The sequence below is a fragment of the Mycetocola sp. Y719 genome, from assembly GCF_056713205.1.
This window is the reverse complement of sequence record NZ_JBWYGY010000002.1, coordinates 1-56,467: the sequence shown is the minus strand read 5'-3', so window position 1 is coordinate 56,467 and position 56,467 is coordinate 1. Positions and strand designations below refer to the sequence as shown.

The window sequence follows — 56,467 nt, the reverse complement described above, 5'->3', positions numbered from 1 at the left end:
TTCCACACCGTCGAGTCCGGTGTGGACTCCGACACGATGGTGCTCATCCTGCGCTGAAGACGCGCGAGGCCGGATGGGACTGGCCCCGCGTCAATGCAGGGCAAACGACCCCTACCGAAGTACCGTGGAACCATGGCTACGACTAGCAAATCGTCCAGCCGCGGTCGGAGCACGTCGGCGCGCGGAGGAGCACCGAGCGCCCGCAAGGCGCCGGCGAAGAACACAACGGCGAAGACCACCAAACTCCCGACAGCGAAGACTGTCGCGTACCCGACGGAACCGTCGGAGAACGTGTTCGTGAAGATGTGGATGGGCCTCGCCCACCTCGCAGGCGGGACGGCTCGGGCATTCGGCCCAGAACGGTTCGCCAAAGAGGAACGCCGCGACGGCATCCCGTTCCTCATCCTCCTGCTCGCGATCGTCGGCATGGTCGTGCAATGGTTCGGTGTGAACGACACCGTCGCCCAGAACCTCAACGCCTTCACCTTCGGTGGCATCTTCGGTCGCCTGGCGTTCGCCCTCCCCGTCGTGATGCTGTTGCTGGCGATCTGGCTGTTCAGGCATCCGAGCTCAGTGAACGACAACGGGCGCATCGGCATCGGCCTGATCATCGTCCTCGTCGCCGTCGCCGGGCTCTGCCACACCTTCGGCGGGCAACCGAACCCCAGCGACGGGATGCCGGCACTCGCCGTCGCCGGCGGACTGGTCGGCTGGATCGTCGGCGCCCCCCTCGTGGCGCTCATCACCCCGATCGGCGCAGGGATCGTCCTGTCCCTGCTGGTGCTTCTCAGTCTGTTCATCATCACCAAGACCCCGCCGAACAAGGTGGGCGCGAGACTCAGGCAGCTCTACGCGTGGACCTTCGGCACCGACGTCCAGACGGACGAGGAACGCGAGGCCGCGAAACTCGAACGCACGAAGCAGGTCGAGCTCGACGGAATCGACGACGACGGCGACGAATCCCTCCCCTGGTGGCGGCGCAACAAGAGCCAGCGCGAGGTCGACCCCGCATTCGATTCAGCACTGGAAGGCGACCCGCTCGCTGAGCTCCTCGGCGGACCGAGCCGCGGGAACGGCGAATTCGACTCAGCCCTCGAGGGCGAGGATGTCGACATGTTCGGCAACCCCATTCACGATGACGACGAGGCCATGACCGAGGTGATCGGCGACCTCTCGGCAGCGGAGGCGGCGCTCGGCACCTTCGCCGTCGGCGAGTCCACCTCCGGACTCCACGACGACGGCCCTGAGGGTGCCACCGAAGCCCTGCCCGGCATGGAGGGTCTCGGGCTGATGGACGACTCCGGCCCGCAGCGGATGGCCCGCCCGACGGCGCCGCCGGCTCCGTACCGTCTCCCTGCGGCATCCACCCTCGGCGCCGGAGACCCGGCCAAGACCCGCTCAGCAGCGAATGACGAGGTCGTCGTTGCCGTCACCAGCGTCCTCGACCAGTTCAAGGTCGACGCCAAGGTCACAGGCTTCTCGCGCGGCCCGACCGTCACGCAGTACGAGATCGAAGTCGGTCCCGGTGTCAAGGTCGAGCGGATCACCGCGCTGACCAACAACATCGCCTACGCCGTCGCGTCGAACGAGGTTCGTATCCTCGCGCCGATCCCCGGCAAGAGCGCCATCGGTGTCGAGATCCCGAACAGCGACCGCGAGATCGTCACCCTCGGTGACGTCCTCCGCTCGGCGAACGCCACGAAGAGCGTGCACCCGATGACCATCGGTGTGGGCAAGGACGTCGGCGGCGGCTTCGTCGTCGCCAACCTGGCCAAGATGCCCCACCTCCTCGTCGCGGGCTCCACGGGATCAGGAAAGTCGAGCTTCATCAACTCGATGATCACGAGCCTGCTCATGCGGGCGAAACCGAGCGACGTGCGCATGGTCCTCATCGACCCCAAGCGCGTCGAGCTGACCTCATACGCCGGGGTCCCGCACCTCATCACGCCCATCATCACGAACCCCAAGAAAGCGGCGGAAGCGCTGCAGTGGGTCGTGAAGGAGATGGACATGAGGTACGACGACCTCGCCAGCTTCGGCTTCAGGCACATCGACGACTTCAACAAGGCCGTCGTGAACGAGGAGATTGTGCTCCCCGTGGGCAGCGAACGGGTGCTCAAGCCATACCCGTACCTGCTCGTCGTCGTCGATGAGCTCGCCGACCTCATGATGGTCGCCCCTCGTGATGTCGAGGACTCGATCGTGCGCATCACACAGCTCGCCAGGGCATCCGGGATCCACCTCGTCCTCGCCACGCAGCGACCATCGGTCGATGTCGTCACCGGGCTCATCAAGGCGAACGTGCCTTCACGGCTGGCGTTCGCCGTGACGAGCGTCACCGACTCCCGCGTCATCCTCGACCAGCCGGGAGCCGACAAGCTCATCGGCCAGGGCGATGGCCTGTTCCTGCCGATGGGCACGAACAAAGCCATCCGCGTGCAGGGCGCGTGGGTGTCAGAGGCCGAGATCGAGAAGGTCGTCAAGCACGTCACCCAGCAGGCTCGCCCCGAGTACCGCAAGGACGTCGCCGCCGTCATCGAGAAGAAGGAAGTCGACGCGGACATCGGCGATGACCTCGACCTGCTGCTCGCGGCGACCGAGCTCGTCGTCGGCACCCAGTTCGGCTCGACGTCGATGCTGCAGCGCAAGCTCAGGGTCGGTTTCGCCAAGGCGGGACGCCTGATGGACCTGATGGAATCGCGCGAGATCGTCGGCCCGTCTGAGGGCTCGAAGGCGCGCGACGTGCTCGTCACCGCCGAACAGCTCCCAGGACTCCTCGCCAAGCTCAAGGGCGAAGACGGCCCGGCGTTCTCCGCGTCGTCGCACAGCGACGAACGGTACGACGGCGACCAGGTCGACCAGCAGTTCGACGGATACGATGTTGTGGAGGGCGAATCCGACGAGGACGCCTGGAAGCTCACCGGCAAGGAGGAGTAGCAAGACATGACTCTTCCCCGTGCCGGAGGATCGCGATCCGCGAACCTCAACCTGCCGAACGCGATCACCGTCGTCCGCATCCTCCTCGCTCCGGTCTTCATCTGGATGCTCCTGGCCGACGACGGCGCGGACGGCTGGCTCCGCTGGGCGGCCGCCGTCCTCTTCATCGTGGCCATCGCCACTGACGGGATCGACGGCGCGATCGCCAGGAAGCACGGGCTGGTCACCGACCTCGGCAAGCTCCTCGACCCGATCGCGGACAAGATCCTCACCGGCGGCGCACTCGTGGCCCTCTCCATCCTCGGAGAACTGCCCTGGTGGGTCACCATCGTCGTTCTCGTCCGTGAGATCGGCATCACCGTGCACAGGATGATCGTGGCGACCGACCACGTCGTAGCTGCCGCGTGGATGGGCAAGCTCAAGACCGTGGCGCAGTCGGTCGCGATCTCGATCGCCCTCCTCCCGCTCTACCTCGTCGTCGGTGACTGGATCTTCTGGGTCAACGGCATCCTGATGACCGCCGCGGTTCTCCTCACGGTCGCCAGCGGCATCGACTACGTCCTCACCGCGCTCAGGGCAGCCAGACGGCCATGAACGCGAACGGCGGGAGCGACGTGGATCGAACGGCAGCACTGATCCGCCACCTCACCGCGCGGGGCCTCACCATCGCCGTGGCCGAATCGCTGACCGGCGGGCTGCTGGCTGCCGAACTGATCCGGCCGGCAGGGGCATCCGCCGTCGTAACCGGGGGAGTGGTCGCCTATCACACCGACGTCAAGCGTTCGGTGCTCGGCGTCGACGCCGCGCTCCTGGCCGAACACGGGGCAGTCCACCCGCTCGTCGCGGAGCAGATGGCGGCAGGTGCGCGAACCGTCCTCAGCGTCGACGGGCGACCGGCGGACATCGGCGTGTCGACCACAGGCGTCGCAGGGCCCGACCCCCAGGACGGACGTGCCCCCGGCACCGTCTTCCTCGGTCTGTCGATGGCGGGAGGGACCCGCTCGCTCGGTCTCACCCTGACCGGAGACCGGGACACGATCCGCAGGGACACCGTCGCAGCGGCGGTCGATTTCCTCACTGCGATCACCGGCGTGGGAGCCGGCGGATCCTGAGAGTTGGCCCTGACAGATTTCGGGTGGAATATCGCGTGTTGCGCTCCGGTTACAACTCTCAGACTCACAAGAAAAGATCAGTCAGAAACACTAAGGTTTGAGTACGGATGGGTGTAGTACTGTATCCATCCACAGACTTACCGACGGTGAGGCTGACCGGCAGAGAAGGAGGGGTCAAATGATACTTGTTCGTCAAGAAATCGGCGACGTGCTTCGTGACTTCCGGCTGCAAAAAGGGCGGACTCTTCGCCAGGTTGCAAGCAAAGCGAGTGTGGCCCTCGGCTACCTCAGCGAAGTCGAACGCGGACAGAAGGAAGCGTCGAGTGAAATCCTCGCCTCCGTCGCCGACGCCCTCGAGACACCGATCTCGGTGATCATGCGCGAAGTCGGAGACCGCCTCGCGGTCATCGAAGGAATCGAACCGATTCCGGACACCGTCCCAGACGAATTCGTCGCGGAACTGGATGCCGATCTCGTCGCACGCTGACGATCGACCATCGACTGATACCCCGGAGCGCACACGCGCTCCGGGGTATTCCTCTGTCTGCGGCCCGTTACGCTTGATTCCGTGAAACTCAGCGAATTCAGGACGGCGATGACCACCGAGTTCGGTGGCGCATACGGGCGCGTGCTCGCCAGCGACCTGGTGTTGAGGGAGCTGGGAGGGCGAACCGCGAATGAGGCACTTGCTGCGGGCGAATCGCCGCGGGTTGTCTGGCTCGCACTGTGCCGGGAGACGGACGTTCCTGTCGAGCGTCGACACGGCGCAGGTGTTCCTCCGCCCCGGTCCTGACGGCCGCCGATCCGGCGCCGCGCTTCTTCGGCGAAATTGACTTCGACACGCCGCCGCATCTTTCTCGAACATCTGTTCGGGTTGGGATAGGCTCCATCACAAGGGCCTTTCGAGGTCGGATCGTCCACTGATTTCCTCCCTCCGGCGCAATGTCGGAGGTGCACAATACAGTCGACACCGTCACCGACAGACGCTCCCAGCCTTGTCGTAGCACCGGATCTTCCGGGGCGCGACAGCCTACAGGCGCACCGATATCGACAGAAGAAAGAGGCATGACATGCCATCAGCAGCAGACCGCGAGAAGTCCCTCGAGACCGCCCTCGCCCAGATCGACCGCCAGTTCGGCAAAGGCTCCGTCATGCGTCTCGGCAGCGATGAGCGTGCCCCTGTCGCCGTCATCCCCACCGGCTCCATCGCCCTCGACGTCGCGCTCGGTGTCGGAGGACTTCCCCGCGGCCGGATCGTCGAGATCTACGGTCCTGAATCCTCCGGTAAGACCACCCTGACACTTCACGCGATCGCCAACGCACAGAAGGCAGGCGGCATCGCCGCCTTCATCGACGCGGAGCACGCACTCGACCCCGAGTACGCCAGGAAGCTCGGCGTCGACATCGACGCGCTGCTGGTCTCCCAGCCAGACACCGGTGAGCAGGCACTCGAGATCGCCGACATGCTCGTGCGCTCGGGTTCCATCGACCTCATCGTGATCGACTCCGTGGCGGCACTCGTTCCCCGTGCCGAGATCGAGGGCGAGATGGGCGACTCCCACGTCGGCCTCCAGGCGCGGCTGATGTCGCAGGCTCTGCGGAAGCTGACCGGTGGACTGAGCCAGACCAACACCACCATGATCTTCATCAACCAGCTGCGCGAGAAGATCGGTGTGTTCTTCGGCAGCCCCGAGACCACCGCCGGTGGTAAGGCACTCAAGTTCTACGCGTCCGTGCGCCTTGACATCCGCCGCATTGAAACCCTGAAGGACGGCACGGATGCCGTCGGTAACCGCACCAGGGTCAAGGTCGTCAAGAACAAGATGGCCCCGCCGTTCAAGCAGGCGGAGTTCGACATCCTTTACGGCACCGGCATCTCCCGCGAGGGCAGCCTCATCGACTTCGGCGTCGAGCACCTCATCGTGAAGAAGTCAGGCTCGTGGTACACCTACGACGGTGAGCAGCTCGGCCAGGGCAAGGAGAACGCGCGCAACTTCCTTCTCACCAACCCCGACGTCGCCGAAGAGATCGAGCACAAGATCAAGGTCAAGCTCGGTATCGGTGGTGCGGTTGCCGCGCCCGTCGCAGACGCAGCGGTCGAAGCAGCACCGGGCAAGACGGCCGCCGCAGGCAAACTGTCCGCAGACCAGCTCGCCGCCCGGCGCGGCGCGTAGGGCGGGGCACGGTCGTGGTCAGGTTCATCGACCCGCACGAGAACACCTCTCCTGACGGCGGCTCAGGCGCACACGACGCCGACGGAGAGAAGATCGCGACCGTGACCTACCTTCCCGGTGTGGTGCCCGCAACAGACGTCGCTGACCCCGAGTTCCCTGACGCCGACCCGGAGGCCATCGAGTCGGCCCTGGTGCGTAAGCTTGCGCGGCGCGCGCTCAGTGAAGCCGAGATCCTCGCCTTCGGAGTGGCTGAGGGCCTTACCGCCCACCAGGCTAACTCGATCCTCGACCGGCTGCGCGAGCTCGGCTACGTCGACGACCGCGTGCTCGCGGAGCAGATGAAGCACGCACTCTACGAACGCAAAGGGCAGAGCAGGGCAGTCGTCGCGCGCGCGATGTCCGGGCGCTCGATCGAGCGCGACATCATCGACGAGGTGCTCGACGACATCGACCAGGGCGATGAGCTCAGCGCCGCGAAAGAGCTCGCTGCAAAGCGTGCGTCGCAGCTGACCGGGCTCGACAAACAGACGCTCGAACGCCGGCTCGTCGGGTTCCTGGCCCGCCGCGGCTACCCGGGCAACATCGTCCGTGAAGCGATCGCTCCGCTCCTCACCGGGCGCAACGCAGGAGGAACCTCCAACGTCCGGTTCCGCTGACCGCTCCGAGATCCGCGTCTGAACGTAGACTGGACCGATCATGAGCACGCTGCAGGAAACGCCCACAATCATCACCCCGTCGGTCGCGGCCGTCGACGCATCCGGGCACGCGCGCACCTATGAGGTCCGCACCTACGGTTGCCAGATGAACGTGCACGATTCCGAGCGTCTCGGCGGTTCGCTGGACGCGGCCGGCTACGTCAAAGCGGTCGGCGTCGAGCCCGATGTCGTCGTCATCAACACCTGCGCGGTTCGCGAGAACGCAGACAACAAGCTCTACGGCAACCTCGGCTACCTCGCGTCGGTCAAGAAGCGTCACGCCGGCATGCAGATCGCCGTCGGCGGGTGTCTCGCCCAGAAGGACAAGAACGTCATCCTCGAGAAGGCGCCGTGGGTCGACGTCGTGTTCGGCACCCACAACATGGGCGCCCTCCCGAGTCTGCTCGAACGCGCCAGGCACAACGACGAAGCCCAGATCGAGATCCTCGAGTCGCTCGAGACCTTCCCGTCCACCCTTCCGACCAAACGGGAATCGACGTACAGCGGCTGGGTCTCCATTTCCGTCGGCTGCAACAACACCTGCACCTTCTGCATCGTGCCGGCGCTCCGCGGCAAGGAGAAGGATCGCAGGCCAGGCGAGATCCTCGCCGAGATCCAGGCCCTCGTCGACGACGGCGCGATCGAGGTCACCCTCCTCGGCCAGAACGTCAACTCGTACGGCGTCGAGTTCGGCGACCGGCAGGCGTTCAGCAAGCTCCTCCGTGCGGCGGGCGCGATCCCCGGGCTCGAACGGATTCGCTTCACCAGCCCACACCCCGCCGCCTTCACCGACGACGTCATCGACGCCATGGCCGAGACACCCAGCGTGATGCCGCAGCTGCACATGCCCCTCCAGTCAGGCTCCGACCGCATCCTCAAGGCGATGCGCCGGTCGTACCGCAGCGAGAAGTTCCTCGGCATCCTCGACCGCGTTCGCGCCCGGATGCCGCACGCCGCGATCTCCACAGACATCATCGTCGGGTTCCCGGGGGAGACCGAGGACGACTTTCAGGAGACGCTTCGCGTCGTCGAGGCGGCGCGGTTCGCGACAGCGTTCACCTTCCAGTACTCGATCCGCGCGGGAACCCCGGCGGCCACGATGCCTGACCAGGTGCCGAAGGCCGTGGTCCAGGAACGCTACGAGCGCCTGACCGCCCTCCAGGACAGGATCAGCCTCGAGGAGAACCAGAAGGTCGTCGGCCGAGACGTGCAGCTCCTGGTCGCCGTGGGTGAGGGCAAGAAGGACTCCCTCACACATCGGATGTCCGGGCGTGCCGAGGACTCTCGCCTGGTCCATTTCGACGTTCCCACCGGGTCAGAGATTCCGCGGCCAGGCGACGTGGTCACGGCACGGGTCAGCCAGGCAGCCCCGTTCTACCTGATTGCCGACACCGCAGACGGGCTGCCGCTCCAGGTCCGCCGCACGGCCGCAGGCGACGCCTGGGACCGGGCGCAGGCCGAATCCTGCGGCGTCCCGACGTCTCCGTCCTCATTGTCGGCACCCGGCCGGGTGTCGCTCGGCCTGCCGTCCCTCCGGGTCGGCCCACCGGCATCCGTCGCAGGGGCGACCACCCCGATCTACGACCAGCTGGACGGTCAGCGCTGAACCCCGCAGCGGCCGGCGTGATCGCGATCATCGGTCCAACCGGCACCGGAAAGTCCGACCTGTCACTCGACCTGGCCGAGCGCCTCGCGCAGTCGGGACACGGTGCGGAGATCGTGAACGCCGACGCCATGCAGCTGTACAGGGGCATGGACATCGGAACGGCGAAACTCGCGCAGGACGAAAGACGCGGCATCCCGCACCACATGCTCGACGTGCTGGACGTGACGACAGAGTCCACGGTCGCGGCCTACCAGGAGGATGCCAGGGCCGCCATCGACGGGATTCTCGCGCGCGGAGCGACGCCGATCCTCGTCGGCGGGTCGGGGCTCTACGTGTCGAGCGTGCTCTACGACTTCCAGTTCCCCGCATCGGACAAGGCGGTCAGGGCGAGACTGGAAGGCGAACTCGAGGCCGAAGGCCCCGGCGCACTCTACCGGCGGCTTGCCGCGCTCGATCCGGATGTCGCGGCACGCATCGGCTCGCAGAATGCGCGAAGGATCGTGCGGGCACTCGAGGTCGCCGAGATCACCGGCTCACCGGTCGCAGGTATGCTCCCCGGCGAGCCGGTCTACTGGAAGCCCACCCGCATCCTTGGTCTCACCGCCCCGCGCGATCAGCTCGTCGGCAGGCTCGACGAGCGCGTTCTGCGGATGTGGCAGGGCGGTCTCCTCGACGAGGTACGTCGGCTCGTGCCGCTCGGCCTTGAGCGCGGCGTCACGGCGTCGCGGGCGATCGGCTACGCGCAGGCACTTCGGCAGCTCACCGGTGAAGCGACCGAGGAGGAGGCCATCGCTGAAACCCAGCAGCTGACGAGGCGGTATGCGCGCAGGCAGGTGAGCTGGTTCAGGCGGTACGCGGACATCGTCTGGCTGGACTACGACGCTTCCGATCTCGTCGACCGCGCGACGGCATCCGTTCAGGTCTGATTCCGCGCGAACCGTAGACTGGGGCAATGGCACTCACGCTCCCGTTCACCAAGGGCCACGGCACCGGCAACGACTTCGTCCTCTACGCGGACCCCGACGGGAACTCCCCGCTGACGGCCGAGCAGATCACCGCGATCTGCGACCGGCACTTCGGTGTCGGGGCAGACGGAGTGATTCGCGCCGTCCGCTCGGCGAATCTCGATGCAGGAGCGGCAGCCCTCCATGAGGACGAGAACGCGGAGTGGTTCATGGACTACCACAACGCCGACGGATCCATCGCAGAGATGTGCGGGAACGGCATCCGAGTGTTCGTCCGCTACCTCATCGACCAGGGCCTCGTGCAGCTCGAATCGGGCGACACGCTGGCCATCGGCACCCGGGCAGGCGTCCGCGACGTGCAGAGGTCGACGAACGGATTCCAGGTCGACCTCGGCCGGTGGGCCCTCGACGGCGGAGAACCGCTCGTGCGCGCCAAGGAACTGAAAGTGGCGCGCCCCGGCCTCGGGATCAACGTCGGCAATCCTCACGTCGTCGTCGCGCTTGCCGACGAGACCGAACTTGCGTCAGCCGACCTCAGCTACGTCCCCCGGATCGAACCGGAACCGATCGAGGGGGCGAACGTCGAATTCGTCGTGCCCCATGACCCGCTGATCACCGACGGCGTCGGGCGGATCACCATGCGCGTCCACGAACGGGGCAGCGGTGAGACCCTCTCCTGCGGAACCGGTGTCGCGGCGGCTGCACTAGCCACCAGGCACTGGGCCGGATCGACGGCACCCAACCAGTGGCGCGTCGACGTACCGGGAGGCACCCTCGGCGTACGGATGTTCGCCACCCAGGACGGCGAGCACGTCGGGCTGAGCGGACCGGCAGAGCTCGTCTACACGGGAACGCTCGAACTCGGCTGACCTCAGCCCTTGTGGCGAGCGGCCCGCAGGATGCGATAACCCTTGCTGATCGCTTCACGAGTGACGTCGAAGTCGTCGGCGAGGCGTTCCTGCAACCAGCGGTGAAGGCTGTCCGCCCCGAGGTTCTTCTGCACAACGAGCCACGCATCCGAGCCGGGCGCCAGTCGGGGAAGCCAGTACTCGAGCATCTCGTGCAGTGCCTGCTTACCGATCCTGATCGGTGGGTTGGACCACAGCGCGTCGAACGCGATGTCGAGGGGAACCTGGTCGGGCAGCACGGCGCGGACGTTCTCGAGCCCGAGCTTCTCCGCGTTGAGCCGGACGAGGTCGAGCGAGCGCTCGTTGACGTCGACCGCCCACACAGTGGCATCCGGCGACGCCAAAGCCAGGGTGAACGAGATCGGTCCCCAGCCGCAGCCGAGGTCGAGGATGTCGCCGGCGGCCGGAGGGGCCGGTGCCTCGGCAAGCAGGATCTGCGTGCCGGGGTCGATCCGGCCGGGGCTGAAAATGCCGTTGGCCGTCGTGAGCTCCCTGTCGGCACCCGCGAGGTGCACCGTGACGGTCCTGAGCTTGAGCTCGGTGCCGGGCACGCCGGAGAAATAGTGATCGCTGGCCATACCGGAACGTTACTCGACAGCACGCGTTAGGGTTAACTCTGATGACCACTCCGAGCGATACCCCCGACCTTCCCGACGGCGACGACGCCGTGACACGCGTTCTTCGGAACGCGGATACGCGCGCGTCCGGATACTCGCTGTTCGGTTCAGGGCAGGCGACTGCCCTCGGCACCGACTCCGACGGTGACACCGGCCATGACGGCGACCAGTTCGACCGCGAAGACCGCCAGGCACTGCGCCGCGTCGGTGGACTCTCGACGGAACTCGAAGACGTCACAGAGGTCGAGTACCGGCAGCTGCGCATCGAGAACGTCGTCCTCATCGGCATCTACTCGCAGGGCTCGCTGCAGGACGCCGAGAACTCTATTCGCGAACTGGCGGCCCTGGCCGAGACGGCCGGAGCAGTCGTGCTCGACGGCATGCTCCAGCGTCGTCCGAACCCCGACCCGAGCACGTACCTCGGCAAGGGCAAGGCCGAGGAACTGCGCGGCATCGTCGCCTCGCTCGGGGCTGACACGGTCATCGCAGACACCGAACTGGCGCCCAGCCAGAGACGCGCGCTCGAGGATGTCGTCAAGGTGAAGGTCATCGACCGCACCGCCGTGATCCTCGACATCTTCAGCCAGCACGCGAAGAGCCGAGAGGGTAAAGCCCAGGTCGAACTCGCCCAGCTCGAGTACCTGCTGCCGCGTCTCCGTGGCTGGGGTGACTCGATGTCCCGCCAGGCCGGTGGCCAGGTCGGTGGCACAGGCGCAGGAATGGGCTCGAGGGGCCCCGGTGAGACGAAGATCGAACTCGACCGTCGCCGCATCCACACGCGGATGTCGAAACTTCGCAAGCAGATCAAGGGCTTCGGCCCGGCTCGCGAGGCCAAACGGGCCAACCGGCACCGCTTCGAGGTGCCCTCCGTGGCCATCGCCGGCTATACCAACGCGGGCAAGTCCAGCCTGCTCAACCGCATCACCAAGGCGGGTGTGCTCGTCGAGAACTCGCTGTTCGCGACGCTCGACGCCACTGTCAGGCGGACACAGACAGAAGACGGCCGGCTCTACACGATCTCCGACACGGTCGGCTTCGTTCGGAATCTTCCTCACCAACTGGTCGAGGCGTTCCGTTCCACGCTCGAGGAGGTCGCCGAGGCGGATGTCATCGTCCACGTCGTCGACGGCTCCCACCCGGACCCCGCTGCCCAGCTGATGACCGTCCGTGACGTCATCGGGGACGTCGGGGCCCGTGACATCCCTGAACTCGTCGTCTTCAACAAGAGCGACCTGGTCGACGAAGACGGTCGCCTTCTGCTGCGCGGACTGGAACCCAACGCGATCTTCGCCTCCGCCAGGACCGGCGAGGGCATCGACGAGATCCTCCAGGCCCTCAGCGACTTGCTGCCGTCGCCGACCGTGCACCTCGACCTGCTCGTCCCGTACGACAGGGGCGACGTGATCTCGATGCTGCACCGCCGTGGTCGCGTCGAGCACCTCGACTACCTCGAGGAAGGCACCCACGTGCGCGCCCTCGCCTCTGAGGAACTCGCCGCCCAGGTGGCCGAGTTCGCTCGACCGGCCTGAAATCGCCGACTGTGACGAAATGTCACAGTTCGTCACGTATCCCTATCCCGGCCACAGGCTGCATACGCTCGTCGTGATCGTTGTCCCACCGCGCCCGCAGCGGGACATGGAGCGACAGCCGAGCCCGGCACCCGCCCGCGACACCCAGTGCACAGCCGTGTGGGGTCGCGGCTGCCCGGCACACGTACCGCAGGCAACCGCAGAGTCCCACCATCGCCGAAAGCGTTGCCATGACCTCTCCGGACCCTCAGCCTCGAACCGGCGTGCCGTTCTCGTTCGAGCTGTACCCCCCGCGGACAGCCGAAACCGGTGTGGCACTCGAGACGACGATCAGGCGACTCGCGGATGCCGGTCCCCGCTTCATCTCGGTCACCTACGGAGCCGGAGGATCGTCTCAGCGGTCATCCCTCGACGTCCTCCGTTTCATCCGTGACCACACCGACGTCGACCCGCTCGCCCACCTCACCTGCGTCGGATCGACCGCCGCGGGCTCCAACCGCGTGATCCGTGAGTTCCTCGACGAGGGCATCACGAGTTTCCTCGCCCTTCGTGGTGACGCCCCGCATGGCGGTGAGGACGAGGTTCCGCTCGGCGACCTCCGCAGCGCCGCCGAGCTCGTCCAGCTGATCCACGGTGTCCAGGCCGAACGCGAACCGTACAGCGAATTCGACCTGCCAGGGCTGCCCAGCGCGAAGCGGGTGCAGCAGCGCCACAGGGTCAGAATCGGCGTCGCAGCCTTTCCCAACGGGCACCCGCGATCCAGGGGGACCGGTCAGGACATCGACACCCTCCTCGCCAAGCAGGCGGCAGGAGCGACGTTCGCGATCACCCAGCTGTTCTTCCACGCCGACGATTACCTCACCTTCGTGGAACGCGCGACACTCGCCGGCGTCCGGATCCCGATCCTCCCCGGAATCATGCCGATCACCGGGCCGGGCAGGCTTCGTCGCGTTCTCGAACTCACCGGTGAGGAGATCCCCGCCGATCTCGCGGTTGCCATCGAGATCGAGCCGACCGAAGAAGGCAGGCGCCGGATCGGCATCGACCACGCCGTCAGTCTCGCGGCAGAGGTTCTCGACGGGGGAGCCCCAGGGCTCCACCTCTACGCGTTCAACCAGCACAGCACTGTCCTGTCTGTCCTCTCCCACCTCGGCATCCCTCTGTCCCCATCACCCTCACGCAAGGAATTCGCATGACCGAACACACCCCATTCCCCACAGGGACGATCCTCGGCTATCCGCGCATCGGCGGGCGCCGTGAACTCAAGAAGGGCGTCGAGGCGTTCTGGGCGGGTCGCATCGACGCCGCCGAACTCGAGGCCACGGCCGCAGGGTTGCGCCGTGTCACGCGGGAGCGCCTCGCGGCGCTCGGTCTCGGCCGCACCGACTCCGCGATCCCTGAGAGCTTCTCGTTCTACGACCAGGTCCTCGACACCGCCGTCACCGTCGGTGCCATCCCGTCCCGTTTCTCCGATCTCGCGGATGCCGCCGGTCGCGTCGATCTCGCCGGGTACTTCGCCCTCGCGAGGGGCGAAGGCGACAGGGCCCCGCTGGAGATGACCAAGTGGTTCGACTCCAACTACCACTATCTGGTCCCGGAGATCGGCCGGGAGACGGCGTTCACACTCGCATCGGACCGGCTGGTCCGTGAGGTCGAGGAAGCCGTCGCCGCCGGGTTCGTGACCCGCCCTGTCCTCGTCGGCCCGGTGACCTTCCTGCTGCTCAGCAAGCCGAGCACCGACGCCCCGGCTGATTTTCGACCGTTGTCCCGTCTCGCCGAACTTCTCCCGGTGTACGCGGAGCTGCTGAAGCTCCTCGCCGCTGCCGGTGCCGAGTGGGTCCAGCTCGACGAGCCGGGTCTCGTCTCCGAGAGTTTCCTCGACGAGAGGACGGACATCCTCTCAGCGACCGAGGCGGCATACGAGTACCTCGGCTCCGTCGCAGGCAGGCCCTCCCCTCTTCGTTGCCGCACCCTACGGAGCCCTCGGTGACGCGCTCGCGCCGCTCGCGGCCTCCCCGGTCGAAGCGCTCGGACTCGATCTCGTGCGTGCCGGCGTCCCAGGGCCCGTCCCCGGCCTCGAGCGGAAGATCCTGGTCGGTGGTGTGATCGACGGCCACAACATCTGGCGGGGCGACCTCGCCGGCGCCTTCGAATCGCTGACCGCCCTCAGCGCGCTGTCTCCGGCCGTCTCGGCATCCACGTCGACGTCGTTGATCCACGTGCCCCACGACGTCGACGATGAGCCGGGCCTGGATGAGCGGCTGGCAAGCTGGCTGGCCTTCGCCGACCAGAAGGTCGGCCAGGTCGTCACGCTCGCAACGGGGCTTCGTGACGGTACCGACGCCATCCGCTCAGAAGTCGACGCGGCGTCCGCCGCTCTCGCCGACCGGCTGGCCGCCCCTGGAGTCCGGGACGGAGCGGTCAGGGGGCGCGAGACAGCGCTCACCGCCACCGACTTCACCCGGGGTGACTATGCGGCCCGGGTTTCCGCCCAGGCGGCAGCACTCGACCTTCCCTTCCTTCCGACGACGACCATCGGTTCGTTTCCGCAGACGGGCGACATCCGGCAGGCTCGGGCGCAGCACGTGCGCGGGACGCTGAGTGACGACGCGTATGAGGAGCGGATGCGCGAAGAGATCCGCCGGGTCGTCGACCTCCAGGAAGACCTGGGGCTCGATGTCCTCGTCCACGGCGAGCCAGAGAGAAACGACATGGTCCAGTACTTCGCCGAGAACCTCGACGGATTTGCGGTCACGACGAACGGCTGGGTGCAGTCGTACGGCAGCCGCTGTACGAGGCCCTCGATCCTCTGGGGCGACGTTTCACGGCCGAGGCCGATCACCGTCGACTGGAGTGCATACACCCAGTCGCTCACGGCGAAGCCGGTCAAGGGGATGCTGACCGGCCCGGTGACGATCCTCGCCTGGTCGTTCGTCCGCGACGACCAGCCGCTGGGCGAGACCGCCAGGCAGGTCGCACTCGCGCTCCGAGACGAGATCGCCGACCTCGAAGCCGCGGGTATCGGCGTCGTGCAGGTCGACGAACCAGCCCTGCGCGAGCTGTTGCCGCTGAGGAAAGCGGACCAGGCCGCATACCTCGACTGGTCGGTCGGGTCGTTCCGGCTCGCCACGGCAGGCGCGGCGGACGCCACCCAGATCCACACGCACCTCTGTTACTCCGAGTTCGGCGCGGTGATCGACGCGATCCGGAAGCTCGACGCGGATGTCACCAGCATCGAAGCGGCTCGGAGCCGGATGGACGTCGTCCACGACATCCGGGATTCGGGTTTCGACCATGGAATCGGACCCGGTGTGTACGACATCCACTCACCCCGCGTCCCGTCCGTCGACGAGATCCGGGAGCTGATCGAGCTCGCCGTCGCGGAGATCCCCGAGCGCCAGGTCTGGATCAACCCGGACTGCGGTCTGAAAACCCGCGGATACGACGAGACCGTCGCCTCACTGGCCAACATCGTCGAGGCCACACGCGTTGTGCGCGCCCACGCAGGCACTGCGGTCACCGCGTAGCGCGGACGCACAGAAGGGCGCCCCGGCAGATGCCGGGGCGCCCTTCTGTCGATGCCGAAATCAGACGGCGCGCAACACGGCCACGATTTTGCCCAGGACGTCGGCTTCATCGCCGAGGATCGGTTCGAAGCTGGAGTTGCGGGGAAGCAGCCAGGTGTGGCCGTCCCGCTGCCGGAAGACCTTCACCGTGGCTTCACCGTCGAGCATGGCGGCGACGATGTCGCCGTTCTCCGCCGTCTGCTGCTGGCGGACGACCACCCAGTCGCCGTCACAGATGGCCGCGTCGATCATCGACTCGCCCTGGACCTTCAGCATGAACAGGTCACCCTTGCCGACCAGCTGGCGGGGGAGGGGGAAGACTTCCTCGACCTGCTGGTCCGCCGTGATCGGCACACCGGCAGCGATCCGACCGACGAGCGGCACCATCGCCGCGTCACCGACAGGTGTCGTGTTCTCGAAGTCGACCTCTGAGGACTGCGAAGGAAGGTCGATCAGGATCTCGAGGGCCCGGGGACGGTTGGGGTCCCGACGGAGGTAGCCGCTGAGCTCGAGCTGGTTGAGCTGGTGCGTCACGCTCGACAGCGACGCCAGTCCGACCGCGTCGCCGATTTCGCGCATACTCGGCGGGTATCCCCGTGACGTCACCGAACGCTGGATGACGTCGAGGATGGCCAGCTGCTTCTCGCTCAGGCTCTTGCGTCGCCTGGTCGTCGGCTTGTCCGCGAGCACTCGCTTCGGCTTGGCAGGTGTGCCGGCGGCACCGCCTGCTTCCCTGTTGCTGAGCGTCATGTCACTCCCGTCTGGCGGGCGGCCCCGGCCAATGTCAGTGGTCGCTGGTTGGGTACAACCAGTAGCGAAACTCTAACCGCAGCACAGCAACCGGACAAACATTTGTTCGAGTGTGTCGGCAAGAAAATAGCGAAAAGTCCGAATACGGACTTGAATGTTCGAACAATCGAATATATATTCGGAACACAGCTTCGTATCCGGCCCTCCCGGCCGAGGGCCGGATACGAATACTCCGAAGCACCGCAGACGCAGAACCAGCAGCAGGAGGCACACCATGAGCACAGCAGTCGTCACCCCGATCCGCCCGGCACTCTCACACCGCCCGGCCCCGGCACGACCAACAGCGGTGCCGACCATGGGCGCCACCTCCGCTGCCCGGTCAAACGGAAGGCTCCGCCTGACCCGTCGCGGTCGTGTCGTCTTCACCTCCCTCGCTGCGGCCCCTTTGATCGCTCTTGCCGCATACATCGGCATCAACGCGATGCCGGCGGTCGCCACGTCGAGTTCGAGTGCCGTCGTCTTCGAGTACGCGACGATCGAATCCGGCCAGTCCCTCTGGCAGCTCGCGTCGAGCATCGCCCCGGAGGCCGATCCCCGCGACGTGATCGCCGACCTCATGCGCCTCAACCAGCTCGACAGTTCGACCGTCTCGCCCGGCCAGCGCATCGCCATCCCCGAGCAGTACTCCACCAACTGACCTGGCCGCCGGGTCCGGCAGGGAGAGACGCTCCACGCCGGTAAACTCAGTGGGTGAGTTCTCTCGAGTCCCTGCCCATCCGCGATGATCTTCGCGGCAAGTTCCCCTACGGGGCACCGCAGAAGAGCGTGCCGGTGGCCCTCAACGTCAACGAGAACACGCATCCGATCCCTGAGGCCGTCGCTCGCGACATCGTGACCTCGCTGGCTTCGGCCGTCCTCCGCGCAAACCGCTACCCGGACCGCGAATTCAGCGCTCTGCGTGACAGCCTCGCCGGCTACCTCGGGCACGGGCTCACCCGAGACAACATCTGGGCCGCGAACGGGTCGAACGAAGTCCTCCAGCACGTGCTCCAGGCCTTCGGCGGACCGGGTCGCACTGTGCTCGGTTTCACCCCGACCTACTCGATGTACTCGCTCCTCGCCTCAGGGACCGGCACGACCTGGCTCGATGCCGGGCGTGACGCGGAGTACGAACTGACGCCGGCGACCGCCGAAGCCGCCGTCACCGTTGCTCAGCCCGACCTCGTCTTTCTGTGCTCACCGAACAACCCCACGGGCACTCCGCTCTCGCTGGAGACGATCGAAGCCGTCTACGACGCGACAGACGGCATCGTCGTGGTCGACGAGGCGTATTTCGAGTTCGCGCCCCACGACATCCCGAGTGCGTTGACGCTCCTGCCCGGCCGTGACCGGCTTCTGGTCTCGCGGACGATGAGCAAGGCGTTCGCGTTCGCCGGCGTCCGCGTGGGCTACCTCGCAGCGGACCCGGCGGTGACGGATGCCCTCAGGCTGGTCCGGCTGCCGTACCACCTCTCCGCGCTGACGCAGGCTGCGGCAACAGCGGCCCTTGCCCACAGCGCCGAAATGCTCGCGATGGTCGACGACATCCGTGAGCAGCGGGACCGGATCACCGCCGGGCTCACCGAACTCGGATTCCACCCGTACCGGAGCCACAGCAACTTCGTCCTGTTCGGCGGAGTGGACGACCCGCACGCCCTGTTCGAAGCGCTGCTCGAACGCGGGATCCTCATCCGTGACATCGGGCTGCCTGGCCAGCTGCGCGTGACAGCGGGAACCGAAGCCGAGACCACCGCGTTTCTCGACGCCATGGCCGCGATAGGCTCGAAAGCATGAGCACGCCACAGCGAACCGCCCGGATCCAGCGCGAGACGAGCGAATCGAGCATCGATCTGTCGATCAACCTCGACGGCACCGGCGTCAGTGACATCGACACGACCGTGCCGTTCTACGACCACCTGCTGACGGCGTTCGCGAAGCACTCCCTGACCGACCTCACCGTGCGGGCGAAGGGTGACATCGAGATCGATGTGCACCACACGGTGGAGGACATCGGGATCGCCCTCGGCCAGGCCATCAAGCAGGCCCTCGGTACCAAAGCGGGCATCTCGCGCTTCGGCGACGCGCTCGTCCCGCTCGACGAGGCGCTGGTTCAGGCGGTCGTCGACATCTCCGGGCGCCCGTTCCTCGTGCACACCGGTGAGCCGAGCGGATTCGAGTACCACCTCATCGGCGGCCACTTCACCGGTTCGATGGTCCGTCACGTGTTCGAGGCGATCAGCTTCAACGCGGCTCTGACCGTTCACGTCACCGTCCTCGGAGGACGCGACCCACACCACATCGCCGAGGCCGAGTTCAAAGCCTTCGCCCGTGCCTTCCGCCAGGCCAAAGCACTCGACCCCCTGGTCTCAGGCATTCCGTCGACGAAGGGCGCGCTGTGACGGCAGCGTCCCTCCCTCGCGTCGTCGTCCTCGACTACGGCAGCGGAAACGTCCACTCGGCGGTAAAGGCCCTCGAAGCTGCGGGGGCCTCGGTCGAACTCACCGGTGACCACCGGCGCGCGCTCGACGCCGACGGTCTCGTCGTGCCGGGTGTCGGAGCTTTCAGCGCAGTGATGCAACAGCTCGAGAAGTCCCGCAGCGCCGAGGTCATCGACCGCCGGCTCGCGGGGGGCCGCAAGGTGCTCGGGATCTGCGTCGGTATGCAGGTTCTGTTCGAGCACGGCGTCGAACGCGGAACGGACACCGAGGGTCTCGGTGAGTGGCCGGGAGCCGTCACCGAACTCGATTCACCTGTGCTGCCCCACATGGGCTGGAATACCGTCGATGCGCCCGAAGATTCGGTGCTGTTCGCGGGGCTGCGTGACGAACGCTTCTATTTCGTGCACTCATACGCCGCACAACACTGGACGCTCGACGTCATGCCCCCGTTCCCTCAGCCGCGCGTGACCTGGTCCGAACACGGCGCCCGATTCATCGCGGCCGTGGAGAACGGGCCACTGTCCGCCACCCAGTTCCACCCCGAGAAGTCAGGGGAAGCCGGCATCCGGCTGCTGTCGAACTGGATCGGCACACTGACCACCGACTGAATACCCTGCGGCATGCAGATGCCACACCCGATCGATCAAGGACAATCATGAGTGAGTTCAACACGACCCCGAAGCTCGTACTGCTTCCAGCGGTCGATGTTGCCGACGGGAAGGCCGTCCGGCTGACCCAGGGCGAGGCCGGAACCGAAACCAACTACGGCGACCCCGTGGACGCAGCCGCTGACTGGGCTCACCAGGGCGCGGAGTGGATCCACCTCGTGGACCTCGACGCCGCGTTCGGCCGTGGCAACAACTCCGGGCTCATCCGGAAGGTGATCAAGCAGGTCCGCGGCGTGAACGTCGAACTCTCCGGCGGTATCCGCGACGACGCTTCCCTCGAAGCCGCTCTTGCGACCGGCGCGAAGCGGATCAACCTCGGAACAGCCGCTCTCGAGAACCCGGAGTGGGCCGCGAACGTCATCGGCCAGTACGGTGAAGCCGTCGCCGTCGGACTCGACGTTCGCGGAACCACGCTCGCGGCACGGGGGTGGACCAGAGACGGCGGCGACCTGTGGACCGTCATCGACCGTCTCGAGCAGGCCGGCTGCGCACGATACGTGCTGACAGACGTCACCAAGGACGGCACCCTGCAGGGCCCCAACATCGAACTGCTCCGCCAGGTCCTCGAGCGCACGAACCGCCCCGTGGTCGCGTCCGGCGGTGTGTCCAGCCTCGACGACCTCGTCGCGCTGCGCTCGCTCGTGCCGCTCGGCCTCGAAGGGGCGATCGTCGGCAAGGCCCTCTACGCCGGCGCGTTCACACTGGCCGAGGCGCTGGATGTCGCATCAGATTAACCCGGCGGATTCGGCCGGGCAGCCCTGGGAGGGGCGATCGTTCGAGGAGAATACGCACGCCTCGGATGACGGGTCTGCGCCGCAGCACCTGATCGACGCCCTCGCGCGTTTCCGCGGGGGAGAGGCCGGTGAGACGGATGTCGTCGACGCGTTCCGCACGGCACGTCTGCTGATCCCGCTTGTCGCCCATGCCGGCGAGGTCGGTATCGGTCCGTCGGGGCAGAGGGTCGACAAGACACAGGAACTCTCGATCGTGACGGTGGCCGGCCCGGACGGACGCAACGTGCTCCCGGTGTTCTCGTCGGTCGGAGCGATGTCAGCGTGGAACTCGCAGGCGAGACCGGTACCCGCCGACGGCATCCGCGTCGCCCTCGCGGCGGCGAGCGAGCAGACCGACCTGGTCGTGCTCGACCCGACGAGCGACACCGAGTTCGCGATCCGGCGACCTGCCCTCTGGGCGATCGCCCAGTCCCAGCCATGGCTTCCCGGGTATGCGAACCCGGACGTACTCGACGCCTTCCTGACGAGCGTGAGGACCGAGCTGGCCGTGCTCAACGTTCGCCTCGCCCCCGGAGACCCGTCCGCACGACTCGGCGGGCCTGAGGTGGTCGTTCGGCTCGAACTGGTCGATGGCCTCACGCGCGCCGAGCTCGACGCCACGTTGAACCGGCTGGCCCAGAGGTGGGCGGCCAGCGACATCATCGCCACCCGTGTCGATTCGCTCCGAGTGACGCTCGAAGCGTCGCGCTGATGCATCCCGCTCAACTCGCCGCCGGATCCGGCAGCGCAGCCCCCTGACGCCGCAGGACGCGGATGCTACCGTGACATCATGACCCCGCAGGAGCTCGAGAACCTCGCTCACCTCAGGCGTGCGCGGGATCTGATCGACCGTGAGTACGCGAAGCCGCTCGACGTTCCGACTCTGGCGCAGAAGGCGCTCATGTCGCCGGCGCACTTTTCCCGCCAGTTCCGCGCCGCATACGGTGAGACCCCCTATTCCTACCTGATGACACGGAGGATCGAGCGGGCGATGGCCTTGCTGCGGGCGGGCGCGAGCGTCACCGATGCCTGCATGGCCGTCGGTTGTACCTCCCTCGGATCATTCAGTTCACGCTTCACCGAGATCGTCGGCGTGACACCGACGGCATACCGGGGCGGAACGCACGATGCGGTCAACGCCATGCCCGCCTGCGTGGCGAAGGCGCACACCCGGCCGGTGCGGAACGGATCGAGCAGGATCGAAGAAGCGAGCGACCAGACCGCGGCGTAATGTCTCGGTCATGACAATCGCACTTCAGTACACAAACATCACCGTCAACGACGTCGACGAGTCGCTCGCTTTCTACCGGGACGCACTCGGCCTCGCCGTGCAGAACGACGTGTCCTCAGGTGACTACCGCTGGGTCACCCTCGGCAGCGATGCCCAGCCGGGCCTCGGCATCGTCCTCTCCGAACCCCACGCCGGTCGCTCGCAGGCCGATGGCGACGCCATGCAGGAGCTCCTCACGAAGGGTGTGCTGCCGATGCTCGTCTTCCGTTCGGACGACGTCGACGCCACCTTCGAGACTCTGCGTGCCTCCGGCGCCGAAGTCCTGCAGGAGCCGATCGACCAGGGCTGGGGTCCCCGCGACTGCGCGTTCCGTGACCCGTCGGGAAACACGGTCAGGATCTCGCAGGCGCCGGCGGCCTGATCGGGACCAGGCACCGAGACGCGTTGGAAACGCGCGCCCCCCGGAGTGCCGCTTGATCTTCGTCCCCGTCGGTGGTCCCATGGAGAAGACCGAATGGAGCCAGGGCATGCCGCAGCCAACAGGACGAGTGACCAGAGGGCCGGGCGAGTTCTTCGAGCTCACCCTCACCCGCACATTCGACGCGCCACGGGAAGAGGTGTGGGCGAGTCTCACCGAGTCCGACCTGACCGCAGGCTGGCTCGGCCTCTGGCGGGGTGAGCCAGGGGCCGGGCGAACGATCGAACTCCAGATGACTTTCGAAGAAGGGGATGCCTGGAGTCCGGCTCGCATCGACGTGTGCGATCCGCCCGAACGGATCTTCGTGACCACGCTGAACGAGTCAGGGAACTGGCCGCTCGAAGCGCTCCTCGCCGAGAGTGACGGTCGGACCACGCTCACGTTCATCCACCATCTGTCCGATGCGGCGCTTGCGGAGTTCAGCGGGCCGGGGTGGGAGTACTACCTCGACAACCTGGTCGCGTACCGTGCCGGCCAGCCGCTGCCGGACTTCGCCGACTACTACCCGGCACAGGCCGAGTACTACCTTGCTGAGGCAGGTCGGGTCGCACCGCAGGCCTGACGCCTGCGGCAGGGATCAGGCGTTCGCCGTCAGCCAGTCGGTGAGTGTTGTCGGCGCGCGGGGCCCGTCGACGGTGGGCACGAGGGTGTCCTCGGACATGTGCGCGCCGAAGTACGGCGCCTCGGGGTCTGCCACGACCGTTCGCGGGTCACCGCGGAACTCGAGCGCGCGGGCCACGATCTCGTCGAAGCGGCCCCGCTCCGGCCCTGCGACGTCGACGATCCCGTTGAGGGGCGCGGATGCGGCCGTCCGTGCGACGACGGTTGCGACGTCTTCCGCCGCAACCGGCTGGAAAGCCACTGGGGGAAGTGAGACGGTGTTCCCCGATGTGGCCGTGGCCGCGATTCCCGCGATGAACTCGAAGAACTGTGTGGCGTGCACGATCGAGTACCCAAGGCCGGACTCCGTGATCAGCTTTTCCTGAGCAGCCTTGGCTGTGAAGTAGCCTCCCTCTGACGGACGCTCGACCCCGACGATCGAGAGCGCGACGTGGTGCCCCACTCCGGCGACCTTCTCGGCGGCGAGGAGGTTCGATGTGGATGTGGTGAAGAAGTCCAGCACTGCCTGGTCTTCGAACGATGGCGAGTTCGAGACGTCGACGACGACATCGGCGCCGACCAGCACCTCAGCCACGCCTTCCCCTGTGATCGTGTTGACCCCAGTGTTCGGAGAAGCGGCGACGGCGTCGTGGCCGTGCGCCGTGAGCTTCTGGACGACTTTCGAGCCGATGAGCCCGGTTCCGCCGATGACGACGATCTTCATGATTGCTCTTTTCGTGTGGGTGCCCGAGGCGGGCGCCACCGGGTCATCAGCTTTGACCGGTCCGCCCTCCCGTTTGTGACGGCGGCTCCGGATCGACCGTCATGGCGTGTTCCAGCGGCGCAGCTTTTCCGGGTTCAGGACGATCCAGATGTCATGAACCGTGTCACCCCTCGCATCGAGGCTGAGCACACCGATGACGCTGTCGTCGCGTCGGAAGACGAGGCCGGCGTGGCCGTTCACGGACTGAGGGGTCGCAACCATGTCTGGCGCTGTGGCCAGAAGCCTGACGAGGAGTCGCGCCGACCGTCTGCTGCCGTTGACCGGTTCGACTGGCACACGCACCTTGCCGCCGCCGTCGGTGAGGACCGTGACGTCCGGGTGCAGCAAACCGGCGACCGCGTCCTCGTCGCCGGTTTCGCAGGCGCGCAACAGCGCGAGCACGGTCTCGTCGTGCCGGACGGCGGGGAGTTCGCCTCTGCGACTGGAACGAATTCGCTGGCGGGCGTGACGGGCGAGGGACCGGGATGCGTCCGGGCTCCGCCCGACGACGTCGGCGATCACGTCGTAGGACACACCGAACACGTCGTGGAGGATGAAGGCGACGCGCTCGGCAGGCGCGAGCGACTCGAGGGTGACCATCAGCAGCATATTGAGCGAGTCGTCGAGCGTGATCCGGTCCTCGACGTCGATCCGAGCGCTGGGGGCCGAGGCATGCGGGACCGGCTCGGGGAGCCATTCGCCCGGGTACTGGCTTCGACGGGTGTCCGCCGAATCGAGCAGGTCGAGGGCCAGTCGGGACACCTCCCGGGTGAGCCAGACGCGCGGTTCGGGAATCGCTGCTCGTTCAGAGGCCGTCAGTCGATGCCAGTGCGCGTAGCACCTGTCGACAGCGAGCTCTGATTCGGCCGACGAGCCCAGCAAGCGGAAGGCGACGTCGAGCAGGTGCCTGCGCTCGCCGACGATTGCGCTGAGCGACGTATCGTCCGGGTGGTCGTCTTGCGGCGTCATCGCTCACCGCCACTCAGGCGATGTCTGGCGGCGATCCTGAAGTACGGGTCTGGATGGCGATCGTCGATGAAATGCACTGTTGCTCCGTCAGTAATGTCATGAGTACTGACAACGCGGAGGGCGAGTTTGTGACGCGGAATCGCAGATCCGGTGCCGATCGCCGTCGATCGAGTCAGGCGACCGTCGCGGAGACGCGAGTCAGCTTGTCAGGATTCATCATCCACATCAGCTGAAGGATGCCGTCGGGCGACGCCGTGAGGGTCACAGCGGTCGAGACCCGCCCGTCCTCCGAGAGCGTTACTGCCGGTTGTCCGTTGAGCTCCACCCAGTCGATCGTCTTTCCCTTCCAGAAATGGCCGGAGAACGCGGCGACGAACTTGGCGACGCGCGAGCGTCCGATCACAGGAATCCTCGCGGCGAGTTTGACGCCGTTTCCGTCGGAGTAACTGACCACGTCTGCGGCGAAGAGTTCCTCGAGGGCAGTGACGTCCCCGCTCTGCGCTGCGACCAGGAACGCTTCGAGGAGACGTTTCTGTTCGGACGACGCGACCTGCGCGCTTCGCTCGGCGAGCAGGTGCTTGCGCGCCCTGCTGACGAGCTGGCGTGCCGCAGCCTCGTTGAGCTGGACGATGTCCGCGATCTGGCTGTACGGGTAGTCAAAGGCTTCGCGGAGTACGTACGCAGCGCGTTCAGTCGGGGTGAGTTTTTCGAGCAGGAGCAGTACCGCGAAGCCCAGCGCCTCACCACGCTCGGCCCCGAGTTCCGGGTCGTCGTTCGTGTTGACCGGTTCGGGAAGCCACGGGCCGATGTACGTCTCGTGCCTCGACCGTGCCGACTGGAGGAAGTTGATCGACAAACGGGTCGTCGCCGTTGCCAGGAATGCAGCAGGCTCGAGCACGGTGTCCCTGTCGTACCGCTGCCAGCGGATCCACACCTCCTGAACGATGTCTTCCGCATCCGACGAACTGCCGAGCATCCGGTATGCGATGCCGAACAGCCTGCGCCTGACTCCTGCGAACACACTGACCGCGTGTTCCAGGTCTGAGGGGTGGTCATCCTGTGGCGGCACGGTGTCGGTCACTGTGGTTCCTCCTGCGCGAACGGTGTGCGAGGCACGAGGGGCGCTGTGCCCCACAAGGTTAGACCGCGTAGCCCGTCGAACTGTGACAGGTCGGGCGAACGGAATGGGGGATCGCGTCACGAAACCTCCCTCCGTCCGGTCAGAGCTGACGACATCCCGCTCGCCGAGCGGGACTCCCCATCGAGAGGAAACACGATGCGAATCGTCGTCATCGGAGGCACAGGCCTCATCGGAACCAAGGTCGTCGCGAAGCTTGCCATCCAGGGACACGACTCCGTGGCCGCATCCCGCGCCACCGGGGTCAATTCGTTCACAGGTGAGGGACTCACTGCCGTCCTTGAGAACGCCGACGTCGTCGTCGACGTGTCGAACTCGTCGTACACAGATGAGAGCGGAGCGCTCGAGTTCTTCTCCGGCTCCACCCTCAATCTCCTCACCTACGGTGCCGCGGCAGGCGTCCGCCACCATGTCGCGCTCTCCGTTGTCGGCACCGACCGGCTCGCGCAGACCGAACGCGGCTACTTCTTCGCCAAGGACGCCCAGGAGACCCTCCTCAAGCGATCGTCGATGCCGTACTCCATCGTGCACGCGACCCAGTTCTTCGAGTTCGTACGCAGCATCGGGGACGCCGCAACCCGCGACAACCGGATCCATCTGGCACACGCTCTCGTCCAGCCGATGGCCGCGGACGACGTCGCTCTCTTCGTCGCAGGAACCGCCATCGGTGAGCCGACCGGCGGCACGACCGAGTTCGGCGGACCGGAGCAGTTCACGATGGCCGATCTCATCGCCCTGGAACTTCGCTCGAGGCGGGATTCGCGCCAGGTCGTCGCCGACCCACTGGCCCGCTACTTCGGCAACACGCTGAGCGAACGCGAACTCCTGCCGGGTGATGACGCGATTCTCTCGACCACCCGGTTCGAGGAATGGCTGCAGCTCGCGGACGTGCCGGTGTGACAACTTTTACCACCGTGGGCACTGGTCGGTTTCAGCCTCGTTCGTGGAGTATCGGCGCTCGCCGCCTGTGCGACATACTGACCACATGACCACAGCACCGGCACCAGCCCGGCGGACATTGATCGTCCTCCTCTCCGTCATCGCGGTACTCGTGATCGTCTCCCTCGTCGTCGTCTTCACGCGCGGCGCCCCAGAGCTCCTCGACGAGTCGACCCCGGAGGGCGTCGTCCAGCGCTACTCCACAGCAGTGCTCGAGGGAGACGAGAGCAGGGCGATCGGCTATCTCTCCAACGACGCGAAGGAACAGTGCGGGACCGTAGAGAGCACTGTAAGCGACGACGTCCGGGTCACGCTCGTGTCGACGGATCTGCGAGACGATTCGGCAACCATCGCCGTGCGGATCACCCGGCATGACGGGGGACCCTTCGGCTCGGAATACAGCTACGAAGACAACTTCCGCCTCATCTCGTCCGGCAACGGCTGGCGGGTCGAGTCAGCACCGTGGGAGCTCATGGTGTGCCCGACGGACGGAACCGTCGAATGAGCGCCATGCAGGCGCCGTACGCCCCGGCCCCGGCGTCGTCCGCCGGTCAGACGATTCGTCGTCTCATCGTCTACACGCTGCTGTTCGCACTCGTCGTCATCACTGCCACTGGCCTGGCGGGGCTGCTCAGTCTCCTGCTCGCAGCGGAGCCGATCCTCGCCGGCGAGAACACGTCGAGCATCGCGCAGGGGCTGGCCTTCACACTGATCGGTGGACCGCTCGCTGCGCTCCTGTGGTGGTTGGTCTGGAGACGGCTCGCCGAACCGGCTGAGAGAGGATCGCTCTCCTGGGGCCTCTACATCGCCGCCGTGTCGATCGTGTCGCTCGTCAGCTTCGTGGCGTCGCTTCTCACATCCTTCTCCTCGCTCGTCGACGGCGACTGGGATAGCGTGAGCTTCGCCGGCGGGCTGGTCTGGGCGGTCGTCTGGGTGTTCCATCGCTGGATGTGGCGGCACGCCTCGAAGGGACCGCTCCGGCTGGCGAGCGTTCCGGCTGTCCTCGGTGCTGCGTTCGGCCTCGTGGTCGCGGTCGCCGGCGCCGTGTCCGCCCTCACGATCGTGTTCGACACAGCGATCGACGGTTTCGCGGACACCGCTCCGATCGGGGCACCGTGGTGGACGGCCGCCGTGCAGGCTCTCATCTGGGCGGTCGGCGGCATGGCGGTCTGGGCATGGCACTGGTATCGCGAGCGCGGCAGGACCGTGACCACGGTCTTTGCGAACGTCGTACTCATCGTGATCGGCGTCCTCGGCGCGACTCTGCTCACCCTCGGCGGAATCGGTACGGCGTTGTTCGTCGCGCTGCGGCTCCTGTTCGACAACACCGACCCGATGCGTGAGCTCGTCTCCCCGCTGGGCGTGGCCATCGCCGCTGCAGGGGTCGGGTCGCTGGTCTGGGTGTATCACCGCGGGATCGCCCTCGGCCGGTCGTCGTCGACTCGGCAGGCGAGCATCCTCGCGACGAGCGGAGTCGCGCTCGTCGCCGCCGCGTCGGGTCTCGGCGTGATCGTCAACTCGGCCCTCGGCATCCTGGCCACGCCGCTGGCGGGGGAGGACACGAGGACCCTCCTGCTCGGCGGCGTGAGCGCACTGATCGTGGGTGGCCCGGTCTGGTGGCTGACGTGGCGTCCACTCCAGCCAGCGGATGCCACGGCTCCACCCACAGGACGGCGCATCTACCTCATCGCTGTCTTCGGGCTGAGTGCCGTCGTCGCTCTCATCACCCTGCTCGTGATCGGCTTCCGGTTGTTCGAGTTCGTCCTTGACAGCGGCGAGAACGTCATCGACTCCGTCCGTGCTCCGATCGGACTCCTGACAGCAACGGCTCTCGTGGCGGGGTACCACTTCAGCGTCTGGCGGCATGACCGTGACGACGCCGCGACATCCGCCCCTCCGCCCCGCGCCCGCACGATCGGCGAGGTCGTCCTGGTGACCGGGGGAGACCCTGCACCCCTCGCGGAGGTCATCGAATCCGTCACGGGCGCATCGGTCACCGTGTGGAGAACGGCGTCGGCTGTCCCGCACGCGCCGCCGGCCGCGCTCGACACGTCCTTGCCGGGCGCCGCCTCGCAGGCGGTACCGGTACCTCCTCCTGTTGAGGACCTGCAGTCCGACGCGCAGGCGCCGGCCGAGTTGCAGCTCTCGTCAAACGCCCCGGATGTCGAGCGGCTCGCCCGTGCGCTCGATGGCGTCACGGGGAGGCGTGTGCTCGTACTCGCGGGTCCAGGCGCCCGCGTCGAGGTGATCCCCCTGGCCGACTGACCAATTTCTCCTACAAAAGTGGGAGGGGCCGGAGCCAGCGGGGCGACGACGTCGCGTGCCGAGGGTGTGGTCGGGCGCTCAGCCTTCCAGCCGCTCGTGAACTGGGCGCGGAGGGGGAGCGACGACTTGTTGTGCCGAGGGTGTGGTCGGGCGCCCATGGGCGCCGGTGCAATAAGTCGCCGCTCCACCGACCAAAAGGAGAGCTAGTTAACCGGCCCCGTCCATTTTTCTCCCGGCCCCTTGCCGATCGGATCCGGAATGACGGATGCCTCCCGGAACGCCAGCTGCAGTGACCGCAGTCCGTCGCGGAGGCTCCGTGCGTGCATGTCGCTGACCTCGGGTGCTCCGGCGGTGATGAGGCCGGCCAGGGCGTTGATGAGCTTCCGTGCCTCATCGAGATCCATCTGGCTCGCGGGGTCGTCGGCCAGTCCGCACTTGACGGCTGCTGCACTCATCAGGTGAACGGCGGTCGTGGTGATGACCTCGACGGCGCCGACATCCGCGATGTCGCGAGTGGCGTCGGGTGCTGCGTCCTCGATGTTGTCGTAAGGGGATTCGTTAGTGCTCAATGCCAACCTCTGCTAGACTGTAAGACGGCTCCGGGACTATGTCCTGGTACGAAAGAGGAAATTTCCCACCCGCGCTTGACCGCTTCACTAAGGTTACCGGGTTGTTGTACTCCGCCAGACGCATGGTTCCCATGCTGAGGTAGTCAGGGTACGAGCCGCTGTGATGGTCAATGGCCTCATGGTTGCGGTGTGTGATTTCTCCTCTCTCGCCCGGTGCAGGCATCCGTCTGGTCCGGTGGCTACGAGATTTGAATTAGAGGAGTTACGCATTAGCGATCCCCGTACAAACGACCGTATCCGCGTCCCCGAGGTCCGCCTCGTCGGTCCCGCCGGAGAACAGGTCGGCGTCGTCAAAATCGAGGTGGCATTGCGCCTGGCGCAGGATGCCGACCTCGACCTGGTCGAGGTCGCCCCGAACTCCAAGCCACCGGTCGCAAAGATCATGGATTACGGCAAGTTCAAGTACGAGGCTGCGCAGAAGGCCAAGGAGGCCAGGCGCAACCAGGCGAACACCATCCTCAAAGAGGTCCGGTTCCGCCTCAAGATCGACAAGCACGACTACGAGACAAAGCGCAAGCGTGCTGAGGGCTTCCTCAAGGCCGGCGACAAGGTCAAAGCAATGATCCTGTTCCGCGGCCGTGAGCAGTCCCGCCCCGACCAGGGTGTTCGCTTGCTCCAAAAATTTGCCGAAGATGTGGCGGAGCTGGGCACTGTTGAGTCCTCTCCGACCATCGACGGTCGAAACATGGTCATGGTGATTGGTCCTCTGAAGAACAAGTCAGAGGCCAAAGCCGAGGCCAACGCACATCGTGCTGCCACTAAGGCAGCGAAGCAGGAGGAAAACAATGCCTAAGCAGAAGACCCACTCCGGGGCCAAGAAGCGCTTCAAGCTCACCGGTTCCGGCAAGATCAAGAAGCAGCAGTCGGGCATGCGTCACAACCTCGAGGTGAAGTCCGGCCAGCGCAAGCGTCGCCTGAACACCGACCAGCTTGTTTCGAAGGCCGACACCAAGAACATCAAGAAGCTTCTCGGTCGCTAGACCAGACCCGTTAGGAATATAGACAAATGGCAAGAGTAAAAAGGGCGGTAAACGCTCACAAGAAGCGTCGGGTCATCCTCGAGCGCGCCGAGGGTTACCGCGGTCAGCGTTCACGCCTGTACCGGAAGGCCAAGGAGCAGGTCACCCACTCCATGGTCTACGCGTACCGTGACCGCCGCCAGAAGAAGGGTGACTTCCGTCGCCTGTGGATCCAGCGGATCAACGCGGCATCGCGTGCCAACGGCCTGACCTACAACCGCCTCATCCAGGGCCTCGGCCTTGCAGGCATCGAGGTCGACCGTCGCATCCTCGCTGAACTCGCCGTTCACGAGCCCGCCACGTTCGCCGCCCTCGTCGAGAGCGCCAAGAAGGCCCTCCCCGCCGACACGTCGGCTCCGAAGGCTGACGCTGCCGCGTAGTTCTCTTTCCTGAGAAGGGCGCCCACCATTCGGTGGGCGCCCTTTTCTGTGCCGCGTCGGGCGGCGGGCCGCCCAGTCGCCACCATGCCTCGCCCCTAGACTGGGGGAGTGCTTGATAACCCACGTTCTCCGCGCGTCCGAGCGGTCGCCAAACTGGCCAAACGACCCGCGCGACTCGAGACGGGCCTGTTCCTCCTCGAAGGTCCTCAGGCCGTCGCCGAGGCCCTGACCTTCCGCCCGCAGCTCCTGGTCGAGCTGTACGCGACCCCCACCGCCCTGGAGCGGTACACCGAGATCGCGCAGACCGCCGTCGATGCCGGCGTCGACATCGAGTTCGTCACCGAGGAGGTCCTCAATGTGATGAGCGACACGGTGACGCCGCAAGGCTTCATCGCCGTCGCACACCAGTTCCCCACGTCGATGAAAGACATCTTCGCCGCGAAGCCCCGACTGATCGCGATCCTCGAAGAGGTCCGCGACCCTGGCAACCTCGGAACCATCATCCGTGCCGCAGACAGCGCGGGGGCGGATGCCGTCATCCTGACCGGCAGGACCGTCGATCTGTACAACCCCAAGGTCGTCCGTTCGACGACCGGTTCTCTCTTCCACCTCCCGATCGCGGTGGGTGCCGAACTCCCCACGGTGATCCAGCGGGCGAAGGCGGCAGGGCTGCGCGTCCTCGCTGCCGATGTGAAGGGCGAGAGCCTCCTCGACGCCCGCGCATCCGGCGCCCTCGAGCAGCCGACGGCCTGGTTATTCGGCAACGAAGCGCACGGTCTCGCCGACGACCAGCTGCCGCTCGCCGACGCCGCGATCACCGTGCCGATCTACGGTCATGCGGAGTCCATGAACCTCGCCACGGCGGCATCCGTCTGCCTGTACGAGTCCGCATTCGCGCAGCGCAGCGCGGCATCCTGAGCTGCCCCTCTTTTTGGTTACAACTCAGTAACGGCAACTCGGCCGTCATGCGCGCGAAACACTGAGTCCCCTACGTTGGACCCATGGAGTCGAACGAGCAGGACGTACCGTCGGCAAATCAACCACCTCGCCCCCGGTATGAGACGACAAGCAATCCCATCGCAGCCGCACCAGGTGAACCCCTCGTGGTCGTGGAGGCTGTCGAGAAGTTCTTCGGCGACTTCCAGGCACTGAAGGACATCAACCTCACGGTCACCAAGGGTGAGGTCGTCGTCGTGATCGGGCCTTCGGGCTCCGGCAAGTCGACGCTCTGTCGTACCATCAACCGGCTCGAGACCATCAGCAAGGGCGAGATCCGGATCGACGGCAAGAAACTTCCCGAAGAGGGCAAGCAACTCGCCGCGCTCCGTGCGGACGTCGGCATGGTCTTCCAGTCGTTCAACCTTTTCGCCCACAAGACCATCCTCCAGAACGTCACGCTTGGGCCAATGAAGGTCCGCGGGCAGAGCAAGGCGGATGCCGAGAAGGCCGCGATGGTCCTGCTCGAGCGCGTCGGTGTCGCACAGCAGGCCAACAAGATGCCTGCGCAGCTCTCAGGCGGCCAGCAGCAGCGCGTCGCGATAGCGCGTGCCCTGGCCATGAAGCCGAAAGTCATGCTCTTCGACGAGCCGACGAGCGCCCTCGACCCCGAGATGATCAACGAGGTCCTCGACGTCATGGTCCAGCTCGCCGCCGAGGGGATGACGATGATCGTCGTGACCCACGAGATGGGCTTTGCCAGGAAGGCGGCCGACCGGGTCGTGTTCATGGCGGACGGCGAGATCGTCGAAGAGGCGACGCCAGAGCAATTCTTCACGACGCCCAAGAGCGACCGCGCGAAGGACTTCCTGTCGAAGTTGCTCACGCACTAGACCTGCACCAGCAGAGAGGGTCCGGCCAGCCGGCCCTCACGGAGAAAGGGAATGACATGAAGAAGAGATTGACGCTTCTTGCAGCAACAGCTGCAGCCGCGCTCGTGCTGACCGGTTGTGCCGGCGGCGAGGGGGAGCCTGGTTCCACCACTCCTGAAGAAGAAGAGGGCACCGGTCAGCTGTATGAGGTGGCGACGGACGTCGACCTCGAAGGCAGCCCGACGTTCGACGCCATGATGGAGCGGGGTACCGTCAAAATCGGTGTCAAGGAGGACCAGCCCAACCTGGGCTACCTCGACGCAGCGACGGGTGAGCGCACCGGTTTCGACATCGAGATCGCGAAGTGGATCGCCGCATCTCTCGGGTTCTCCGAGGACAAGATCGAGTACACCGCGATCCCCAGTGCGAACCGCGAAGCAGCCATCGTGAACGGTGACATCGACTACTACGTCGGCACCTACTCGATCAACGACGAGCGCAAGACCCAGATCGACTTCGCCGGACCGTATTTCGTGACCGGCCAGGGCATCCTCGTCAAGGCGGACAACGACGAGATCAAGAGCGAAGCCGACCTCGCCGGCAAGACGGTCTGTTCCGCGACCGGTTCGACGCCGATCCAGAACATCAAGGACAACTTCCCCGACACCGAGACCGAGGAATTCGACCTGTACTCCCAGTGCATCGAAGCTCTCAACGACGAGGTCGTGGATGCTGTGACCACCGATGAGGCCATTCTCATCGGCTACGCGGCACAGGACCCCGACAACCTCAAGGTCGTCGGCGAGCCGTTCACCGAGGAGCGTTACGGTGTCGGACTGCCTCTGGGTGACGACGCTCTCCGTGCGTTCATCAACGAGATGTTCACCGACGGTGGCGACACCTGGCAGGGCATCTACGATGCCACGCTCGGCCAGTCGGGCACCTCGGTCGACCAGCCCGAGGTCGACGCCTACTAAACCGCGATTCGGCGGCGGGACGTCAGTCCCGCCGCCGAACACGTTTCCGACAATCGACTGACACAGGGAAGAAGGTGGGGCCCGGGTGGATACCCTGATCAACAACATCGACCTCTTCGTCTCAGGATTTCGCAACACGCTGATCCTGTTCTTCTTCTCCGCGATCTTCGCCCTCGTGATCGGCACGGCGGTCGGCGCCATGCGCGTCTCTCCCGTGCCGGTCATGCGCGGGGTCGGAACGGTGTACGTCAACCTGATCCGGAACACCCCGCTGACTCTGCTGATGTTCTTCTTCGCGTTCGGCTACCCGAAACTCGACCTCGGCAACCTCTCATACACGACGCTGGCGATCATCGCCCTGAGCATTTACACGGCGACCTATGTCGCCGAGGTGCTGAGATCCGGGTTCAACACCGTTCCGCTCGGCCAGGCCGAGGCCGCACGGGCGATCGGTCTTCCGTTCGGTCCGACGATGTCCCTCGTGATCCTGCCGCAGGCATTCCGCGCGGTGATCCCGCCGATGATGAGCGTGTTCATCGCCCTGCTGAAGAACACGACTGTCGCCGCCGGGTTCTCCGTCGCCGAGGCCGGCACCATCCGGGCGAACCTGTCCGAGCGTGGCGAGCCGGCCATTGTCGTCCTGCTGTGGGTCGCCCTGATCTTCGTCCTCCTCGTTGGCCTCCTGTCCTGGCTCCAGCGCTATCTCGAACGTCGATGGAAGGTCCTCCGATGAGCAGCGTTCTCTACGACGCCCCCGGGCCCCGGGCCATCCGTCGCAACAGGATCATCGGGGTCTTCACCGTCCTTGTGCTCGCCGTCGGGCTCGGGTTCATCATTTATCAGCTCGCGCAGACCGGGCAGTTCTCGGCTGCGAAGTGGCGGCTCTTCACCTTCCCGCTCGTGCACCAGAAGGTGCTCGAAGCGCTGGGCGCCACCCTGACCGCTTTCGGTATCTCCGCCGTTCTCAGCCTCGTCCTCGGCTTCATCCTCTCGATCGGACGGCTGTCCGACCACGCCTGGATCCGCGTCCCGGTGTCCCTGTTCATCGAACTGTTCCGTGCCATCCCTGTTCTGATCCTGATGATGATCATGTACTACGGTCTTCCGCCGCTCGGCGTCACGTTCATCACGCCTCTCGTCGCTGTCGTCACAGCGCTGACGCTCTACAACGGCGCCGTTCTCGCCGAGGTGTTCCGCGCCGGCGTCGAGTCGCTTCCGTCCGGCCAGAAGGAGGCGGGTTACGCGCTCGGTCTCCGCAAGAGCGGGGTCATGTCGCTGATCGTCTACCCGCAGGCCATCCGCGCCATGATGCCGGTGATCATTTCGCAGCTGGTCGTCGTGCTCAAGGACACCGCCCTCGGCTTCATCGTCACCTTCCAGGAACTGCTCTACCTCGCCAAGTTCTACGGGGCACAGGTGACCTACGGGTCCCCGATCATCCCGGCGACGATCATCTTCGGAACGATCTACATCGCCCTGTGTCTCATCCTCGCGGCCGTGGCGAAGTGGGTGGAGGTCCGCACCCGCCGCAGCCCCAAGATCGCGAAGCCGGTCGGGCGCGGAGACGCGGGCGAAGATCCGACGAATGCGCCGTTCGTCGGTCAGGGGATCGGCCAGGGCGCAGCTCCCATCCAGTAGGACTGCAGAAGGCGGCTGCGCCACTCGGTAGACTTGGGGATCGTGTCCGACTCTCCCATGATTTCCGAAACCACCGTGAACGCTGCGGTGGAGGCGGCGCTCGAGGCCATCGCGGCCGCAGCCGACTCCTCCGCCCTCAAGCAGGTGCGCACCGAGCACACCGGGGAGTCCTCGCCGCTGGCGAAACTCAACGGGTCGCTGCGCTCCGTCGCCCCCGACCAGAAAGCCTCGCTCGGCAAGCTCGTCGGCCAGGCTCGAGGCCGCGTGAACGCGGCTTTCGCGGCGCGCGAGGAGGAGATCCTCCAGGCCGAGGACGCGGCACAGCTCGAGGCTGAAACCGTCGACGTGACCGCGCTTCCGAGCCGCTACCGGGCCGGGGCGCGGCATCCGCTCACCCTCCTGCAGGACCGGGTGTGCGACGTGTTCACCGGCATGGGCTGGGAGATCGCGGAAGGGCCGGAGGTCGAGAGTGAGTGGTTCAACTTCGACGCACTCAACTTCGACGCCGACCACCCGGCGCGGGCCATGCAGGACACGTTCTTCGTCGACCCGCCCGAAGCGCACCTCGTGCTGCGCACGCACACCTCGCCTGTGCAGGTCCGATCGATGCTCGACCGCGAACTGCCGGTCTACGTTCTCGCACCCGGCCGTGTGTACCGCACAGACGAGTTCGACGCGACGCACCTGCCCGTGTTCATGCAGTTCGAGGGCCTCGCCGTCGACAAAGGCCTGACCATGGCGCATCTCAAGGGCACGCTCGACCACTTCGTGAAGTCGATCTTCGGCGACGAAGCGAAGATCCGCCTGCGCCCGAGCTACTTCCCGTTCACCGAGCCGAGCGCCGAACTCGACTTCTGGCACCCGACGTTCAAGCACGGTCCGCGCTGGATCGAGTGGGGTGGCTGCGGAATGATCAACCCGAACGTCCTCCGCGCCGCAGGGATCGACCCCGAGGTCTACTCCGGGTTCGCCTTCGGCATGGGCGTCGAGCGTGGGCTGATGCTCCGGAACGACGTGCAGGACATGCGAGAAATGGTCGAGGGCGACATCCGCTTCTCCCAGCAGTTTGGAATGGTGGTTTAAATGCGGGTCCCGCTGAGCTGGCTGGCAGAATACGTCGACCTCGCCCACGGCACGACCACGGACGACGTGCACGCCGCACTCGTCACGGTCGGACTGGAAGAGGAGGATGTCCACACGTTCGACGTCTCCGGCCCCATCGTCGTCGGCGAGGTCCTCGAATTCGTCGAGGAGCCGCAGAAGAACGGCAAGACCATCCGCTGGTGCCAGGTGCGCGTCGCTCCCGACGGCGAGACCGCCGCCGACGGCGGCCCTGCCGTGCACGGCATCGTCTGTGGTGCTGACAACTTCTACGTCGGTGACAAGGTCGTCGTGACTCTCCCCGGCGCCGTCCTTCCCGGCCCGTTCCCGATCGCGGCGCGCAAGACCTACGGGCACGTCTCCGACGGCATGATCGCATCGACCCGTGAACTCGGCCTCGGTGACGAGCACGACGGAATCCTCCGCCTGTCGACCCTCGGCGTCGACGCAGAGGTCGGCACGGATGCCATCGCTCTTCTCGGCCTTGACGATGCGGCCGTCGAGATCAACGTCACCCCCGACCGCGGCTACGCGTTCTCCATCCGCGGTGTCGCCCGCGAGTACTCCCACGCGACCGGTGCGGCGTTCCGCGACCCGGCGACCCGACCGGAACTCGACGTTCCTCTCGGCGACGGGTTCCCCGTCGCCATCGACGACGCAGACCCGATCCGCGGCCAGCAGGGCGTCAGCGTGTTCGCGACACGGATCGTCCGGGGCGTGGACGCCTCCCGTCCGACCCCGCCCTGGATGGTCTCGCGACTGAAGCTCGCCGGCATCCGGTCGATCTCGGTCCTCGTCGACATCACCAACTACGTGATGCTCGAGCTCGGGCAGCCCATCCACGGTTACGACCTCGACAAGCTCACCGGTGGAATCGTTGTGCGTCGCGCCATCCCCACCGAGACGATCCACACCCTCGACGGGCAGACACGCACCCTCGACCGTGAAGACCTGCTGATCACCGACGGATCGGGAGCCATCGGCCTCGCCGGTGTCATGGGCGGTGCACTCACCGAAATGAGCGAAGACACGAAGAACGTGCTCATCGAGGCCGCGAACTTCGACCCCGTGTCGATCGCCAGGTCGGCCCGCAGGCACAAGCTGCCCAGCGAGGCATCCCGGCGGTTCGAACGCGGTGTCGACCCGCGCATCGCCGTTGCCGCGGTCTCCCGCGTGGCCGAACTCATGGTGTCTCTCGCCGGCGGCACAGCGGATGCCTCGTCGAGCGTCGTCGGGCAGGCGTCCGAGCCCAGCCCGATCGTGCTCCCTGACGGCTATGTCTCCACGCTCATCGGTGTGGACTACACCGACGACGAGATTCGGACATCGCTCCAGGAGATCGGGGCTGCGACGGCGGACGCAGACGGCGGACTGCTCGTCACACCACCGACCTGGCGCCCGGACATCACTGACAAGTCGGATCTGGCCGAGGAAGTCGCCCGCATAGTCGGGTACGACCGCATCCCGTCGGTCCTCCCCGTCGCTCCGGCCGGCCGTGGGCTGACCCGCGCCCAGCGGATCCGTCGTACCGTGGCGGACACGCTCGCTGCGGCCGGCGCCACGGAGGTTCTGTCGTTCCCATTCCTCCGCCAGAGCGCCAACGACCTCTACGGCTCGCCCGTCGACGGTCCGGTGCCTGCCGTCAGGATCGCCAATGCTCTCGACGCCAGCGCCCCGTACCTTCGCACGTCGCTTCTGCCCGGCCTGATCGAGTCCGCCAGGCGCAACCTGTCGCGCGGCCTCGTCGACCTGTCGCTGTTCGAAGTCGGCCTCGTCTTCACCCCGGAGTCCGGCGTGACCTACGGAACGGCCACCCTTCCGTCCGGCGTCGAACGCCCGAGCGACGAACAGCTCGCTGAGCTCAACGCGGGCATCCCGCCGCAGCCACGCCGTGTCGGTGTGCTCATCCTCGGGAACACCGTCGCCAAACAGCCAGGCCAGCCGGCTGTTCCGTCAGGGATCGCAGACGCACTCGACGCCGTGCAGCGGATCGCCCTCGCAACGGGCGGCACCATCGACATCGTCCAGGGCAGCCACAAGGCGCTGCACCCCGGGCGCACCGCCGAACTCCGTGTCGGCGACACGGTCATCGGGTACGCCGGGGAACTGTTGCCTGCCATCGCGGCCGAGGCGGATCTTCCCCGAGTGGTGGCCGTGGCCGAACTGGACCTCGACGCGCTCATCGAAGCGACGGCATCCACCCTGCTGGCTCACCCGATCCGCGCTCTGCCCGCTGCGACGCAGGACCTGTCGCTCGTCGTCCGCCGGTCCACGCCGGCAGCCGACGTGCTCGCTGCCGTCCGTGAGGGCGCAGGCGATCTTCTCGAAGACATCCGTCTCGTCGACGACTACCGCGGACAGGGCATCGCCGAAGACGCGAAGAGCCTCACCTTCGCGTTGCGGTTCCGTGCAGACGATCGCACGCTGACGGCCGCCGAAGCATCGGACGCGAAGCTCGCCGGCTCCGCCCTTGCTGCGGAGCGGTTCGGGGCGGCAATCCGCGACTAGGCATTCATCGAACGTGCACTCGTGGCTCGAAAACCTGACGTTTTCGAGCCACAGTTGCGCTCTCGACGGCGGCGGCATTCGCCGATCCTGAGTGCACGGTTCGCAACTTCGGAGAATCGGCTCCCGCCGGCTCCGTGGCGGCACAAGGTGCGCTCGAGCGGCCTTTTCTCCGAAGTTGGAAACGACTCCTGTGAGCCGAGGGCTACCAGGCGCCCGGCTTGTAGTCCTTGAGGAAGCAGCCGTACAGGTCCTCGCCCGCCTCACCGCGCACGATCGGGTCGTAGACCCTGGCGGCGCCGTCGACCAGGTCGAGCGGAGCGTGGAAACCCTCTTCGGCGAGCCGCACCTTGGTCGGATGCGGTCGCTCGTCGGTGATCCAGCCGGTGTCGACGGCGGTCATCAGGATGCCGTCCTTCTCGAGCATCTCGCCCGCGCTCGTCCTGGTCAGCATGTTGAGGGCCGCCTTGGCCATGTTCGTGTGCGGATGCCCCGGTCCCTTGTACCGGCGGGAGAACTGCCCCTCCATGGCCGAGACATTCACCACGTAGGTGCGCCGAGCCGGGGAAGCGGCCATCGACGGGCGCAGCCTGCTGATCAGCAGGAACGGCGCTGTCGTGTTGCAGAGCTGTACTTCGAGCATCTCGAGCGGGTCGACGTCCTCGATGTTCTGCACCCAGCTGTTCGACGTCTGCAGGTCGGGCACAAGCCCGCCGGCATCGATCGCTGAACCGTCCGCGTGTTTGGCGAGCGACGACGAGCCGGGAGCCATCGCCAGGTTCGCGAGGTCGGCGGCGGTCAGCACGGGGGAGCCCGCCTCTGCCACCGTCCCGGCGAGCGACGCGACGGAGAGCAGCGGGTGCGCGGCCACGGAAGCGACGAGTGCCTCGGGGTGCTGGTCGTTGGTGTGGCCGAAGGTCTCCATCTCGGGAAGGGGGCCGTCCGGCAGCGGCTGCAGTTCGGCATCCGCCAGAAGGGAGTACGACCCCGCCGAGCGGCGAACCGTCTGCGCGGCGTTGTTGATGAGGATGTCGAGCGGGCCCTGGGCAGCGACCGAGTCGGCCAGCCCGATCACCTGGGCAGGGTCACGCAGGTCGATGCCGACGACACGGAGCCGGTGCAGCCAGTCGCCCGAGTCGGGAAGCGACGCGAACCGGCGGACGGCATCCCGCGGGAACCGCGTGGTGATCGTCGTGTGCGCCCCGTCGCGCAGCAGCCGGAGGGCGATGTACATGCCGATCTTGGCGCGGCCACCGGTGAGCAGGGCACGCTTGCCGGTGAGGTCCGTGCGGGCGTCGCGCTTGCCGTGGCTGAAGCGGGCGCAGTCGGGGCAGAGCTGGTGGTAGAACGCGTCGACGAGTGTGTACGGCTGCTTGCAGATGTAGCAGTTGCGCGGCTTCAGCAGTTCGCCGGCGGTGGGGGCCTCGAGTGTCGTCGCCAGGGGAATGCCACGGGTCTCGTCGTCGATGCGATCGGATGCCCCTGTGGCCGTCGCGGCGATGACCGCCTTGTCGGCGTTGGCGATGGTGTCACGGAGCTCACGCCTGCGTGTTCGCTTCACGGCCTTGAACATGGCGGCAGTGGCACGCCTGACCGTGACGTAGTCCGGGTGTTCCTCGTCGAGGGTGTTCATCGAGGCGAGGACCCGGAGGGTGGTCTCGAGGTCTGAAGGGTCGATCCCGTCGCCGAGGGAAGCGGGGTCGGTCGTGGCGGCGGTCATTCGGGCGATTCTACCGGAGCGGATATGCGAGAATCCTGCGCGACGGTGGGGACACCGGTGGAAGGATGACAGCATGAACCCGATCGAGTGGCTCTTCGACGCGCAACTGGTGATCGGCGACCAGGTGATCCTCTGGCGCGAGGTGATCGGCAACGGCTTCGGCATGGCCAGTGCCGTCGGCGGCATGCGTCGCAAGGTCTGGGCCTGGCCGGTGGGAATCGTGGGCAACGTGCTCCTGTTCACCGTGTTCCTCGGTGCGGTCTTCGGAACCCCGAACCCGGTGAACCTCCTCGGGCAGGCGAGCCGCCAGGTGATGTTCATCATCGTGTCGATCTACGGCTGGGTGCAGTGGTCGAGAAGCCGCAACTCCACCACCCACACGGCCGTCACCCCGCACTGGGCGTCGAACAAGGTGAGAGTGCTGATCGGGCTCGTCCTGGTCGGGGGGACACTCGCGCTCACGCCGCTGTTCCGCGCGCTCGGGTCGTTCGAACCGGTGTGGGCGGATGCCTGGATCTTCATGGGCTCGCTCCTCGCCACCTACGGCATGGCGAAGGGCTGGGTCGAGTTCTGGCTGATCTGGATCGCGGTCGACATCGTCGGGGTCCCGTTGCTGATCAGCGCGGGGTACTACGCGTCAGCGGTGCTGTACGCGTTCTACGGCGGTTTCACCCTCGTCGGGTTTCTCATCTGGATGAGGGTGCAGCGGAGAAGCGCGCTGGCGATCGACACCGCGTAAGGCATGATCGAAGGACCATGACACTCTCCCCGACGCTGGACCCGCACGCCCTTCGCGCCACCCTCGGTGAGGACATCGAAGCGGATGCCGTCTACGACGCGTTCTCCGAGTGGGTCACGGCGACAGGCATCCGTCTCTATCCTGCCCAGGACGAAGCGCTCATCGAGATCGTCTCCGGCCAGAACCTCATCCTCAGCACCCCGACAGGCACAGGCAAGTCACTCGTCGCGGTCGGCGCGCACTTCGCGGCGCTCGTCGCCGGCAAGCGGAGCTTCTACACGGCACCGATCAAGGCCCTCGTGAGTGAGAAGTTCTTCGCCCTCGTCGATGTGTTCGGCGCCGAGAACGTCGGCATGATGACGGGGGACTCCTCGGTGAACGCGGATGCGCCGATCATCTGCTGTACCGCGGAGATCCTCGCCAATCTCGCCCTGCGCAACGGTGAGGACACCGAGGTCGATCAGGTGGTGATGGACGAGTTCCACTTCTACGCGGACCCCGAACGCGGCTGGGCCTGGCAGGTCCCGCTGCTCAGCCTGCCGCGGGTGCAATTCATCCTGCTGTCGGCGACTCTCGGTGACGTGACGGCGCTCGCCGAAGATCTGTCGAAGCGCACGGGCCGCGAGACCGCGCTCGTCACCGGTGTCGAACGTCCGGTGCCTCTGCACTTCTACTACGAGACCACGCCGATCCACGAGACCGTCGACGAACTCCTGACCACTGGCCAGGCGCCCGTCTACGTCGTGCACTTCTCGCAGGCCGCAGCCATGGAACGTGCCCAGTCGATGTCGAGCATTAAAGTGGCGACACGTGAACAGCGGGATGCCATCGCGGAGCTGATCGGCGAATTCCGGTTCACGACCAGCTTCGGCAAGACCCTGTCGCGGCTCATCCGTGCGGGGATCGGCGTGCACCACGCCGGAATGCTGCCGAAATACCGCCGGCTCGTCGAACAGCTCGCCCAGCGCGGGTACCTGCGCGTCATCTGCGGCACAGACACCCTCGGCGTCGGCATCAACGTGCCCATCCGCACCGTGCTGTTCACCGCGCTCACCAAGTACGACGGCACCAGGATGCGCCAGCTCAAGGCGCGCGAATTCCACCAGATCGCCGGCCGCGCCGGACGCGCGGGTTTCGACACCGCTGGGACCGTCGTCGTGCAGGCACCGGAGCACGAGACCGAGAACCTCAGTGCGATCAAGAAGGCCGGGGACGACCCGAAGAAGAAGCGCAAGATCATCCGCAAAAAGGCGCCAGACGGGTTCGTCTCGTGGGGCGAGCCGTCGTTCCAGCGCATCGTCGCCGCTGAACCGGAGACGCTCACGTCGAGCATGCAGATCACGTCTGCGATGCTCATCAATGTCATCGGGCGTGGGGGAGACGTGTACCGGCACGTGCACGACCTCGTGTTCGACAACCACGAACCATGGAAGCGGCAGCTGGAACTGGCGCGGCGTGCCCTCGGCATCTACCGCACACTCCGCGAGTCCGGCATCGTCGAGCAGTCCGCGGACGGCACGATCAGGCTCACCGTCGACCTGCAGCCGAACTTCGCGCTCAACCAGCCACTGTCGCCGTTCGCGCTCGCCGCGTTCGACCTGCTCGACCCGGAAGACCCGGGTTACGCCCTCGACATGATCTCGATCGTCGAGGCCACCCTCGACGACCCGCGAGCCGTTCTCAGCCAGCAGCAGTTCCTCGCCAGGGGCGAAGCCGTCGCCGCCATGAAGTCCGAAGGGATCGAATACGACGAGCGGATGGAGTTGCTCGAGCAGGTCACCCACCCGAAGCCGCTCGAGGAACTGCTCACTGTCACCTTCGAGACGTACAGCGCCGCGCAGCCGTGGATCCGCGACTTCGAGCTCAACCCGAAGTCCGTCGTTCGCGACATGTACGAGCGGGCCATGTCGTTCGGTGAGTTCATCGCCTTCTACAAGCTCGCCCGCTCGGAGGGCGTGGTCCTGCGGTACCTCTCCGACGCGTACCGCGCAGCACGGCAGACCATCCCGGACGACGTCAAGACCGAGGACCTGCTCGACCTCATCGAGTGGCTCGGCGAGCTCGTACGCCAGGTCGACTCGAGCCTGCTCGACGAGTGGGAGGAACTCAGCCACCCAGACGCGAAGAAGCACGCCGAACACGCCAACGACATCGTCCCTCCTGCACCCAAGCGGCTGACCGGAAACGTCCGGGCGTTCCGCATCCTCGTTCGCAACGAGCTGTTCCGCCGGGTCCAGCTCGCGGCACTCGAGGATTACGACGCCCTCGGTGACCTCGATGCGGCATCCGGATTCGATGCAGACCGCTGGGCAGACCAGCTCGACGGCTACTTCGGCGAGTACGACCAGATCCTCACCGGCCCTGACGCCAGGAGTTCCGCGCTGCTGATCCTCGATGAGAGCGGACCGGTGTGGACGGCGCGGCAGATCTTCGACGACCCGGCCGGTGACCACGACTGGGGCATCAGTGCCGAGATCGACCTGGCCGAGTCCGACGAGCAGGGGTTCGCCGTGATCAGCGTCACCGGAGTGGACCGGCTCTGACACCCGATTGGCGGATGCCGCACCGCACCCGCTACAGTCGATGCATGGCCATCTCCGACAGCAGTGTTCTCGCACAGGGCTCAGCCCCCTGCGCACTGCGTCGACGCCGTAACACCTCAGAGCGACGATAGGCGACGCTGGGCGAACGGTGCAGGGCACGGTTCCGACGGACGTCGCCGACCTGACCATCGTTTTCCTCATTAAGGTAGAGCCATGTCCTTCTCTGTAGCCGTAGCCGGTGCATCCGGCTACGCGGGGGGCGAGTTGCTGCGATTGCTCGCGGCCCACCCCGACTTCGACATCCGCACAGTCACCGCGCACTCCAATGCCGGCCAGAGGCTGGCATCCGTCCAGCCGCACCTGCGGTCCCTCGCGCATCTCACCCTGTCCGAGACGACACCGGAGAACCTCTCCGGACACGACGTCGTCTTCCTCGCACTGCCGCACGGCAAATCCGGTGAGGTCACCGAGGCGCTCGACCCCGGCACACTCGTCGTCGACTGCGGGGCCGACCACCGGCTCACGAGTGAGAGCGACTGGGCGTCGTTCTACGGTGGCGACTACTTCGGCGCCTGGCCGTACGGTGTGCCCGAACTGATCGTGGCAGCGGACGGCACCAAACAGCGCGATCGCCTGGCCGGAGTCCGCCGGATAGCGGCACCGGGCTGCAACGCCAGCACCGTGGCCCTGTCGCTCGCGCCTGGCATCCATGCCGGAGTGATCGAGCCGCTCGACATCGTCACCGTCCTCGCGGTCGGTCCGTCCGGCGCCGGCAAGGCGCTGAAGACCAACCTGCTCGCCGCCGAGATCCTCGGTTCGGCGAACCCATACGCCGTCGGTGGCAGTCACAGGCACGTGCCGGAGATCGCCCAAAGCCTTCGCGGCGCAGGAGCTTCCGAGGTCAGTGTGTCGTTCACCCCCGTGCTCGTGCCGATGTCGCGGGGCATCCTCGCAACCTCGACGGCCCGTATCGTGCCCGGGACGACTGCGGATGCGGTCCGTGCGGCGTGGCAGGACGCATACGGCGACGAGACGTTCGTCCAGCTGCTCCCCGCCGGCCAGTTCCCGCGCACAGCGGACGTACTCGGCGCGAACACCATGCTGATGGGACTCGCCGTCGACGAGGCCGCCGGTCGCGTCGTCGTCGTGACCGCCGTCGACAACCTCGCCAAGGGCACTGCTGGTGCCGCCATCCAGTCAGCCAACATCGCCATCGGCCTCGAGGAATCGACCGGCCTTCCGGTGAACGGAGTCGCACCATGACCGTCACGACAGCACAGGGATTCGAAGCCGCCGGTATCGCCGTCGGTCTGAAGGCCTCCGGGGGCAAGGACCTCGCCCTCATCGTCAACCGTGGTCCGCGTCACTCCTCGGCCGCGGTCTTCACGAGCAACCGAGCCAAAGCGAACCCGATCCTCTGGTCTCAGCAGGTGATCGCGGACGGGACGGTGTCAGCCATCGTCCTCAACTCGGGTGGAGCCAACTGTTTCACCGGCCCTGAAGGCTTCCAGACCACGCACGCGACAGCAGAGGCCGTCGCTGCCGCACTCGGGACATCTGCCGGCGATGTGCTCGTCTGCTCGACCGGCCTGATCGGCGACCAGCTCGACCGCGACAAACTCCTCCCCGGTGTCGCCACAGCAGCGGAGGCACTCAGCACCGAAGGTGGTGCGGATGCCGCCGAAGCGATCCTGACGACGGACAGCCACGCCAAGACTGCTGTGTTCGAAGGCGACGGCTGGGTGATCGGCGGAATGGCCAAGGGCGCAGGCATGCTCGCGCCGGGCCTCGCCACGATGCTCGTCGTGATCACGACGGACGCAAGCCTCGCCTCCGACCAGCTCGATCGCGCCCTCCGCGCGGCAACGCGGGTGAGTTTCGACCGGCTCGATTCGGACGGCTGCATGTCGACGAACGACCAGGTCACGGTGCTGGCGTCCGGAGCCTCAGGCGTCGAACCCGACGCCGAGGAGTTCGCACACGGACTGCGTGAGATCTGCCTCGACCTGGCTCGACAGCTGCAGTCGGACGCCGAAGGTGCCGCACACGACATCACGATCGAGGTCGTCGGCGCGGTGACCGAGGACGACGCGGTCGAAGTCGGCCGCTCAGTGGCCAGGAACAACCTGTTCAAGGCGGCTGTGTTCGGCAACGATCCCAACTGGGGCCGTGTGCTTGCAGCCATCGGAACAACGCGCGCGCCATTCGACCCGTACGCCGTCGATGTCAGCATGAACGGCGTCCGGGTCTGCCACGCAGGTGCGCCTGACCAGTCACGCGACCTCGTCGACCTCACGGAACGCGCCGTGCACGTCCTCATCGACCTCAAGGAGGGTGTCCAGTCTGCGACCATCCTCACCAACGACCTCACGCACGACTACGTGCATGAGAACAGCGCGTACTCGAGCTAGACGATGCCGACAGTCATCCCAGCATCCACAGCCGAGGCCATCGCCAAGGCATCCGTCCTCATCGAGGCGCTGCCGTGGCTCAAGCGCTACCACGGTGCGATCGCCGTCGTGAAGTTCGGCGGAAACGCCATGGTCAGTCCCGAACTCACCCGCGCGTTCGCCGAGGACATGGTGTTCCTCCGCCACGCCGGCCTGAAGCCCGTCGTCGTCCACGGCGGCGGCCCGCAGATCTCCGCGCGACTCACCGAACTCGGCATCGCGAGCGAGTTCCGTGGCGGCTACCGGGTCACCACGCCGGAGGCCATGACCGTCGTCCGCGACGTTCTCCGCGGCGAGGTGAACAAACACCTCGTCGACCTCATCAACGAGCACGGCGATTTCGCCGTCGGGCTGAGCGGCGAGGATTCGTCCCTCTTCACCGGGCGCAGGCGCGGCGTCGAAATCGACGGGGAAACGGTCGACCTCGGACTCGTCGGCGACGTCGTCGCCGTCGACCCGCACGCGGTCCTCTCATCGATCGAGGCCGGGCTCATCCCCGTGATCTCCTCGATCGCTCCTGACGGCGACGCGCCGGGCCAGGTGCTCAACGTGAACGCGGATGCCGCTGCATCCGCCCTCGCCGTGGCGCTGAAAGCCGACAAGTTCCTCATCCTCACCGACGTAGCCGGCCTGTACAGCGACTGGCCCAACAGGGAATCCCTCGTCTCCGTCATCACGACGGGGGAATTGCGTGACCTGTTGCCGTCACTGGAATCGGGCATGATCCCGAAGATGGCCGCGTGCCTCGAAGCGGTCGTCGGTGGGGTCGTCAACGCCGCCATCATCGACGGTCGGCTTGAACACTCCATCCTGCTCGAGGTATTCACCCAGCAGGGCATCGGCACCCAGGTAGTGGAGGACGAATCATGACCGACTGGCACGACGCGGCTACGGCCGACATGATGCGGGTGTTCGGCGAACCGCAGGCGCTCCTCGTCCGCGGCTCCGGCTGCCGGGTCTGGGGTGCAGACGGCACCGAGTACCTCGACTTCCTCGGTGGCATCGCTGTGAACGTTCTCGGCCACGCCCACCCGGCGATGGTTGCAGCGATCAGCGCCCAGGCCGCTGAGCTGATCCACATCTCCAACTACTTCGTCAGTCCACCGCAGCTGGAGCTGGCGGCCAGGCTCAAGAGGCTCACCGGTGCCGGCCCGGCCGGCCGGGTGTTCTTCACGAACTCGGGGACGGAAGCCAACGAGGCCGCGTTCAAACTGGCGAGGCTCAACAGCGGTGGAGGCGGTCGCACGCGCATCCTCGCGCTGAACAACTCGTTCCACGGCCGCACCATGGGTGCGCTCGCGCTCACCGGGAAGCCAGCGATCCAGACTCCGTTTGCCCCGCTTCCCGGGGGAGTCGAACATCTGGACAGCACGATCGAAGCGCTCGAAGCCGCGATCGACGACACCGTCGCGGCCCTCGTCGTCGAACCGATCAAGGGCGAAGCAGGCGTGGTCGAATTGCCGCAGGGCTACCTCGCCCGCGCCCGCGAGCTGACCGAACGGCACGGCGTCCTCCTCATTCTCGACGAGGTCCAGACCGGGGCAGGGCGCACCGGGGAGTGGTTCGCGTTCCAGCGTGAGGGAATCGTCCCGGATGCCGTCACCCTCGCCAAGGGTCTCGGCGGCGGTTTCCCGATCGGCGCCCTCGTCACCTTCGGCGAAGCATCCGACCTGTTCACCCCCGGCACACACGGGAGCACGTTCAGCGGCAACCCGCTGGCGACCGCGACGGCGAACGCGGTGCTCGGCGAGATCGAGGACGCGGGACTGGTCGACAACGCCCGTGTGCGGGGAGCCGAACTGCGCGAACTCGTCCTGGGGATCGGTTCACCGCTCATCACAGAGGTGCGCGGTGCCGGCCTGTTGATCGGTATCGGTCTGTCCGAACCGGTCGCGGCAGATCTCGTGCGTGAGGCCCTGGCCGCCGGGCTCATCATCAACGCCCCGAACCCCACCACCATCCGCCTCGCCCCGCCGCTCATCGTCGGCGACGACGACGTACGCGTCTTCGGCGAACGCTTCCGCGCCGCGCTCGATGCACTCGACGTGCCGGCCGACTCCCGAACGAAGGAATCCCAGTGACCAGACACTTCCTGCGCGACGACGACCTCAGCCCCGCCGAGCAGTCGGAGATCCTCGACCTCGCGATCGAACTGAAGAAGGACCGGTACTCGCGCCGTCCCCTCGAAGGGCCGCAGACCGTCGCCGTCATCTTCGACAAGTCGTCGACGAGGACCAGGGTGTCCTTCGCCGTGGGGATCGCCGATCTCGGCGGAGTCCCGCTGATCATCTCCACCGCGTCGAGCCAGCTCGGTGGCAAGGAGACCGCGGCAGACACTGCCCGTGTCCTCGAACGCCAGGTCGCCGCCATCGTCTGGCGAACATACGGCCAGGCGGGACTCGAGGAGATGGCCCAGGGCACGACGATCCCGGTCGTCAACGCCCTGTCGGATGACTTCCACCCGTGCCAGCTGCTCGCCGACCTGCTCACGATCCGTGAGCACAAGGGCGAACTGGCCGGTCTCACCCTCACCTTCGTCGGCGACGGTGCGTGCAACATGGCCCAGTCGTATCTGCTCGCCGGGACGACGGCCGGAATGCACGTGCGCATCGCGTCGCCGGAGGGCTTCACCCCGAACCAGCAGGTCGTCGCGGATGCCACCGCGATCGCCGAGACGACAGGCGGTTCGGTCGAACTGTTCACCGACGCCCGCGAGGCAGCGGCGGGCAGCGACATCCTCGTCACAGACACCTGGGTGTCGATGGGCAAGGAAGAGGAGAAAGCTGCGCGCGTCGCCGTGCTCGGCCCGTACCGGGTCGACGCCGACATGATGGCGCTGGCTCACGCCGACGCCGTCTTCATGCACTGCCTCCCGGCAGACCGCGGCTTCGAAGTGACGGCCGACGTCATCGATGGCCCGCAGTCGATCGTCTGGGACGAGGCGGAGAACCGCCTGCACGCCCAGAAGGCGCTGCTCGTCTGGCTGCTCGAACGGGCCTGAACCCGCCCATCCGTGCAGATCACTACACTTAAAAACCACTGCAAATCAAGGAGAAGAACTTCATGGCGGAACGCGTCGTACTCGCATACTCTGGCGGCCTCGACACCTCGGTGGGAATCGGCTGGTTGAAGGATGCCACAGGCAAAGAGGTCGTCGCCCTCGCGATCGACGTCGGCCAGGAGGGCGAGGACATGGAGGTCATCCGCCAGCGTGCGCTGGATTGCGGTGCCGTCGAATCCGTCGTCGTCGACGCTCGTGACGAGTTCGCGAACGACTACCTCATGCCTGCGCTCAAGGCCAACGCGCTGTACCAGAAGCGCTACCCGCTCGTCTCGGCGCTGAGCCGCCCGCTGATCGCGAAGTACCTCGCGTCGACCGCCAAGGAGCTCGGCGCGAACAGCGTCGCCCACGGCTGCACCGGCAAGGGTAACGACCAGGTCCGCTTCGAAGCGGCCGTCGCCGCCCTCGCCCCCGACCTCACCAGCATCGCGCCGGTCCGCGACCTCGCGCTGACCCGCGACAAGGCGATCGTCTACGCCGAGCAGCACAACCTGCCGATCGCGCAGTCGAAGAAGAGCCCGTACTCCATCGACCAGAACGTCTGGGGCCGCGCCGTCGAGACCGGATTCCTCGAGGACCCGTGGAACGCGCCGATCGAAGACCTCTACACATACACGAAGGACCCGGCTGAGGCCGGCGCCCCTACGGAGGTCGTCATCACGTTCGACCAGGGCGTGCCCGTCGCCTACGACGGCAAGTCCATCACGCCGCTGCAGGCGGTCGAGCTGATGAACCGGCTCGCAGGAGACCAGGGTGTCGGCCGTATCGACATCGTCGAAGACCGCCTGATCGGCATCAAGAGCCGTGAGGTCTACGAGTCGCCGGCAGGAATCGCGCTCATCACCGCGCACGAAGAACTCGAGAACATGACCGTCGAGCGCGACCTCGCACGCTACAAGCGTTCGGTCGAATCGAAGTGGGCCGAGCTGGTCTACGACGGCCTCTGGTTCTCCGGCCTGAAGAAGGCCCTCGACGTGTTCATCGACGAGACCCAGAAGCACGTCTCGGGCGACATCCGCCTCAAGCTGCACGCCGGCACCGCCGTGGTGACGGGCCGCAGGAGCGACTCGAGCCTGTACGACTTCAACCTCGCCACCTACGACACGGGCGACACGTTCGACCAGTCGCTCGCCAAGGGCTTCATCGAGCTGTGGTCGCTGCCCAGCAAGATCTCCGCCCGTCGCGACGCCGGCCAGGAGTAAGACGATGACGGGTGACGACTCGCAGAACCGCGCAGGCGAGGCGGGGGCACTCTGGGGCGGCCGCTTCGCCAGCGGTCCGTCACCCGAACTGTCCCGGCTGAGCAAGTCGACGCAGTTCGACTGGCAGCTGGCCGCGTACGACATCGCCGGTTCGCGGGCGCACGCGAAAGCGCTCGCGGCCGCCGGCTATCTGAGCGACCAGGAACTGGTCGCCATGCTCGACGCACTCGACCGGCTCGATGCCGACGTGACATCGGGGGCGTTCAGCGCCGCGGAATCCGATGAGGACGTGCACTCGGCTCTCGAACGCGGGCTGATCGAGCGCGCCGGGGTCGAACTCGGCGGCAAGCTCCGCGCCGGACGCAGCCGGAACGACCAGATCGCCACGCTCGTCCGGTTGTACCTGCTCGACCATTCCCGGCTGATCGGCCACCTTGTCGTTCAGCTCATCGATGCCATCGCCTCACAGGCCGAGGTGCACAGCGACGCGCCGATGCCCGGACGTACCCATCTCCAGCACGCCCAGCCTGTGCTGCTCGCGCACCACCTGCTCGCGCACGCCTGGCCGCTGGTCCGCGACCTGGAACGGCTCGCCGACTGGACGAAGCGGGCATCGGCGTCGCCGTACGGTGCCGGTGCACTCGCGGGCGGTTCGCTCGGGCTGGATCCGCAACTCGTGGCATCCGAGCTCGGTCTCGACCGCCCGACCGAGAACTCCATCGACGCAACCGCCAGCCGCGACGTGGTCGCGGAGTTCGCGTTCGTCACGGCGCTGATCGGGATCAATCTCTCGCGGTTCGCCGAGGAGATCATCATCTGGAACACGCGCGAGTTCGACTTCGTCACGCTCGACGACGGCTACTCGACCGGTTCGAGCATCATGCCGCAGAAGAAGAACCCCGACATCGCCGAACTGGCGCGCGGCAAGTCCGGCCGGCTGATCGGGAACCTCACCGGACTTCTGGCGACGCTCAAGGGCATCCCGCTCGCGTACAACCGTGACCTGCAGGAGGACAAGGAGCCTGTCTTCGACACCGTCGAACAGCTCGAAGTCCTGTTGCCTGCCTTCACCGGCATGGTCGCGACGCTCCGGTTCAACACCGAACGGATGGCCGAACTCGCGCCGCAGGGATTCTCGCTCGCCACCGACGTGGCGGAGTGGCTCGTCAAGCAGGGCGTGTCGTTCAGGGACGCCCACGAGATCTCCGGCGAACTCGTCCAGCACTGCGAGGAACGCGGCCTCGAGTTGCACGAACCCTCTGACGAGGATCTCGCCGCCCTGTCACCGCACCTCACCCCGGCCGTCCGCGACGTGCTCACAGTGGCCGGATCGATCGGCTCCCGCACAGGAGTTGGCGGAACGGCTCCTGAACGGGTCGCTGAACAGCGCGCGAAGCTGACGTCCCGTGTTCGCGTGCTCTCGCAAGCGCTGGTGGGCTGAGCCCGGTGGTCACCGCACTCGACCGGGCGTTCCTCGAGCGGCCGTCGCTCGAGGTCGCCCCGGCCCTGCTCGGTGCTGTGCTCCGCCACACGACGGATGCCGGAACGGTGGCGGTGCGGATCACTGAGGTCGAGGCGTACGTCGGGCAGGGCGTCGACCCCGGCTCGCACGCCTTCCGAGGCAAGACTGCGAGGAACGCCAGCATGTTCGGCGAACCCGGGCACCTCTACTGCTACTTCACCTACGGGATGCACGTCTGCGCCAACGTCGTCTGTTCCCCGGAAGGCGAGGCGTCCGGGTGCCTGCTCCGGGCAGGCGAGGTCGTCGAGGGCATCGACCTGGCGCGGTTCCGCCGCACCACGTCGAAGAACGATCGTGACCTGGCGCAAGGGCCCGCCAGACTCGTCGTCGCGCTCGGCATCAGCCTCGGCGACGACGGCAGCGACCTCTTCGCCCCGCCGTTCGAACTCGAACCGGCGACAGGTCCTGTCGAGCACTCCACAGGTCCGCGTACCGGGCTCGCCGGGGGAGCCGATCTCCCGTGGCGGTTCTGGATCCCGGGCGAGCCGAGCGTCTCACCGTACAAGAAGCATCCGAAGGCTTGACCACGCCGAGCGATGGCGCTTGGCTGACGGCATGGCAACGGTAGAGCATTTCGAGATCCCCGCAGATGACATGGCCCGCGCGAAGGCGTTCTACGGAACGATCTTCGGCTGGTCCATGACCGATTGGGACGCGGACAACACGATGATCGACAAGCCGGACGCCGGCGGGATCGGCGGTGACATCCACAAACGCAATGTGGTGCCGCATCCCACCGTGGTGATCAGCGTCGACAACATCGAGGAAACGCTGGCGTTGGTCGAAGCCAACGGAGGTAAGCGGGTGGGCGAGATCGAGGTGCTCACTGAGACCGACCGCTACGCCTACTTCACCGACAGTGAGGGCAACATCGTGGGGCTGTTCGACACGACCGAGTGAGTCGGGCTTCGTCGCGCCGGGTCAGCTCAGGGCGAAGATGAACAGTGCGGCGCTCGACGACGCCCAGATGAGGCTGGCGAACGTGCCGATGATGAAGCGTTCACGCGCTTCGGCCGCGGCAAGTTCGGTGAAGCGGCCGACACCCTTGATGGCGATGATCACGGCGATGGCTTCGGGGAACCCCGCCATGAGCGTTGCCGCGACGGCGAAGCGTTCCAGATAGCCGATGGTGCGTCCGCCGCGCAGCACCTCGTGCTGCTCACCTGCCGTGGTCCTGAGCGCGCCGCCTGCGGCACGGTCGGGCTCGGTGACGATGATGCCGCCGAACAGGCCGGGCCGGACGAGGCCTCGCGTCGCAAGTTTGAGCACGTAGCTTGTGGCGATCCCGCCCCCGAGAACCGCGATCGCGATGGCGAGGATGCCGAGAGTGACGGTGACTCCGAGCGGAGCGTCAGGCGACGGGATCGCCAGAAGCACGAGGTCGACCCCCAGTAGGGCTGCCGCGATCGAAATGATCTTGTTCTTGCGGCGCCAGTGGGCGATGCCGACCGTTGCGAGGCATCCGGCCGCAAGCACGAGCGCGAACACCCAGTAGAGGGTGGTCGGTAGGGCACCGGTGATGGGGCTCACTGTCGTTCTCCTGCCGTGTCGGCTCAGTCGGCCTGGACGTCGTCGCCGCCCGGCGCTGGAGCCGGATCTGCTGAACGGTTGACCGTGTCGAGAAGCCTAACAAGGGCCTCAGACGACGCCCTCTCGACACGGATGCCGGCAGTGCGGGCGCGCAGGCTGGCCGCTCCGGCCGTGATCCCCAGCCGTTCAGCCGATTCAGACTGGGTCAGTCCGGTGGTCAGCAGGTCGTAGAGTTCCCAGCCGGCGTCGGTCCGGCGTTCACGCAGCACGAGCAGGAGGGAGACGAGTGCTTCGACATCCGCGCCTCGGATGCCGTCCTCCGCGTCATCGGCGGCTGTGAGCGCGAACCGGATCTGTGACTTCTTGGCGCGGGTCACGGCATCCCTCGCCGCGAAGAAGGCCTCGCCTGTCGCCTCGCGGGTCGCGCGGGGGAGCGGCAGTCGCGCCGGTCCGATACCGACGCCGACGCTCCAGGCGTCTTCGCGGGTCAGCTCGAGAACGATGGCGAGCGTGTCTGCGGCTGTGGCCGGGAGGATCTGGATCTCATCACCCGCCGTGCGTTCGGCGGGCAGGAGCAGCGTCGGTCCGTCCGACGCGTTGAGCGAGTCCAGGGCGGATGCCGCTCGGTCCGGCTGGTTCCTGCTGTCCACCTGGTCTGCGGTGATGACGAACATGACTCTCCTCCTTTTTAGCCTGGAAGCATAACTAAGCTGATGTTAGCCAATACCCTAAACATCGTCAAGAGTGAGGCCACAGGCTCACATCGGACGGGAAGCGGCGCTGGTACTCTTGCTCTCGTGTCGCAGCCCCAACTCCAGCCCCAGTCCAATGACCCGTCGTTCGAGGATGTCTGGGAGGAGATCGTCTGGCGAGGACTTGTGCACGTGTCAACAGACGCCGCCGAGCTGAAGACTCTGCTGTCCGGGCCGTCGATCACCTACTACTGCGGGTTCGACCCGACCGCCCCGAGCCTCCACCTGGGAAACCTGGTGCAGCTGCTCCTGCTTCGGCGCATCCAGCTCGCCGGCCACAAGCCGCTCGGCCTCGTCGGGGGATCGACCGGCCTGATCGGTGACCCGCGCCCAACGGCGGAGCGCACGCTCAACACCCGAGACACGGTCGCCGAGTGGGTGGGGTACCTCCAGGCACAGGTCTCCCGATTCCTCAGCTTCGAGGGCGACAACGCGGCACGGCTGGTCAACAACCTCGACTGGACGGCGCCGCTCTCGGCCATCGACTTCCTGCGCGATGTCGGCAAGTACTTCCGGGTGGGCACGATGCTCAAGAAGGATGCCGTCAGCGCACGCCTCAATTCGGACGCCGGCATCAGCTACACCGAGTTCAGCTACCAGATCCTGCAGGGTATGGACTTCCTCGAGCTGTACCGCAGCTACGACTGCGTGTTGCAGACCGGCGGCAGCGACCAGTGGGGCAACCTCACGAGTGGAACCGACCTCATCCACAAGGCCGAGGGGAAGAGCGCGCACGCCATCGGCACACCGCTCATCACCAACTCGGACGGATCGAAGTTCGGCAAGAGCGAGGGAAACGCCGTCTGGCTGGACCCGGCACTGACGAGCCCGTACGCGTTCTACCAGTTCTGGCTCAACTCGGACGATGCCGACGTGATCGCACGGCTGAAGATCTTCACCTTCCTCACGCGCGACGAGATCGAGCAGCTCGAGCAGGCCGTCGCCTCCGAGCCGTTTCGCCGTGAAGCGCAGAAGCGCCTGGCCTGGGAAGTCACCGCCCTGGTCCACGGCGCGGAAGCGACGGATGCCGCGATCGCCGCGTCTGCCGCGCTGTTCGGGCAGGGCGAACTGGGAAGCCTCGACGCTGACACCCTGGCTGCCGCACTCCGCGAACTGCCGAACACGACCGCTGCGCCCGGCGCCGCGATCACCCAGCTCCTCGTCGACACCGGACTCACCTCCAGCCTGGGCGAAGCGCGCCGCGCGATCGCACAGGGTGGGGTGTACCTCAACAACGCCAAAGTCGGCGACGAGTCGGCCGTGCTCGAGAGCACTCTGGCCGGGGGAGTGGCGGTCCTCCGCCGCGGCAAGAAGACCCTCGCCGGCGTCTTCCCCGGCTGAATTCCGGGCGACACGCCCGGGCCGCAGCCGCAATTTGCGGGGCCTCCGGGATGTGCGTAAAGTAATCACTCGTCACCCCAAAGGTGCGGCGGAGCGGAACAGCTCGCCGGCCTCATGCGGGACCAAACCTCCCTTCAGAATTACCCCGATTATTCGGAGTTTCGATTCGGAAGAGAGGATGATCCTCACTCAGGATCTCCCTCGTATTCGAGACTCGGACTTCGGTCCGGAGCGCGTGCGACACCGGAGAAAATGGGTGCTAGGATAGAGAAGTTGCCCTGCGGAGCAGCCCGGAAGGGTGAAAAGTGGGAGCATCCGATCCTTGAGAACTCAACAGCGTGCACAATGTCAAATGCCAAATACCCGTCGGCTTGATCTTTTTGGTCAGGT

The 56,467-nt window shown here is 66.4% G+C and carries 56 protein-coding genes and 1 pseudogene (1 of these 57 cut by a window edge); 48 read left to right on the top strand and 9 right to left on the bottom strand.

What is annotated here, in order from left to right; genetic code table 11:
* The 11 genes from AC1M0F_RS06600 to dapF form a co-directional block, all read left to right on the top strand.
* Positions 1 to 57, top strand: the end of a protein-coding gene (locus tag AC1M0F_RS06600) for an N-acetyltransferase family protein (protein WP_480237428.1). Its footprint begins 435 nt before the window's first position; 57 of the gene's 492 nt are visible here — the last part of the coding sequence; its start codon lies off the left edge, out of view; it ends in the stop codon at positions 55 to 57.
* Between the two features lie 75 nt (positions 58 to 132).
* The gene (locus AC1M0F_RS06595; RefSeq protein WP_480237427.1) at positions 133 to 2,937 is read left to right on the top strand and encodes an FtsK/SpoIIIE family DNA translocase; all 2,805 of its coding nucleotides are present in this window, start codon (positions 133 to 135) and stop codon (positions 2,935 to 2,937) included.
* A gap of 6 nt (positions 2,938 to 2,943) precedes the next feature.
* Complete coding sequence (gene pgsA, locus AC1M0F_RS06590; protein ID WP_480237426.1) at positions 2,944 to 3,531, top strand: CDP-diacylglycerol--glycerol-3-phosphate 3-phosphatidyltransferase; 588 nt, start codon at positions 2,944 to 2,946, stop codon at positions 3,529 to 3,531.
* Positions 3,528 to 4,049, top strand: coding sequence for a CinA family protein (locus AC1M0F_RS06585; protein WP_480237425.1), 522 nt, complete (start codon positions 3,528 to 3,530; stop codon positions 4,047 to 4,049). The genes pgsA and AC1M0F_RS06585 overlap by 4 nt, the downstream gene beginning before the upstream one ends.
* Before the next feature lie 178 nt (positions 4,050 to 4,227).
* Positions 4,228 to 4,536, top strand: coding sequence for a helix-turn-helix domain-containing protein (locus AC1M0F_RS06580; protein WP_480237424.1), 309 nt, complete (start codon positions 4,228 to 4,230; stop codon positions 4,534 to 4,536).
* An 81-nt stretch (positions 4,537 to 4,617) separates the two neighbouring features.
* A complete protein-coding gene (locus tag AC1M0F_RS06575; protein ID WP_480237423.1) occupies positions 4,618 to 4,842 on the top strand; it encodes a DUF3046 domain-containing protein in 225 nt (74 codons plus the stop codon).
* Positions 4,843 to 5,119: 277 nt separating this feature from the next.
* The gene (gene recA / locus AC1M0F_RS06570) at positions 5,120 to 6,223 is read left to right on the top strand and encodes a recombinase RecA (protein ID WP_480237422.1); all 1,104 of its coding nucleotides are present in this window, start codon (positions 5,120 to 5,122) and stop codon (positions 6,221 to 6,223) included.
* A 14-nt stretch (positions 6,224 to 6,237) separates the two neighbouring features.
* Positions 6,238 to 6,879, top strand: a complete 642-nt coding sequence (locus tag AC1M0F_RS06565; protein WP_480237421.1) for a regulatory protein RecX — start codon at positions 6,238 to 6,240, stop codon at positions 6,877 to 6,879.
* 40 nt (positions 6,880 to 6,919) lie between these two features.
* Positions 6,920 to 8,524, top strand: coding sequence for a tRNA (N6-isopentenyl adenosine(37)-C2)-methylthiotransferase MiaB (miaB, locus tag AC1M0F_RS06560; protein WP_480237420.1), 1,605 nt, complete (start codon positions 6,920 to 6,922; stop codon positions 8,522 to 8,524).
* Positions 8,525 to 8,541: 17 nt separating this feature from the next.
* Complete coding sequence (miaA, locus tag AC1M0F_RS06555) at positions 8,542 to 9,450, top strand: tRNA (adenosine(37)-N6)-dimethylallyltransferase MiaA (protein WP_480237419.1); 909 nt, start codon at positions 8,542 to 8,544, stop codon at positions 9,448 to 9,450.
* Between the two features lie 26 nt (positions 9,451 to 9,476).
* A complete protein-coding gene (gene dapF, locus AC1M0F_RS06550) occupies positions 9,477 to 10,358 on the top strand; it encodes a diaminopimelate epimerase (protein ID WP_480237418.1) in 882 nt (293 codons plus the stop codon).
* A gap of 2 nt (positions 10,359 to 10,360) precedes the next feature.
* Here dapF and AC1M0F_RS06545 read toward each other — a convergent pair whose 3' ends face one another.
* Positions 10,361 to 10,975, bottom strand: coding sequence for a class I SAM-dependent methyltransferase (locus AC1M0F_RS06545; protein WP_480237417.1), 615 nt, complete (start codon positions 10,973 to 10,975; stop codon positions 10,361 to 10,363).
* 41 nt (positions 10,976 to 11,016) lie between these two features.
* Between AC1M0F_RS06545 and hflX the strand changes: the two genes are divergently transcribed.
* From hflX to metE, 3 genes and pseudogenes are all read left to right on the top strand, one after another.
* Positions 11,017 to 12,543, top strand: coding sequence for a GTPase HflX (gene hflX / locus AC1M0F_RS06540; protein ID WP_480237416.1), 1,527 nt, complete (start codon positions 11,017 to 11,019; stop codon positions 12,541 to 12,543).
* 230 nt (positions 12,544 to 12,773) lie between these two features.
* Positions 12,774 to 13,739, top strand: a complete 966-nt coding sequence (locus AC1M0F_RS06535) for a methylenetetrahydrofolate reductase (RefSeq protein WP_480237415.1) — start codon at positions 12,774 to 12,776, stop codon at positions 13,737 to 13,739.
* Positions 13,736 to 16,070 (top strand): annotated as a pseudogene (gene metE, locus AC1M0F_RS06530) (5-methyltetrahydropteroyltriglutamate--homocysteine S-methyltransferase). Before AC1M0F_RS06535 ends, metE begins: the two are co-directional and overlap by 4 nt.
* Before the next feature lie 60 nt (positions 16,071 to 16,130).
* Here the strand turns inward: metE and lexA are convergent.
* Positions 16,131 to 16,859, bottom strand: a complete 729-nt coding sequence (lexA, locus tag AC1M0F_RS06525) for a transcriptional repressor LexA (RefSeq protein ID WP_480237414.1) — start codon at positions 16,857 to 16,859, stop codon at positions 16,131 to 16,133.
* A gap of 274 nt (positions 16,860 to 17,133) precedes the next feature.
* Here lexA and AC1M0F_RS06520 point away from each other — a divergent pair, with 274 nt between their 5' ends.
* From AC1M0F_RS06520 to AC1M0F_RS06480, 9 genes are all read left to right on the top strand, one after another.
* Positions 17,134 to 17,556 carry a LysM peptidoglycan-binding domain-containing protein gene (locus AC1M0F_RS06520; protein ID WP_480237413.1) on the top strand — a complete coding sequence of 141 codons (423 nt, stop codon included), beginning with the start codon at positions 17,134 to 17,136 and terminating at the stop codon, positions 17,554 to 17,556.
* A gap of 53 nt (positions 17,557 to 17,609) precedes the next feature.
* The gene (locus tag AC1M0F_RS06515; RefSeq protein ID WP_480237412.1) at positions 17,610 to 18,692 is read left to right on the top strand and encodes a histidinol-phosphate transaminase; all 1,083 of its coding nucleotides are present in this window, start codon (positions 17,610 to 17,612) and stop codon (positions 18,690 to 18,692) included.
* Positions 18,689 to 19,297 (top strand): imidazoleglycerol-phosphate dehydratase HisB, encoded by a 609-nt coding sequence (hisB, locus tag AC1M0F_RS06510; protein ID WP_480237411.1) that lies wholly within the window; start codon positions 18,689 to 18,691, stop codon positions 19,295 to 19,297. Before AC1M0F_RS06515 ends, hisB begins: the two co-directional genes overlap by 4 nt.
* A complete protein-coding gene (gene hisH / locus AC1M0F_RS06505) occupies positions 19,294 to 19,944 on the top strand; it encodes an imidazole glycerol phosphate synthase subunit HisH (RefSeq protein WP_480237410.1) in 651 nt (216 codons plus the stop codon). The genes hisB and hisH overlap by 4 nt, the downstream gene beginning before the upstream one ends.
* Before the next feature lie 47 nt (positions 19,945 to 19,991).
* Positions 19,992 to 20,738: a bifunctional 1-(5-phosphoribosyl)-5-((5-phosphoribosylamino)methylideneamino)imidazole-4-carboxamide isomerase/phosphoribosylanthranilate isomerase PriA gene (priA, locus tag AC1M0F_RS06500; protein WP_480237409.1), complete on the top strand. Its 747-nt coding sequence runs from the start codon at positions 19,992 to 19,994 to the stop codon at positions 20,736 to 20,738.
* Positions 20,722 to 21,489, top strand: coding sequence for an SseB family protein (locus AC1M0F_RS06495; protein WP_480237408.1), 768 nt, complete (start codon positions 20,722 to 20,724; stop codon positions 21,487 to 21,489). The genes priA and AC1M0F_RS06495 overlap by 17 nt, the downstream gene beginning before the upstream one ends.
* A 78-nt stretch (positions 21,490 to 21,567) precedes the next feature.
* A complete protein-coding gene (locus AC1M0F_RS06490) occupies positions 21,568 to 22,008 on the top strand; it encodes a helix-turn-helix transcriptional regulator (protein WP_480237407.1) in 441 nt (146 codons plus the stop codon).
* Positions 22,009 to 22,018: 10 nt separating this feature from the next.
* Positions 22,019 to 22,429, top strand: a complete 411-nt coding sequence (locus AC1M0F_RS06485) for a VOC family protein (RefSeq protein ID WP_480237406.1) — start codon at positions 22,019 to 22,021, stop codon at positions 22,427 to 22,429.
* A 106-nt stretch (positions 22,430 to 22,535) separates the two neighbouring features.
* Positions 22,536 to 23,048: an SRPBCC family protein gene (locus AC1M0F_RS06480; RefSeq protein WP_480237405.1), complete on the top strand. Its 513-nt coding sequence runs from the start codon at positions 22,536 to 22,538 to the stop codon at positions 23,046 to 23,048.
* A 15-nt stretch (positions 23,049 to 23,063) separates the two neighbouring features.
* Here the strand turns inward: AC1M0F_RS06480 and AC1M0F_RS06475 are convergent, their stop codons facing one another.
* From AC1M0F_RS06475 to AC1M0F_RS06465, 3 genes are all read right to left on the bottom strand, one after another.
* Complete coding sequence (locus tag AC1M0F_RS06475; protein ID WP_480237404.1) at positions 23,064 to 23,810, bottom strand: SDR family oxidoreductase; 747 nt, start codon at positions 23,808 to 23,810, stop codon at positions 23,064 to 23,066.
* Positions 23,811 to 23,909: 99 nt separating this feature from the next.
* A complete protein-coding gene (locus tag AC1M0F_RS06470) occupies positions 23,910 to 24,818 on the bottom strand; it encodes a sigma factor-like helix-turn-helix DNA-binding protein (RefSeq protein ID WP_480237403.1) in 909 nt (302 codons plus the stop codon).
* A 172-nt stretch (positions 24,819 to 24,990) separates the two neighbouring features.
* A complete protein-coding gene (locus AC1M0F_RS06465) occupies positions 24,991 to 25,899 on the bottom strand; it encodes an RNA polymerase sigma-70 factor (RefSeq protein WP_480237402.1) in 909 nt (302 codons plus the stop codon).
* Positions 25,900 to 26,094: 195 nt separating this feature from the next.
* Between AC1M0F_RS06465 and AC1M0F_RS06460 the strand changes: the two genes are divergently transcribed.
* From AC1M0F_RS06460 to AC1M0F_RS06450, 3 genes are all read left to right on the top strand, one after another.
* Positions 26,095 to 26,856: an SDR family oxidoreductase gene (locus AC1M0F_RS06460; protein WP_480237401.1), complete on the top strand. Its 762-nt coding sequence runs from the start codon at positions 26,095 to 26,097 to the stop codon at positions 26,854 to 26,856.
* Between the two features lie 85 nt (positions 26,857 to 26,941).
* Positions 26,942 to 27,400 (top strand): LpqB family beta-propeller domain-containing protein, encoded by a 459-nt coding sequence (locus tag AC1M0F_RS06455; protein WP_480237400.1) that lies wholly within the window; start codon positions 26,942 to 26,944, stop codon positions 27,398 to 27,400.
* Positions 27,397 to 29,160 (top strand): DUF5671 domain-containing protein, encoded by a 1,764-nt coding sequence (locus AC1M0F_RS06450; RefSeq protein ID WP_480237399.1) that lies wholly within the window; start codon positions 27,397 to 27,399, stop codon positions 29,158 to 29,160. The genes AC1M0F_RS06455 and AC1M0F_RS06450 overlap by 4 nt, the downstream gene beginning before the upstream one ends.
* Before the next feature lie 203 nt (positions 29,161 to 29,363).
* Here AC1M0F_RS06450 and AC1M0F_RS06445 read toward each other — a convergent pair whose 3' ends face one another.
* Entirely contained in the window at positions 29,364 to 29,729 is a 366-nt protein-coding gene (locus AC1M0F_RS06445) for a DUF1844 domain-containing protein (RefSeq protein ID WP_480237398.1), read from the bottom strand.
* Positions 29,730 to 29,892: 163 nt separating this feature from the next.
* Here AC1M0F_RS06445 and infC point away from each other — a divergent pair, with 163 nt between their 5' ends.
* From infC to pheT, 10 genes are all read left to right on the top strand, one after another.
* Positions 29,893 to 30,582 (top strand): translation initiation factor IF-3, encoded by a 690-nt coding sequence (infC, locus tag AC1M0F_RS06440; RefSeq protein ID WP_480237397.1) that lies wholly within the window; start codon positions 29,893 to 29,895, stop codon positions 30,580 to 30,582.
* On the top strand, positions 30,575 to 30,769 hold the full coding sequence (gene rpmI, locus AC1M0F_RS06435; RefSeq protein ID WP_196834244.1) for a 50S ribosomal protein L35: 195 nt from the start codon (positions 30,575 to 30,577) through the stop codon (positions 30,767 to 30,769). The genes infC and rpmI overlap by 8 nt, the downstream gene beginning before the upstream one ends.
* 26 nt (positions 30,770 to 30,795) lie before the next feature.
* Positions 30,796 to 31,188: a 50S ribosomal protein L20 gene (gene rplT / locus AC1M0F_RS06430; RefSeq protein WP_480237396.1), complete on the top strand. Its 393-nt coding sequence runs from the start codon at positions 30,796 to 30,798 to the stop codon at positions 31,186 to 31,188.
* A gap of 108 nt (positions 31,189 to 31,296) precedes the next feature.
* Positions 31,297 to 32,106: a TrmH family RNA methyltransferase gene (locus AC1M0F_RS06425; protein ID WP_480237395.1), complete on the top strand. Its 810-nt coding sequence runs from the start codon at positions 31,297 to 31,299 to the stop codon at positions 32,104 to 32,106.
* Between the two features lie 83 nt (positions 32,107 to 32,189).
* Positions 32,190 to 33,017, top strand: coding sequence for an amino acid ABC transporter ATP-binding protein (locus AC1M0F_RS06420; RefSeq protein WP_480237394.1), 828 nt, complete (start codon positions 32,190 to 32,192; stop codon positions 33,015 to 33,017).
* A 56-nt stretch (positions 33,018 to 33,073) separates the two neighbouring features.
* A complete protein-coding gene (locus AC1M0F_RS06415; RefSeq protein WP_480237393.1) occupies positions 33,074 to 33,973 on the top strand; it encodes a glutamate ABC transporter substrate-binding protein in 900 nt (299 codons plus the stop codon).
* A gap of 85 nt (positions 33,974 to 34,058) precedes the next feature.
* Positions 34,059 to 34,706 (top strand): amino acid ABC transporter permease, encoded by a 648-nt coding sequence (locus AC1M0F_RS06410; RefSeq protein ID WP_480237392.1) that lies wholly within the window; start codon positions 34,059 to 34,061, stop codon positions 34,704 to 34,706.
* On the top strand, positions 34,703 to 35,611 hold the full coding sequence (locus AC1M0F_RS06405; RefSeq protein WP_480237391.1) for an amino acid ABC transporter permease: 909 nt from the start codon (positions 34,703 to 34,705) through the stop codon (positions 35,609 to 35,611). The genes AC1M0F_RS06410 and AC1M0F_RS06405 overlap by 4 nt, the downstream gene beginning before the upstream one ends.
* A gap of 42 nt (positions 35,612 to 35,653) precedes the next feature.
* A complete protein-coding gene (gene pheS, locus AC1M0F_RS06400) occupies positions 35,654 to 36,694 on the top strand; it encodes a phenylalanine--tRNA ligase subunit alpha (protein ID WP_480237390.1) in 1,041 nt (346 codons plus the stop codon).
* A complete protein-coding gene (gene pheT / locus AC1M0F_RS06395) occupies positions 36,695 to 39,220 on the top strand; it encodes a phenylalanine--tRNA ligase subunit beta (protein WP_480237389.1) in 2,526 nt (841 codons plus the stop codon).
* Positions 39,221 to 39,422: 202 nt separating this feature from the next.
* Here pheT and AC1M0F_RS06390 read toward each other — a convergent pair whose 3' ends face one another.
* Positions 39,423 to 40,937 (bottom strand): SDR family NAD(P)-dependent oxidoreductase, encoded by a 1,515-nt coding sequence (locus AC1M0F_RS06390; protein WP_480237388.1) that lies wholly within the window; start codon positions 40,935 to 40,937, stop codon positions 39,423 to 39,425.
* A 73-nt stretch (positions 40,938 to 41,010) separates the two neighbouring features.
* On the opposite strand from AC1M0F_RS06390, the gene pnuC reads away from it, so the two are divergent.
* The 11 genes from pnuC to AC1M0F_RS06335 all read left to right on the top strand — a co-directional run bounded on the left by pnuC (position 41,011) and on the right by AC1M0F_RS06335 (position 53,354).
* Entirely contained in the window at positions 41,011 to 41,676 is a 666-nt protein-coding gene (gene pnuC, locus AC1M0F_RS06385; RefSeq protein ID WP_480237387.1) for a nicotinamide riboside transporter PnuC, read from the top strand.
* A 17-nt stretch (positions 41,677 to 41,693) separates the two neighbouring features.
* Positions 41,694 to 44,219, top strand: a complete 2,526-nt coding sequence (locus AC1M0F_RS06380; protein ID WP_480237386.1) for a DEAD/DEAH box helicase — start codon at positions 41,694 to 41,696, stop codon at positions 44,217 to 44,219.
* A 213-nt stretch (positions 44,220 to 44,432) separates the two neighbouring features.
* On the top strand, positions 44,433 to 45,482 hold the full coding sequence (gene argC / locus AC1M0F_RS06375) for an N-acetyl-gamma-glutamyl-phosphate reductase (protein ID WP_480237385.1): 1,050 nt from the start codon (positions 44,433 to 44,435) through the stop codon (positions 45,480 to 45,482).
* Entirely contained in the window at positions 45,479 to 46,630 is a 1,152-nt protein-coding gene (argJ, locus tag AC1M0F_RS06370) for a bifunctional glutamate N-acetyltransferase/amino-acid acetyltransferase ArgJ (protein WP_480237384.1), read from the top strand. The genes argC and argJ overlap by 4 nt, the downstream gene beginning before the upstream one ends.
* A 3-nt stretch (positions 46,631 to 46,633) precedes the next feature.
* On the top strand, positions 46,634 to 47,539 hold the full coding sequence (argB, locus tag AC1M0F_RS06365; RefSeq protein ID WP_480237383.1) for an acetylglutamate kinase: 906 nt from the start codon (positions 46,634 to 46,636) through the stop codon (positions 47,537 to 47,539).
* Positions 47,536 to 48,750, top strand: a complete 1,215-nt coding sequence (locus AC1M0F_RS06360; protein WP_480237382.1) for an acetylornithine transaminase — start codon at positions 47,536 to 47,538, stop codon at positions 48,748 to 48,750. Before argB ends, AC1M0F_RS06360 begins: the two co-directional genes overlap by 4 nt.
* Positions 48,747 to 49,670 carry an ornithine carbamoyltransferase gene (argF, locus tag AC1M0F_RS06355; RefSeq protein ID WP_480237381.1) on the top strand — a complete coding sequence of 308 codons (924 nt, stop codon included), beginning with the start codon at positions 48,747 to 48,749 and terminating at the stop codon, positions 49,668 to 49,670. Before AC1M0F_RS06360 ends, argF begins: the two co-directional genes overlap by 4 nt.
* 62 nt (positions 49,671 to 49,732) lie before the next feature.
* Positions 49,733 to 50,932, top strand: a complete 1,200-nt coding sequence (locus AC1M0F_RS06350; protein WP_480237380.1) for an argininosuccinate synthase — start codon at positions 49,733 to 49,735, stop codon at positions 50,930 to 50,932.
* A gap of 4 nt (positions 50,933 to 50,936) precedes the next feature.
* The gene (gene argH / locus AC1M0F_RS06345; protein WP_480237379.1) at positions 50,937 to 52,373 is read left to right on the top strand and encodes an argininosuccinate lyase; all 1,437 of its coding nucleotides are present in this window, start codon (positions 50,937 to 50,939) and stop codon (positions 52,371 to 52,373) included.
* A gap of 5 nt (positions 52,374 to 52,378) precedes the next feature.
* Complete coding sequence (locus AC1M0F_RS06340) at positions 52,379 to 52,978, top strand: DNA-3-methyladenine glycosylase (protein ID WP_480237378.1); 600 nt, start codon at positions 52,379 to 52,381, stop codon at positions 52,976 to 52,978.
* Positions 52,979 to 53,009: 31 nt separating this feature from the next.
* A complete protein-coding gene (locus tag AC1M0F_RS06335) occupies positions 53,010 to 53,354 on the top strand; it encodes a VOC family protein (protein WP_480237377.1) in 345 nt (114 codons plus the stop codon).
* A gap of 21 nt (positions 53,355 to 53,375) precedes the next feature.
* On the opposite strand, the gene AC1M0F_RS06330 is transcribed toward AC1M0F_RS06335, so the two are convergent.
* Together AC1M0F_RS06330 and AC1M0F_RS06325 are read right to left on the bottom strand one after the other, a co-directional pair.
* The gene (locus AC1M0F_RS06330; RefSeq protein WP_480237376.1) at positions 53,376 to 53,984 is read right to left on the bottom strand and encodes a hypothetical protein; all 609 of its coding nucleotides are present in this window, start codon (positions 53,982 to 53,984) and stop codon (positions 53,376 to 53,378) included.
* A gap of 23 nt (positions 53,985 to 54,007) precedes the next feature.
* The gene (locus AC1M0F_RS06325; RefSeq protein ID WP_480237375.1) at positions 54,008 to 54,658 is read right to left on the bottom strand and encodes a DNA-binding protein; all 651 of its coding nucleotides are present in this window, start codon (positions 54,656 to 54,658) and stop codon (positions 54,008 to 54,010) included.
* Positions 54,659 to 54,781: 123 nt separating this feature from the next.
* On the opposite strand from AC1M0F_RS06325, the gene tyrS reads away from it, so the two are divergent.
* Positions 54,782 to 56,077: a tyrosine--tRNA ligase gene (gene tyrS, locus AC1M0F_RS06320; RefSeq protein ID WP_480237374.1), complete on the top strand. Its 1,296-nt coding sequence runs from the start codon at positions 54,782 to 54,784 to the stop codon at positions 56,075 to 56,077.
* The last annotated feature ends 390 nt before the right edge of the window (positions 56,078 to 56,467 follow it).

What these genes read in the sequence shown, in the direction of transcription:
- AC1M0F_RS06595 (WP_480237427.1), top strand. Translation starts at nt 133, where the DNA reads ATGGCTACGACTAGCAAATCGTCCAGCCGCGGTCGGAGCACGTCGGCG.
- pgsA (WP_480237426.1), top strand. Translation starts at nt 2,944, where the DNA reads ATGACTCTTCCCCGTGCCGGAGGATCGCGATCCGCGAACCTCAACCTG.
- AC1M0F_RS06585 (WP_480237425.1), top strand. Translation starts at nt 3,528, where the DNA reads ATGAACGCGAACGGCGGGAGCGACGTGGATCGAACGGCAGCACTGATC.
- AC1M0F_RS06580 (WP_480237424.1), top strand. Translation starts at nt 4,228, where the DNA reads ATGATACTTGTTCGTCAAGAAATCGGCGACGTGCTTCGTGACTTCCGG.
- recA (WP_480237422.1), top strand. Translation starts at nt 5,120, where the DNA reads ATGCCATCAGCAGCAGACCGCGAGAAGTCCCTCGAGACCGCCCTCGCC.
- miaB (WP_480237420.1), top strand. Translation starts at nt 6,920, where the DNA reads ATGAGCACGCTGCAGGAAACGCCCACAATCATCACCCCGTCGGTCGCG.
- dapF (WP_480237418.1), top strand. Translation starts at nt 9,477, where the DNA reads ATGGCACTCACGCTCCCGTTCACCAAGGGCCACGGCACCGGCAACGAC.
- AC1M0F_RS06545 (WP_480237417.1), bottom strand. Translation starts at nt 10,975, where the DNA reads ATGGCCAGCGATCACTATTTCTCCGGCGTGCCCGGCACCGAGCTCAAG.
- hflX (WP_480237416.1), top strand. Translation starts at nt 11,017, where the DNA reads ATGACCACTCCGAGCGATACCCCCGACCTTCCCGACGGCGACGACGCC.
- AC1M0F_RS06535 (WP_480237415.1), top strand. Translation starts at nt 12,774, where the DNA reads ATGACCTCTCCGGACCCTCAGCCTCGAACCGGCGTGCCGTTCTCGTTC.
- lexA (WP_480237414.1), bottom strand. Translation starts at nt 16,859, where the DNA reads ATGACGCTCAGCAACAGGGAAGCAGGCGGTGCCGCCGGCACACCTGCC.
- AC1M0F_RS06520 (WP_480237413.1), top strand. Translation starts at nt 17,134, where the DNA reads ATGAGCACAGCAGTCGTCACCCCGATCCGCCCGGCACTCTCACACCGC.
- hisB (WP_480237411.1), top strand. Translation starts at nt 18,689, where the DNA reads ATGAGCACGCCACAGCGAACCGCCCGGATCCAGCGCGAGACGAGCGAA.
- priA (WP_480237409.1), top strand. Translation starts at nt 19,992, where the DNA reads ATGAGTGAGTTCAACACGACCCCGAAGCTCGTACTGCTTCCAGCGGTC.
- AC1M0F_RS06495 (WP_480237408.1), top strand. Translation starts at nt 20,722, where the DNA reads ATGTCGCATCAGATTAACCCGGCGGATTCGGCCGGGCAGCCCTGGGAG.
- AC1M0F_RS06490 (WP_480237407.1), top strand. Translation starts at nt 21,568, where the DNA reads ATGACCCCGCAGGAGCTCGAGAACCTCGCTCACCTCAGGCGTGCGCGG.
- AC1M0F_RS06485 (WP_480237406.1), top strand. Translation starts at nt 22,019, where the DNA reads ATGACAATCGCACTTCAGTACACAAACATCACCGTCAACGACGTCGAC.
- AC1M0F_RS06480 (WP_480237405.1), top strand. Translation starts at nt 22,536, where the DNA reads ATGCCGCAGCCAACAGGACGAGTGACCAGAGGGCCGGGCGAGTTCTTC.
- AC1M0F_RS06475 (WP_480237404.1), bottom strand. Translation starts at nt 23,810, where the DNA reads ATGAAGATCGTCGTCATCGGCGGAACCGGGCTCATCGGCTCGAAAGTC.
- AC1M0F_RS06470 (WP_480237403.1), bottom strand. Translation starts at nt 24,818, where the DNA reads ATGACGCCGCAAGACGACCACCCGGACGATACGTCGCTCAGCGCAATC.
- AC1M0F_RS06460 (WP_480237401.1), top strand. Translation starts at nt 26,095, where the DNA reads ATGCGAATCGTCGTCATCGGAGGCACAGGCCTCATCGGAACCAAGGTC.
- AC1M0F_RS06455 (WP_480237400.1), top strand. Translation starts at nt 26,942, where the DNA reads ATGACCACAGCACCGGCACCAGCCCGGCGGACATTGATCGTCCTCCTC.
- AC1M0F_RS06450 (WP_480237399.1), top strand. Translation starts at nt 27,397, where the DNA reads ATGAGCGCCATGCAGGCGCCGTACGCCCCGGCCCCGGCGTCGTCCGCC.
- infC (WP_480237397.1), top strand. Translation starts at nt 29,893, where the DNA reads ATGGTCAATGGCCTCATGGTTGCGGTGTGTGATTTCTCCTCTCTCGCC.
- rpmI (WP_196834244.1), top strand. Translation starts at nt 30,575, where the DNA reads ATGCCTAAGCAGAAGACCCACTCCGGGGCCAAGAAGCGCTTCAAGCTC.
- rplT (WP_480237396.1), top strand. Translation starts at nt 30,796, where the DNA reads ATGGCAAGAGTAAAAAGGGCGGTAAACGCTCACAAGAAGCGTCGGGTC.
- AC1M0F_RS06420 (WP_480237394.1), top strand. Translation starts at nt 32,190, where the DNA reads ATGGAGTCGAACGAGCAGGACGTACCGTCGGCAAATCAACCACCTCGC.
- AC1M0F_RS06415 (WP_480237393.1), top strand. Translation starts at nt 33,074, where the DNA reads ATGAAGAAGAGATTGACGCTTCTTGCAGCAACAGCTGCAGCCGCGCTC.
- AC1M0F_RS06405 (WP_480237391.1), top strand. Translation starts at nt 34,703, where the DNA reads ATGAGCAGCGTTCTCTACGACGCCCCCGGGCCCCGGGCCATCCGTCGC.
- pheT (WP_480237389.1), top strand. Translation starts at nt 36,695, where the DNA reads ATGCGGGTCCCGCTGAGCTGGCTGGCAGAATACGTCGACCTCGCCCAC.
- AC1M0F_RS06390 (WP_480237388.1), bottom strand. Translation starts at nt 40,937, where the DNA reads ATGACCGCCGCCACGACCGACCCCGCTTCCCTCGGCGACGGGATCGAC.
- pnuC (WP_480237387.1), top strand. Translation starts at nt 41,011, where the DNA reads ATGAACCCGATCGAGTGGCTCTTCGACGCGCAACTGGTGATCGGCGAC.
- AC1M0F_RS06380 (WP_480237386.1), top strand. Translation starts at nt 41,694, where the DNA reads ATGACACTCTCCCCGACGCTGGACCCGCACGCCCTTCGCGCCACCCTC.
- argC (WP_480237385.1), top strand. Translation starts at nt 44,433, where the DNA reads ATGTCCTTCTCTGTAGCCGTAGCCGGTGCATCCGGCTACGCGGGGGGC.
- argJ (WP_480237384.1), top strand. Translation starts at nt 45,479, where the DNA reads ATGACCGTCACGACAGCACAGGGATTCGAAGCCGCCGGTATCGCCGTC.
- argB (WP_480237383.1), top strand. Translation starts at nt 46,634, where the DNA reads ATGCCGACAGTCATCCCAGCATCCACAGCCGAGGCCATCGCCAAGGCA.
- AC1M0F_RS06360 (WP_480237382.1), top strand. Translation starts at nt 47,536, where the DNA reads ATGACCGACTGGCACGACGCGGCTACGGCCGACATGATGCGGGTGTTC.
- AC1M0F_RS06350 (WP_480237380.1), top strand. Translation starts at nt 49,733, where the DNA reads ATGGCGGAACGCGTCGTACTCGCATACTCTGGCGGCCTCGACACCTCG.
- argH (WP_480237379.1), top strand. Translation starts at nt 50,937, where the DNA reads ATGACGGGTGACGACTCGCAGAACCGCGCAGGCGAGGCGGGGGCACTC.
- AC1M0F_RS06335 (WP_480237377.1), top strand. Translation starts at nt 53,010, where the DNA reads ATGGCAACGGTAGAGCATTTCGAGATCCCCGCAGATGACATGGCCCGC.
- AC1M0F_RS06325 (WP_480237375.1), bottom strand. Translation starts at nt 54,658, where the DNA reads ATGTTCGTCATCACCGCAGACCAGGTGGACAGCAGGAACCAGCCGGAC.